The organism is uncultured Paracoccus sp. (assembly GCF_947496875.1).
Taxonomy (GTDB): domain Bacteria; phylum Pseudomonadota; class Alphaproteobacteria; order Rhodobacterales; family Rhodobacteraceae; genus Paracoccus.
On record NZ_CANMEH010000007.1, the window covers coordinates 1 to 56,333 of the forward strand.

The following is a 56,333-nucleotide window of genomic DNA, read 5'->3' on the forward strand; positions in this document are numbered from 1 at the left end:
CCCGACTACAAGATCACCAAGGTCGATGACCTGATGCCGTGGCGCTGGAACGGATAGCGGTCACGCCGGACGGTTACATAAATTATGCGCGTGCATCCTGCTGACGGGGAGCAGGCGAACGAACGGAGACAGACATGCAAGCGACCAAACTGCCTGCCAACGCCGATACATTCGATTACGTGATCATCGGCGCCGGGGCCGCAGGTTGCGTCCTCGCTGCACGTCTATCCGAGGACCCGTCCGTCAGCGTCTGCGTCCTTGAGGCCGGCCCATCAGACCGACACCCCATGATCCATGTCCCGGCCGGGTTCATCAAGATGATCTTCAACGAGAACTACACGTGGCAGTTCCGGACCGAGCCCACTGAAAACACCGGCGGCCGGGCGATCGCCACTCTGCAGGGCCGTGTGGTGGGCGGCTCCTCCTCGCTCAATGGTCTTGTCTACAACCGGGGCCAGGCCGCTGATTACGATGCTTGGGCGCAGGCCGGAAACAGCGGCTGGAGCTACGCGGACGTTCTCCCATACTTCATGCGCTCCGAGCGGCGCATCGGTGGCGAGGATGAGTTCCGCGGCCGTGATGGTGGGGCTCCGATCTCCAATATCGACTGGAAGCATCCCATTTGCGAAGCCTTCATCCGCGGGGCGGTGGGCACGGGCATTCCGCGCAACGAAGACTACAATGGCCGAACGCAAGAGGGTGTAGGCTACTTCCAGCGCATCATCCACCGGGGTCGCCGGGTCAGTTCGGCCCGGGCCTTCCTGATCCCGGCACTCAAGCGCAAGAATCTGACGCTGCGGACGAATATTCGCGCCAGCCGCATTCTGTTCGAAGGGCGCCGCGCGGTCGGCGTAGCGGCACTCCGCCAGCAGGGCGGCCCTGAAAACATGTTCCATGCGCGACGGGAGGTGATCGTCTGTGCCGGACCCATCAACACGCCGCGACTGCTGCAGATTTCAGGCGTGGGTCCACAGGAAGTTCTAGCCGACCTCGGCATCGCCCCGGTTCACATCCTGCCAGGCGTCGGTCGCAACCTGCGCGACCACTTCTCCGTCCGAGTCGTCGCGCGCGCGAAGAACACGCTAACCATCAACGAACGTGCAAAAGGACTGCGACTCGCGGGCGAGATCGCCCGCTGGCTAGTCGGCAAGCCCAGCATTCTTGCATTGAGCCCATCCTTGGTACACGTTTTCTGGAAGTCGGACGCGGCACTCGAGCAGCCTGATCTGCAAGGCGTGTTTACGCCGGCCAGCTACAAGCAGGGATTCGTCAGTCTGCTGGACGACTTCCCTGGCATGACCTGCGGCTTCTGGCAGCACCGCCCAGCAAGCACCGGCTTTGTCAGAGCCCGTTCGACTGACCCTTTTGTCGACCCGATCATCCAACCCAACTATCTCTCGGCGGACGATGACAAGCGCGTGCTGATTGCCGGCATTCGCCTCGCGCGCAAGCTGCTCACAACACCCGAACTCGCCCCCTATTTCGATCATGAGGTCTCGCCCGGGCCCGACGTTACCACCGACGAAGCGCTGCTCGAGTACGCGCGGCAGATCGGCACATCCTCCTGGCACCTCATCGGCACGGCGAAAATGGGACCGGCGGGCGACTCGGGGGCAGTTGTCAACTCGGACCTCTTCGTCCACGGGCTTCAATCGCTGCGGGTGATCGACTCCTCGATCATGCCGACAAGCCCGTCGGCCAACACGTACGCCGCATCACTTATGATCGGTGAAAAGGGCGCAGACCTCGTGCGCGGCCGGACAGGCGTGCTCGGCAGCGCGACATCCCCGGCGGCTTGAACTGCCGCCATCGAGGGTGGGGTGGCTGCGAGAAGGTCCTTACACCTGATGCTCACGGGAAAGACATCATCGGTCCAACGGACGGTGTCGCGCGCGTGTGGCCTTCCCGTCCGAGCCGTAGACGAAGTCGCTTACGCCGCGAAGATAGCTCCCGCATGGCATTGTCGCGTGCCGCAAGGTCTAAAGGGTGGTGGAGGAGGTTTGGCGGGGCCGGCCCTCCAGAGAGGTGCCATCTCGCAGTCGCCCAACCGGGTTGCCCAGCACGCTGCAGTCAATCACGCGAGTGGGAGCCTTGAAGTGCCGGAGGCCGAGGAGCACTCTCGTGGAGCTGGTCCCGGCGCACGGGCGCCGCCGGTCGGCTCAGAGGGAGGAAGGCTAGATGCCGGTATCCCTGACCCGCTTTAGCTACACGCCTGCCACGTGGGCGAAGATGATCAAGAACCCTGAAGATCGACGGGGCGCTGCCACGCACTACATCGAAGCCGTAGGAGGCAGGCTGCACGGCTTCTGGTACGCCTTTGGTGATCACGACGCCTACGGCCTTTGGGAGGCGCCGGACAACGTTGCCATGGCCGCCACAGTCCTCGCCATCACCTCGGGCGGCGCACTGAGTGAACATCATACGACTGTCTTGCTGAGCGTCGAGGAAACCCTTGCCGCATTGGAGAAGGCTGCAGCTATTTCGTATCGTGCGCCCGGTGCCCCGAGCTAGGATCAGGGCGTCTCTTTCATGATCCTGATCCAGGCGCATGGGCCATCAATGCAGCATTGGTGAGATCACTGGTATCGGAGACTATTCCGTGGAGGGGTGCGGGCGCTGCGACAACTTCAACAGCGCCTTCACGGTCGCGGTCTTCATGGCGATCATCGTGACCTTCGGCTTTTCCGAGGCGCCCAATGCGGTCGGCGAGCAGATCGGCCATATCGGCGAGGGTCGCACCCTCGGCTATGCGCGCATGGGCCCGCCGGAATGCTGACGCTGTTTGTCCGCGCGGTCATGTGCAACTGGATGGTATCGACCGGCGTGGTCGCGGCGATGATGTCGACCAGCGTGTATTGTTTGTTGCACTCGGCACTACCCTTCGGGGCATTAATGCGGCCCAGATACTTGACTTTCACCCTGACGTAGATGAAGCCCAGCTTAGGCGAGAAGAGATACTTCTTCACCACTCCATCTCTCCTTCAAATGCAGCAGTACCACAAGCTATCCGATGAATACGCTCCACATCCCAGCGCACGAAGCCGCCAAGTCCGACGGGTTCGGCAAGTGGCGTGCATCGATAAGCAGAAGAAACTCAGGCTCGCGTATGTCCAGCAACGCAGCAGCGGTACACGATGTGGCAAGGAGCGGCGTGGACTTAATTATGGTGGTACTCAGCCACCTCTTTCTGGTGAGCGAGCCTCCGCTGAAGCTTCGAAAGTTCAGAAGCTGACTGTCGAGCACGCAGGGGTTGAGCAAGAGAGGCCGGTGCTCAATTTCCCATTTTGGCGCGCCTAAGCAACCGACACGCCCCCCTCGGTTACCAGTCTCACAGCCTCGATCTCGATCTCGCGGCTCAACTTCAGCCTCGCTATATCCACTCTCACGGCGGAGCCGACCCGCAGGGTCGAGGGGGTCACAATTCCGGAATTTCGTCAGCCCATCGGCGCCGCCCTCGACGGCAGAACGGGCGTCATCTAAGCGGGCAAGAGCGCAGTGCTGATGGATCGTTCCTGCGCGACGACCTGAATGGAGAGCCGATGACCCGCCTCTACGACTCGCGCCAGCGCATTCTTGTCACCGGCGGCGCGGGGTTCATCGGGTCGCATCTTGTCGACCGCCTTCTCGACCAGGGGCACGAGGTGCTGTGCGTGGACAACCTGTTCACCGGCACCAAGCGGAACATCGATCACCTCGCCGGGCATCCGCGGTTCGAGTTCATGCGCCACGACGTGACCTTTCCGCTCTATGTCGAGGTCGATCAGATCTACAATCTCGCCTGCCCGGCGTCGCCGATCCACTACCAGCACGACCCGGTGCAGACGACCAAGACCTCGGTCCACGGCGCCATCAACATGCTTGGCCTCGCCAAGCGGCTCAGGGCCAAGATCCTCCAGGCCTCCACCTCGGAGGTGTATGGCGATCCCTACCACCACCCGCAGACCGAGGGCTACTGGGGCAACGTAAACCCGGTCGGGCCGCGTTCCTGCTATGACGAGGGCAAGCGCTGCGCCGAGACGCTATTCTTCGACTACCAGCGGCAGCATGGGCTGGAGATCAAGGTCATCCGGATCTTCAACACCTACGGGCCGCGGATGCACCACGCGGACGGCCGCGTGGTGTCGAACTTCATCGTGCAGGCGCTCACCGGCGAGCCGATCACCATCTACGGCCAGGGGCAGCAGACCCGGTCCTTCTGCTACATCGCGGATCTGGTCGACGGGATGGTCCGGCTCATGGAAACCGGGCCGGAAGTCACCGGGCCGGTCAACGTCGGAAATCCCGCTGAGTTCACGATCCGCGCGCTGGCGGAGGCAGTGCTCGCGAAAACCGGGTCGTGCTCCGAAATCGTGCTGCGGCCACTGCCGGCGGATGACCCGAAGCAGCGCCGTCCCGACATCAGCCTTGCAAGGGAACTGCTGGGCTGGGAGCCTGCCGTTCCGCTCGACCCGGGCCTTGACCGGACGATCGCCTATTTCCGCGATCGGCTGCAGGAACTGAACGAGGCAGGCCTCCACTGACCTGCCGGAATGATCGCACGGGCACAGGCCCATTGTCGGAGTTCGTGGCTCTGCAACCAAGCTCGATTATCACGTTGTGCGATGTCGTTCGTGGCACAGGTATCCGGGGCCGGCACCCGTTGGCCGACAGTCCTCGCCTGCCGCATCGCGCCGATATCCGCGTTGGCGATGGTAAACGAGGCGCCGGCCGGCACCCGGCCCATGCGCTGCCTGAGCAGAAATAGCGTCGTGCCGCATGACCAATGAACCGCCGTCCAAAGTGCAGCGCACCATTCTGCGGCCCGACGTGTTCGGCACCGCGGCCCGCGTCCTGAGCCTGGCGCGTGGCGAGCGGGCGGTGATCCTGATCATCGGCCTTCTCGGGCTCGTCTCCGCCGCCTTCGAGGCGGTTGGCCTGTCGTTCATGATCCCGCTGGCACGGATCGTGATGGGCGAGGGCATCGACTTCCAGATTCCCCTGATCGGCCCGCTGCTCAGGGCGCTCGACGCGCGGGTCAGCCTGACCGGAACGGTCGTCGTGCTGCTGGTGGTCGGCTTCTTTCTTCTCGGAATCCTTGTCAGCTACGCGAACCAGGTGGTCTCGAACGCCCTGGCGATGCGCTTTGCCGACAAGCTGCGGCGACGGGTCTTCGAGACCGCTCTCGATCGCCCGCTCTCGCAGATCGAGGCGCTGCCGTCCGGCAGCTTCGTCAACAATCTGGCCTCCGAAACGTGGAAGGTGTGTGACGCGCTGTTCATCGTGATCGGGGGAACCGTCCAGGTCATCGCCTTGTCCGTGTTCCTGGTCCTGCTGCTTCTGCTGGCGCCCTTCTACACCGCCGTTCTCATCGCCATGACCGCCGCCATGGCGCTCGTGCTCTACGCCACGGCTCACGCCGTGCGCCGCCTCGGCATCGAGGCGGTGGGGGCGAACGAACGCTTCATGTCCTATGTCTGGGACGCAATTGGTGGAATGCGGGTCATCCGCGGCTTCGGCCAGGAGGAGTACGAGCGGGAGCAGTTCGCCCATCGATCGGACGACGTGCGACAGGTGTTCACCCGCCTGCGAAACCTGTCCGCCGTCGTCGGGCCGATCACCCAGGTCATCACCCTGGCGATGATCGCCACGATCCTCGGGCTGGCGATGCTGAGAGGCGATGCGCTGGCGACGATGGTCGGGTTTCTGGCGATCGCCTTCCGCATGCAGCCTCGTGTCACCGCCCTTCTCAATGCGTGGACGAACCTCAAGGGGCTCGAGGGCTCGGTGTCCTCCGTGGAGCGGGCCTTTGCGGCCCACCCGTCGAGGGCGGCGCGGCGGCCGCAGGCGTTCCCAGGCATGCGCAGTGACGTGACGCTGGAGGATGTCTCGGCCCATTACCCGAACGCCGAGCATCCGGCCCTGCACGGGATCTCGTGCCGCTTCCGGGTAGGTCAGGTGACGGCGGTCGCCGGCTATTCCGGGGCCGGCAAGTCGACGTTGGCGGCGCTGCTGCTGCGCTTCATCGAGCCGTCGGCGGGACGCATCCTCGTCGACGGCCAACCGCTCGCGGACATCGACCGGGCAAGCTGGAGCCAGCGCATCGCCTTCGTCGAGCAGAACGCGTTCCTGTTCAACGCGACGGTTCGGGACAACATCGGCTACGGCGACCTCGATGCCGGTCTCGACGACATAGAACGGGCGGCGCAGACGGCCCAAGCGGATGCCTTCATCAAGGACCTGCCGAACGGCTACGACACGATGATCGGCGACGGCGGGGTCCGGCTCTCGCAGGGGCAGAGGCAGAGGATCGCCCTGGCCCGCGCGCTCGTGCGCAGACCGGATGTCCTCATCCTCGACGAGGCCACGAACGCGCTCGACCGCCCGACCGAGCGCGCCCTGCGCGACGCCATGACTAGCGGCCCGCAGGCGCGCGTGGTGGTTGTTATCGCGCACCGACGCGAATCGATCGAGGCCGCCGATTACGTGGTGGTCCTCGATCACGGCCGCGTGGTGGAGGAGGGCAGCCCGGCTGCGCTGGCGGCGCGCGGCGGCGTCTACGCGCATCTCTACCTCGACGACGTCGAGGTGCCGCCGCGCGAGGACTAAGTCAGGGGCGCTGCCAGGCGGCGGCGATCTCGGTCCCCGGCGTGCTCATCCGGTGCGAAACCCAGCCCAGCACCGACGCGGGCGCAAGAAGGGCGTGCAGCATCCGCCGGCCGCGCCGGGACAGACGGCTGAAGCTCACGTCGTGGCTGAGGGCGAGGAGCGGGTTGATGAAGGCGCAGACCTTGTCCGCGGGCTTGCCAAACAGGGCGGCGAGCTCGGCGCGGGTGTAGCCGCGGCGGACATGCCCCCACTCGGCGAAAAGGTCCTCCTCAGGCGGGCAGATCGGGCGGAAGATACCGTAGTAGGGATAGCGCCAACGCTCCCGATCCGGGGTGCTCACCAGGATCCAGCCGCCGGGCCGGACGACGCGCAGCGCCTCGCGCGCCACGGCGGCGTCGTCGGGCACGTGCTCGAGGAGGTCGAACATGGTGACCATGTCGAACGAGGCGTCCGGAAACGGGAGGGCGGTCGCGTCCCCATGCACGAAGGTGACCCGCGGATCCTTGTTGCAAGGAGCCTCCCCAAGAGAGGCGTCCATGTCGAGGTTCACCACCTCGGCCTGGGGGTAGAGCATGGCCGAGAGGCCGCTCTGGCCGCCGCCGATCTCGAGGATGTTGCCGACGGGCACGTCGGGGGCGATACGGTGCAGGGCCCGCATCTTGTCGCGGTAGAACAGGCCGTCCGTCATCGGCTCGGGAAACGGGTTCCGGGCGAGGAAGCGGTCAAGCGGGAGCTTGTGCGCGACGGTCGTGGTCATGCGGATACTCCGGAATCATCGGTCTGCACGAGACGCGGGCGATTGTAGGGACGCAGGAGGCGAAGGGCGTGGATCGGCCCTGCGATGCAGCCTTTCAGCTGATGCCCAACGAGGGCGAGCCGCTCGCGGTCGCCGTGCCGCCAGGCACGCAGCCCCTGCCTGACGTAGTACAACGGCATCACGGCGAAGGCCCGGGCGAGGTGGCGGACATGCCGGTCCTGCCCGAACTGCACGAACAGCGCGACGACATGCCCGCGCGTGTAGTCCCTGACCTGGCGATGGAGCGCGCCGAGCTCGGCCCTGTGGTGGTGGAAGACCACGACGCCGGGATCGTAGTGACACACGAAGCCGGCGCGCAGGAGCCGGAACCAGAGTTCGCTGTCCTCGCTGCAGCCGGAGGCGCCGGCGCCGAGGCGGGTGTCGAAGAGGCCGACGGTCGCGAGCGCGGACCGCCGGATCGCCATGTTCGCGCCGGCGCCGATCTGCCAGACGTCTGGCGACTGCCACCATTTCCGCCGCAGGAACCCCGCGTCGAATCGGCGGACCGCGAGCTCGCGCCCGAAGCCGCCCACGTCGAATTCGAAGATGCAGGCGGCCGGCGAGGCGAGACTTGCCGGCATCACGATGCCGGTTACGCAGGCGACGGAGAGGTCGGCGAAGGGGGCGACGAGCGCGCCGATCCAGTCGGGCCGCACCTCCACGTCGTCGTCGGTGTAGGCGATGATCTCGCCCGATGCCGCGCGGGCGCCCGCGTTACGGGCATGGCTCAGCCCGGGCCGCGGCTCGCTGATGTAACGGACGTCCGGAAACTCGCGAACGACGGCAGAGGTCGCGTCGGTCGAAGGTGCATTGTCGACGACGATGATCTCCGCAGGCGCGGGTTCGCAGGCGTTGAGCGAGGCGAGGCAGCGACGGAGGTCGCTTGGCCGGTCTCGGGTACAGACCACCACCGAAACGGAGGGACGATCGCCCGTCGTCCGGACGACCGGTGAATGCACGCTGGCCTCGTGGGCCGCGCTGGCCAGATGCGCCCGCGCCGCATCCGCGATCAGTACGGACGATGCAGCGGCCGGCACCGGGAGTTCGGATGGCACGAGGACGTGGTATCCGACCGGTCGCCCGTCGTCCCAGACGATCAGGTAAAGGCCGTTTTCATGAGGCGCCCGCTCCAGCGGCGACTGCACCTCGTCCAGGGACACGTGCCGGATACCGCAGGGGGCCAGTTGAGCCGCGCTGCCGGTCATGAGGCTGGGCGAGACGAGGAAGCGCTCTTGGGGCGCAGGTCCGGGCGGGTTTCGGCTGCGGCGGCCTTGATCGCGGCGATGCGCCGCTGCGAGCGGCCGTATTCCCCGCCAAGGCCGATGATACCACCCCAGAGCTCGGCGAGGATCATTCGCATCGGCATGGGGTTCCTGCGTCGCAGCCGCCCGCGCATCCGCCTGAGATGATAGTTGACCCACCACAGAAGAAGCCGCCGGAACCGAACCCGCGTCGTCGGATCTGCCTCGACCGATTTCTGGATGAAGGCGGCGAAGCCGAGGCCCCATGTGTAGTACTGTCGCCGGAGCACCGCCCTCTCGCGACGATGCTCGTGGTACACTGCCACCTGCGGATCGTAGACGAGCATCGCCCCCGCCCGGAGCACGCGGTAGAAGATGTCGAGGTCGCCGCCGCCCGGCAATGGCCGTCCGGTGTCGAGCGCCTCGTCGAAGCCGCCCAGGTCCAGCACCAGCCGGCGCCGGACACTCATGTTGGCACCGGCGCCAAAGCGCCCGGCCCCGAACGGGTAATGCGCGTCACCGAAGCGGTCAGGCCCGTAGCGGATCGGCCGGAAGCCCCGCCGGAACCCGCCCCCCCGTTCGAAAAGGATCTGCGCCTCCGTGTCGAGGAACATGGGCAGGACAAGACCCGTGACGCACCCCGCATCGGGGTTCTCGGCCCAGGCGCGGCGCAGCGCCCAGAGCCAGTTGCGGTCAACGACCACGTCATCGTCCAGAAAGGCGACGACCTCTCCCCTCGCCTCGCGCAGCGCGCGGTTGCGGGCGAAGTCGAGGCCGACCAGCGGCTCCTGGACGTAGCGAACCCAGTCGCGCGCCACGCAAATCTCGTGCAGCCGCGGGTCCGTCGAGGCGTTGTCGATGACGAGCACCTCGGGTGCGTCCGGCGCCACGGCGCAATAGGGCTCCAGCGAGCGCAGAAGGCGGTCCACCCAGTCGTAGCGGTCCTTGGAGCAGATCGCGATACTGATCGAGGGCGCCGGACCGGGCGCCGGCGGCATCCGGGCACGCCACCGTTCGACGGCTGCAGCTTCGCGCACCTCGCTGCCCGCGAAGACCGAAGGGTCGATCCAGTCGATGCCGGGAGGCCGGTCGATCAGTTCGAAGCCGACGAGCCGGCCCTGATCACGCAGGATCAGGCCGATGCCGTTTTCGCGCTCGGCAAAGGGCAGGCGCGCGGGAAGATCGTCGATCTCCAGATCGCGCAGACCGAACCCCATTCCATTTCCCCCACACGGCTGACACGATGGTGCTGGACGCCGTAGCAAGGGCAGGGAACGGAGCGCAGTGTCAAGGCTTTCTCCCGCAGCGATGTGGACGTCTCCGCACATTCCCGCGGGCGTCGCCTGCCGGGAGGTTCGGTGACACAAAGCACGCGCCTCGGCCGCATCGCGCTCTTCCCCTGGGGCGGCGTCGTGGAGGACTTCATCGCCCCGATCGGCCTCGATCGCGTCAGCTTTGCCGAAGAGATGTCCGGGGGCTGGCTGTTCGGCTATGTCGAGGCGCTGCGGCGACAGGGCATCGAAAGTGTCATCATCGCGCTGTCGCGGGACATCGGCCGGGTCGAACGGCGCGTGAACCCGCACACTGGCACCGAGACGGTCTTTCTCCCCATGCCTTCGATCTACGCGGCACTACGGCGCTGGCCCGGCGACACGGACGACCCGAACCGGCCGCGGTTCAGGGGCCGCAGAGTCCTGCAGGACGTGGTGCGCTATGCGGCGACGCCGGTTGCGAGCCTCGCGAAGCTTCTTCGGGCGACCGAGTGCCGGGCGATCCTGGTCCAGGAGTACGAAAACCCCCGCTTCGACAGGCTCGTCCAGCTTGGGCGCCGCCTTGGGATCCCCGTATATGCAAGCTTCCAGGGTGCGCCCCCGCCGAACTCTGCGATCGAGAGGATCGTGCGGCGGCGGACCCTGCATGCGGCTGCCGGGCTGATCGTCGCCTCGGCGCCCGAGGCCACCCGGCTCAGGCGCGACTACTCGATCCCGCCGGATCGGATCCACGCCATTCCCAACCCGCTCGACCTCGACCTCTGGTTCCCCGAGGCACGCGAGGCCCACCGCCGCGCCCTTGGCGTGCCTTCCGACGCCACCGTCGTCGTCTGCCACGGCCGGATCGAACTTCATCGCAAGGGCCTGGACCTGCTCGTCCGCGCGTGGCGCGACCTTGTTGCGCAGGCCGGGCCGCGCGACCTGCGCCTCCACCTCATCGGCTCGGGGCAGGATGACGAGCGGCTCGCATCGCTGCTTGCGGCCGAGCCGGTTCCGGGACTGCGGTGGGTGCGGCGATATGTGACCGATCGCAGCGAGATGCGAGGCGAACTCTCGGCGGCCGACATCTACGTCCTGCCGTCGCGTCACGAGGGCTCGCCGGTCGCTCCGCTGGAGGCCATGGCCTGCGCGCTCCCCGTCGTGGCGGCGGACGCGCCGGGCGTCGCCGAAATTCTTGGGCATGATGAGGCTTGGGGGGGGCTGGTCGTGGCGAGGGAAAATCCCGACGCTCTTCGGCATGGGCTGACCCGCCTGATCGACGACCCGGATCTGCGGGCCCGCCTGGCCGCGCAGGCGCGGCCGCGTGTGGAGAGCTTCGCCTCCCTCGATGCTGTCGGGCAGCGGCTGGCGGCTCTGCTGAACGCCGGCCGGTCAACCGTCCGGTCGATCGGCTGACGGGCTGCAGGCCTGATGAGGCGCCGCAGCGCGGGCTGCCGGGAACGGAGTTCGCCCTCGGGAGGCTGTTTCCATGCGTGCGCGCCTGCTCCTTCCCAGTGACGCGACGGGATCGAGAAGCCACCGAACCGTGGCCTTTGCCGTTGCGCTGCTGTCAGCCCTCGCGGCCGCCCACAGCGCCCGGCGCCCGTTCGCAACATTGCCGGCGGCGAATTCGCGCCTTGCGTAGTAGAGCGCGAGATAGGCCCGCCCCCGATCGACGTGATCGGGATAGCGGGTCCGGTAAGGCTGGGTCACGACGCAATGCGAGCGGAGCATTCGTGCCACGTTGCTCGACATGGACGTGCTGCTGGCGCGATAGCCGGTCAGCGGCAGAGGCACGGCAGCGAACGCATTCTGCTCGGCAATTGCAAGGTAGAGCTTGAGGTCTTCGCACCCCTCGGCGCCCTGCGCCCGCAGGCCCGGATCGTAGCCCCCCGCCAACACCGCGGCGGCCTTGCGCAGGAGCGGCGAGCTTCCGTTGGCGATGAAATTGTGCAGCAGAAGGTCCGGCAGGACAGATCCCTGATAGGCGCGGCGCTCGGCCGCGCGCCAGTCGGTCACCTCGCCGCTCTCGTCGACAGGGACCGAAAACGTGTAGACGAGCCCGCAGGTGTCCCCTGCCTCTCTCAGCGCCTGCATCTGCCGCTGGATCTTCTCCGGATGCCAAAGGTCGTCGGCGTCGAGCGGCGCGATGAAGGCGGCGGTCGTCGCTGCGATGCCGCGATTGCGGGCCGCGGCGACGCCGCCTTGCTTCTGCGAGATCAGGCGAACCCTTGGATCCTCGTTCGCATGCGCGGCGGCGATGTGCGCCGTCTGGTCGGTCGATCCGTCATCGACAACGATGATCTCGAGCCGGTCGTAACTCTGGCCACGGGCGCTGTGCAGGGCCGCGTCGAGCGTCGAGGCCGCGTTGTGAGCGGGGATGATCACTGCCACCAGCCGGCTCGGATCGGGCGCATGATGCCTCTCCACCGCAAGCCCCACCCGTTATGGCACAAGCCACGCATAGCTGCGCCCTGGTTCGGTCACAACTTGTGCTTTTCGGCGGTTGAGCCGGAGACCGGTGATGATACCCTTCGGGTGCTCGCCTGTCAGCGATCGGCCGCTCGCCCCAGCTTCCAGGAGGCCCAAGGCGCGGCCGAACGCACGGGGAGCGATGGCCGTTTCCACGCAATTGTGCCAGCGTCCGCATCGCAGCCCCTACGCTTTCACACCTTGCCCGATCCCCAACCATGCTGAGCAAAAACCGCATGCCGAGCCTGGACATCGTCATCTGTACCTACAATCGCGCCGCCGACCTCGACCGGTGCCTCGACGCGCTCGCGCGGCAGGAGACGGCCGCCGGCAACTGGCGGGTCACCGTCATCGACAACAACTGCACCGACCGGACGGCTGAGGTGGTGGCAGCCCATGCGCGACGGGGACGCATCCCGCACCTGACGCGGAGAGTGGAACGGCGGCAAGGCCTGACCCCCGCTCGCCAGGCGGGCGTGCGCGACAGCCGGGCCGACTGGATCGCCTTCGTGGACGACGACTGTCTGGTCGGCTCGACATGGATCGCCGCGGCTCTCGAGTTTGCGGCGTCGAGGCCGGATGCCGGCGGCTTCGGAGGACGGGTGCGCCCGGACTGGGGCCGCAGCCCGCCGGACTATCTCGCCCGGCACGCATGGCTGTTCGCGGCGCAGGATCATGGCGATCAGGTGCGTCGCGTCGAGAGCCTGGTCGGCGCAGGCATCGTGCTGAACCGGCGGGCGCTCGGCGACACGGGCTGGACCGCGGAGCCCTATCTGGCGGACCGGACCGGGTTGGGCCATGTCTCTGGCGGTGACGTCGAGATTTGCTTGCGCGTCACAGCCGCCGGACGCCCGCTGTGGTACGTCCCGACCATGCACATCGACCACATGATCGCCCGCGAGCGGCAGCGCATGGGGGACCTTGTGCGACTGGCGCGCGGGCTGGGCGCGGGGGCAGAACTGGTGAGCCTCATGGGGTCGCCCGATCCCGCAAGCTGGCCTCAGCAGACCGGCGCGATCCTGCGCCGGGAGGTCCGGGTGCATCTCGCCTCGACCTCCTACGTCCTCCGCGGCCGCTACCCTTGGCAGGACTGGTTGATCCGGATGGCCTTCCTGTCCGGTCAGCGCGCGCAGCACCGCTCCCTCACGCACGACGCAAGGACCCGCGACCGGCTCGGCGGCGTCGGCGCCCGATGATGCAGCGCTAGGCGGGCGGCTCCGGGTGACGGACGAGGTCTCTGGCGCTGGGCATACCAAGCGCCAGCCGAGGCAAGGATTCCATCGAATCCCGCATGCACGGACGCCCGGCCGAGTTCACGCTATACTCGTCGCGGCGTCGGCGACCAGAATGGGCGGGTCGCCCGGTCAGGGTGCGGCGACGACGAACGGGACAGGACGCGCAGCGAGCGCGCAGCAGCCGCGCAGCAGAAGCCCCAGCGACGCCCCCTCGCCCGTGCCCCTAGGATTGCACCGGACCAGTTCGGCTTCGTCGGTCCCTTCGACCTGCGAACCTTCGCCCCCGGTGACAACGTTCAGCCCGGGGCTCTCGACCCGTCAAGCACCTCGACCTCAACTTCGGCCGTCGGCACCAAATCGAATGAATCCGCAGCACCAACGATCATGTCGCGACCTGCATCGTAGTCGGCCGCCGGCCTGAAGCTGAGGGTTTTCGGTGGCCGATCAATGTCGAAAAGGTTAGCGCTCCGCCCTCAATGGAGTAGGTGACGTCATCGCTTGTCGGAGTCGCTAGTTCCTACGCTGCCCACCACGCCAGTGTTGTTTTTCCTGGAAGTATGGGCCGCGTCGTCTGCGAGTACCGGTTCCAAAGGGCCAGCAGTGTCGCCGACGAGGTCCACGAAGTTCGCCTGGATCTGCGCTGAAGCCGGGTCATCCAGGCACTGGGGCGCGCAGATATAGGCATTTCTCACCAGTCGATCTCGCGAGTGGCGAAGAATTGACCGCTCGCCGTTCATCAGGCGGCCGACATCGGCGTAGTTGGTGCTGTCGCCGCATAGTAGGCGGTGCTCGCCGAGGAGTCACAGGTCGCCCGCCCGGCAGGCCGAATTGCGCGGCGGCTCAGGGATAGTCACCGGCGGCACGCTGGCACAACCGCCGTCCTCGCCATCGCCTTCCGGCACATAGGCCAGCAGCTTCTCCAACTCGCCGTCGGAGAAGCCGAGGAGCGACAGGTCGAAATCCGCGGCGAATAGGCCGTTCAGTTCCGCATACAGCAGGGCTTCGTCCCACGCACCGAGTTCCGAGAGCGTGTTTGCCGCAGGAACAGGGCGGTCTTGTGACCCGCGTGCCGGGCCCTCAGCCGCACCACGTTCGGCGCCTCGTACCGGGCGACGTGCCGCAGGTCCGCTTCGAACAGGGGTCATGGATCAGCCACACCCGGGCCGCGGCGCGGGATTCTATGGCCCCGTCGGCGAAGTCGCCGGTCCAGTCGGCGCGCCGCCCGGCGGGAAAGCGTCTTTCCCACGGGACCAGCGTTTCGCTGAGGGTCGACTGCGGCGAAAATGCCACGACATGGCACCCCGGCGCCAGGCTCGCGAAGGCCGTCGCGGCATAGGCGCCCATCGAGGTGCCGATCATCGTCACCGCGTCGAATTTCCGGAACAGGCCTTCGTGGGACAGGTGTCGAAGATAGCCGATCAGGTCGTCGTCGCGGAACCAGTTTGGCCTGAACGCCATCACCCCCAGGTACGACCAGCCATTCTCGCGAATGAACCCGTAGCCCCAGCTGTCACGGTCAACCGCATCGTCGCGCACCGAGGACCGGTTGTCGAAGCTGACCACCAGATGCCGGTCGGACCGCTGGACGAAGTGCACGGCATGGTCGCCGAAGGACTGGTAGAAGCCGCGGCGGAAATCGCCGCCCCGCAGATCGGTCAGCCAGGCTGGCGCTGCCACGACCCCGGACGGCGGCGGCGCGACGGGATCACCCTGCAGCTCGTCGTCCGTGCTGCCTGAGTCGGGCGACACCGGCAGGAGCGCGGAAGCGCCCGGCGATGGTTCGGCCAGCCCGCACCCGGCAAGCGGCTCGGCCAGAAACTCTGCGCGATGCTCGTCAGTCGTTCCCGGCACGTGTCCAACCGCCTCCGCGTCGGGACGGACCACCCTTGCGCGGTCCGTTCCGAACCTCCTGCACGCGCCACCGCATGGACGGACACCGGTTCATGAACTGGACCTTCCGTCAGCGCCGGCACAACATCCGACAGGGCTGCGCCCCGTCGATGTCCTACGCGACAGGTCGTTGACGGCGGGTTAACGCCCGCTAGGTGCGATCGTCCTCGTCGTCACCCTTGGGCAGCTTGAAGAAGCTGTCGGCGTCAACCGCAGGTTCACGGTCGGGCTTCCGTTCGTCACGCAGGGTGAAGTTCTCCAGCCCCGCGATCGACGACGGCAGGCGCGGCTCGTCGGTCATCCCCAGGCTGCTTTCGGTCGAGACCAGCTTGCGGCGTTCGTCGTCGGACATCACCTCGGCCGATTTCGTCTTGGCCGCCTTCTGCACGGCCGCATCCAGTTCGGTCTGCCGACACAGACCGAGGGCGACGGGGTCGATCGGCTGGATGTTCTGGATGTTCCAGTGGCTGCGGTCACGGATCGAGGCAATGGTCGGCTTGGTCGTGCCGATCAGCTTGCTGATCTGCGAATCGGCCAGTTCGGGGTGGAACCTGACCAGCCACAGGATCGCGGCAGGACGGTCCTGACGCTTGGACAGCGGCGTATATCGTGGACCGCGGCGCTTTTCCTCGCCCTCGGCCGCCGGGTTGTGCTTGAGCTTCAGCCGGTAGGCAGGATCGGCCTGCCCCTTTTCGATCTCGGCGGGGTCCAGCTGGTTCGACGCCACCGGGTCGAATCCCTTCACCCCTGCGGCCACGTCGCCGTCGGCGATCCCCTGCACTTCCAGCTCGTGCAGGCCGCAGAAATCGCCGATCTGCTTGAAGCTCAGCGTGGTGTTGTCAACCAGCCAGACAGCGGTCGCCTTGGCCATCAATGGCTTGTTCATCGGTGCTCCTTCGCAAACGTATTCGGTCCGGGGAAACCGGGGCGGCCCGACGTTCCAGCCCTGGCCATTCCTCAATTTCGGGGATTGGCGGGTGTTATATCCGTGCCGGGCAGACGATTGAAGCCCTTTTTCGGCCCCGATGCGGCGGCTAGGGTCGGCGAATGAAGCTGATCCCGATTGCCGCCGTCCTGGCGCTGACCGCAACCGCACCGGCGGCCGCCGACACCGACGTCCCCGGACGGTTCGATTATTACGTCCTGGCGATCAGCTGGTCCCCCACCTGGTGCGCCATGGAAGGCAACGCCCGGCAGGCCCCGCAATGCGACCCGGACCGGCGCACCGGCTTTGTGGTCCACGGGCTGTGGCCCCAATACGAACGGGGCTGGCCCGACCATTGCGACAGTGCCGTGCGCGACCCGTCACGTCGGGAAAGCCGCGCCATGGCGGACATCATGGGATCGGCAGGGCTGGCGTGGTACCAGTGGCAGAAGCACGGGCGCTGTTCGGGCCTGTCAGCTGCCGGATACTACCAGGCGATTCGCGACGCCGCCGCCACCGTCACGATCCCGCCGCTGTTCGGGATGCTGCCGCGTGACGTGACCCTGCCCGCCGCGGTCATCGAGGAGGCGTTCATCGAGACGAACCCCGACCTCGCGGCGGACGGAATCACCGTCACCTGCGACGGGCGCCGTCTGGACGAGGTGCGAATCTGCCTGACGCGCAACCTGCAGCCCCGCGACTGCGCACCGGATATCCGTCGCGACTGTCGCGGCGCGATGCTGATGGAGGCGCCCGGCTGACCGGTGCGGCGGGCCGCCCGCAGCGCCTCCGCCCCGGGGCCGGTTCCGCCGGATCAGCCGTCCGCGTTGCCGCCGACGCGCAGGACGATCTTGCCGATATGCGCGCCCGCTTCCATCCGACTGTGCGCCGCCGCGGCTTCGCCCAGCGGAAATTCCTCGTCCATCACCGGTCGCATCTTGCCCGCCTTGATCATGGGCCAGACATGACGGTGCAGTTCGTCGGCGATCCTCGACTTGGCCAGATCGGACTGCGGCCGCAGCGTCGATCCCGTGACGGTCAGGCGGCGGCGCATGATCGGGGAAAAGTTGATCTCGGCCTTGGCGCCGCCCAGAAAGGCGATGAACACCAGCCGTCCATCATCGGCCAGCGCGCTGATGTTGCGGGCGATGTAGTCACCCGCCACCATGTCCAGGATCAGGTCGGCCCCGCCCTCGCCCTGCAGGATCTCGACGAAATCCTGTTCACGGTAGTTGATCGCGGTCGCCCCCAGCCTTTCGCAGGCCTCACATTTCGCGGACGAGCCCGCGGTCGCAAAGACCCGGGCACCCAGCGCGTTCGCGATCTGGATTGCGGTCGTTCCGATCCCGGACGATCCGCCATGGACCAGGAACCGCTCACCCGCGTGCAGGCCGCCGCGCATGACGACGTTGGACCACACGGTGAATGTGGTTTCGGGCAGGCATGCCGCCTCGCGCAGCGACACGCCCTGCGGGATGGGCAGCGCGTGGTCGGCCGGTGTCGCGACATACTCGGCATAGCCGCCGCCGGGCAGCAACGCACAGACCGCGTCCCCGACTTGCCAGCGGGTGACGTCCGCCCCAACGGCGGCGACATGGCCGGAACATTCCAGACCGGGCAGGTCGGACGCGCCGGGCGGCGGCGCATAGGCCCCCATTCGCTGCAGCACGTCGGGCCGGTTCACCCCGGCATAGGCCACCCGGATCACGATCTGGCCGGCCCCGGGCATCGGCACCGCACGGCGAGCCGGCTGCAGCACCTCGGGCGCGCCCGCGCCGGTGATCTCGATCACGTCCATTTCGCTCGGCAGGGTCATCCATTCTCCTTCATTCGGCCCGGCGCGGGAAAAGGCGGCGTTTCCGCGGGCTTTCTTATCCATCCGGTCGCCAGCCGCGTCGCCAGCCCGACACCCGGCACCTTGCGGGCGGCGGACTTGATCCGTTCGACCTGCATCACATCATCGATCCGCCGGTCGATGAAGGCGCGGGTATCGGCGTGCCCGGCAGACTGGTCGCCCAGCCAGTACAGCACCACCGCCCCCCAGACCGAGGCGAGGGTTGCCCGCTTGGTGTACCAGTTCACATCCGCGGAGGTATCGCCCAGTGCGGACCAGATCGTGTCCGCCGTTTCCCACATCAGGCGCGCGCCCAGCGCGCCGTTCTGCGGCAGCGCCATGACCGCCGCGCCGGCGCGGACCAGTTCCGGATCGGACAGCTGCAGGCGCTGCCAGATCGCATCGGCGACGCGATCGCGGAACCGCCCCGCCGCCGCCGAGCTGGCCAGCCTGTCGCGCAGGCGGGCGTCGCCGCGGCGGTGATAGGCCGCCGCCATGCCGGCACCCCCCCGCGGAAACAGGGCGCGGGCAACCTGCGGGTTCATGCCGATGTCGCGGGCGCCGGCCAGCAGGGCGCGATCGTTCATGCCGTCAAAGGGCACATGCGCGAGGGCCGCGTCCAGAAGGCGGTCGGTCTGATCGGTCATCATCTCCTCCACTGGACAGACGGGGGTCAGGCGCGCTATAGGGCCGCTTCCTGCAGATCAGATCAACTCTAACCTAGGAAGGTGGTGACAACCACATGCAGGTAAGCGTTCGCGACAACAATGTCGAACAGGCGCTTCGTGCCCTGAAGAAGAAACTTCAGCGCGAAGGGGTCTTTCGCGAAATGAAGCTCAAGCAGCATTTCGAGAAGCCGTCGGTCAAGAAGGCCCGGGAACGGGCCGAGGCCGTTCGCCGCGCCCGCAAGCTGGCCCGTAAAAAGGCACAACGCGAAGGCGCGATGTAAGCGCCCGCACCGGGCAGTCTGCCCGACATTCGCGAAGACGATGGATCAACCCCCGTGGCAGCCGCCGCGGGGGTTTTCCTGTCCGGAAAGACAGTTTGTGACCGTCAAGAAACTGTCACAAGACGACAAGGCGCCAGTTGCGGTGCGTTGTTCTGGTATTTTGGTTGCAAAACATGGTGCCCGACACTCTGATCGCGCTTGACCACCAGGTCTTCGCGGCGATTCACCAATTCTATGGCCTGTCTTGGGCGGTAGATAGCCTGATCTGGCTGATTTCGACCAATCCCCTCTTCAAAGGGGTGGTCAGCGCGATGATGTTCTGGTGGCTGTGGTTCAGGCCCCACCCGCAGCTCTCCCTGGTGCGCTCAAAGCTTTCGGCGCTGCTGCTGCTGTCGGTGGTCGCGATTTTCCTTGGACGTCTGCTGGCCTTGCAGCTTCCGTTCCGTGATCGCCCCTTCATGCACCCTGAACTGATCCGATGGTCGGACGACAAGCTGAGCAGCATCCATCTCGACGGGTGGAGCTCGATGCCCAGTGACCACGCGGTCATGTATTTCGCGCTGGCAACCGGCTACATGATCATCGACCGCAAAGTCGGAACTTTGGCGCTGCTGCACGCAGCGCTCGTGATCTCGCTCACGCGCGTCTACAACGGCGTCCATTTTCCTGGTGACATTCTGGTCGGCGCGCTTCTGGGTGTAGCTGCCGCGCTTCTGCTGATGCAACCGCTTCAGAAAGCGCTGCTGGTTGCGGGCCACGCAATCGGCGCCGTTGATCTGTCCAGTCGCCGACCCGAGTTGTTCTATCCCCTGATGTTCTTGGTAACATTGCAGTTCGCAACCATGTTCGAGACGGCCCGCGGCTTCGTGGGTTCAATAGGCGAGATCCTGTTCGCCGTGCTGTCGTGAACAGCGCTATCCGGACGTCCAATACTCCTCGCCTGATCCGCCGAGAACGTCATTCGGGGATTCTGTTCCATACGTCCGAACGGGCGGAGATAGCAGACTCCCGTGACGTTTTCGCTCATGTGGATGTAACGTAAACGCGCATAGCGTCTTGAGCGAAGGCGTCGGGCATTATGCGCTGCTGACGAGTGCAGGGAGAACAGCACGTGAAGATTGGCTGCCCAAGGGAGATCAAGCCGCAGGAATTCCGGGTCGGGCTGACGCCCGATGCCGCCCGCGAGGCGGTGGCGCAGGGCCATGACGTCCTGATCGAATCCGGTGCGGGGGACGGTGCGGGATTCACCGACGCTGCCTATCAGGCAGCCGGCGCGACCGTCCTGCCCGACGCGGCGGCGGTGTTCGACGCCGCTGACCTGATCGTCAAGGTCAAGGAACCGCAGGCGGGCGAGCGCGCCATGCTGCGCGCCGGGCAGGTGCTGTTCACCTATTTGCACCTGGCCCCCGATCCCGATCAGACCCGCGATCTGCTGGCCTCTGGTGTCACGGCCATCGCCTACGAGACGGTGACCGATGCCCGCGGCGGGTTGCCGCTGCTGGCACCGATGTCCGAGGTCGCGGGCCGGCTTGCCCCGCAGATGGGCGCGTGGACCCTGCAAAAGGCGAATGGCGGGCGGGGCGTGCTGCTGGGCGGGGTGCCCGGGGTGCGCCCGGCGCGGGTCGTCATCATCGGCGGCGGCGTGGTCGGCACCGCGGCGGCCCGGGTCGCCGTGGGCATGGGCGCGAACGTGACCGTGCTCGACCGGTCGGTGCCGCGGCTGTCCTATCTGGACGACGTCTTCATGGGCGGGCTGACCACCCAGTATTCCAGCGCGGGCGCGATCGCCGAACTGCTGACCACCGCCGATCTGGTGATCGGGGCGGTGCTGGTCCCCGGCGCGGCGGCGCCCAGGCTGGTCAGCCGCGCGCAGCTTGCCACCATGCTGCCCGGCGCGGTGCTGGTCGACGTGGCCATCGACCAGGGCGGTTGTTTCGAGACATCGCGCCCGACCACCCATCAGGACCCGATCTACGAGGTGGACGGGGTGATGCATTACTGCGTCGCGAACATGCCCGGCGCGGTCGCGCGCACATCGACCCAGGCGCTGGGTAACGCGACGCTGCCCTTTGTCCTCGCGCTCGCGGGCGGGTGGCGCGCGGCGCTTACCGCCGACCCGCACCTGCGCGCGGGTCTTGCGGTCCACGCCGGAAAGCTGACCTCGCCCCCCGTGGGCGATGCGCTCGGCTTGCAGGCGGTCAGACCGGAGGACGTGCTGGCGTAGCCCCCGGCGCCGGCGCCAGGTCGTCGCCGGGGCGCACGACGGTCCGGGGCGTCTGGCCTGCGGCCAGCAGGTCGCGGATCTCTGCGAGCAGCGCCTCGGTCGAGGCACCGGCGGCCGAGGTCTCGGCCTCCTGCTTGCGCATCGCCGCCTCCTTGATGCGGTTCACGCCCTTGACCAGCAGAAACACCACGAAGGCGATGATCAGGAAGTTGATGACCGCGGTGATGAAGGACCCGTAGGCCCAGACCGTCGCACCCGCCTCCTTCGCCGCAACCAGCGAGGCGCCGTCCGGGGCGGTTCCCTTCAGCACGATGTAGTTCCCCGAGAAATCGGTGTTCCCGGTAATCAGGCTGAGCACCGGATTGACGAGATCGTCCACCATCGAGGTCACGATCGCGGTGAACGCGGCGCCGATGATGATGCCGACCGCCATGTCCATGACGTTGCCTTTGGCGATGAAATCGCGGAATTCCTTGATCATGCGTGCCCCCACGTCCTGCCGCGCGGTGCCCTCGACGTGAGGGAGCCGGACGGCTTACCCCGTCTAAACATAAAGCAACTCACCTCTGCAATGGAGCAAACTCATGGCGTCCGACCTGTCCGACTTCCCGATCACCCGGCGCTGGCCGCCGCGCCGGCCCGGCGTGATCCAGCTTTACTCGCTGGCGACGCCGAACGGCGTCAAGGCGTCGATCATGCTGGAGGAATGCGGCCTCGATTACGACGTCCACCGGATCAGCATCACCGACCCGGAAGACCAGATGACGCCCGAGTTCCTGTCGCTGAACCCCAACAACAAGATCCCCGCGATCATCGACCCGAACGGGCCGGCGGGGCGGCCGATGGGGCTGTGGGAATCGGGCGCGATCCTGATCTACCTGGCTGACAAGACCGGCCGGTTCCTGCCCCAGGACGGGCAGGCCAGGTACGAGACCCTGCAGTGGCTGATGTTCCAGGTCGGCGGCGTGGGCCCGATGTTCGGGCAGATCGGCTATTTCTTCCGCTACAAGGGCCGCGAGATCGAGGACAAGCGCCCTTTGGAACGCTATGTCAACGAAGCGAAGCGCCTGCTGGGTGTCATCGACCGGCAGCTCGACGGGCGCGACTGGATCACCGGCAGCTATTCCATCGCCGACATCGCGCTGGCGCCGTGGGTGCGCAACATGCGCACCGGCTACGAGGCAGACGCGCTGGTGGGTCTGGACGGGTTCCGCAACATCGCCCGCTGGCTCGACGCGTTCGCGGCACGACCGGCGGTGCAGACCGGTCTGAACATCCCCGCGGCCGACTAGGCGCCTGCGGCACGGCCCCTCCGCCACACCCGCTGCGGCTGTGGCGGAGGCAACGGTCATCCGGTCAGCTGCGCAGCGTTCCGCCGGTGGCCTTGCCGACCTTGTCGACGATGCGGGCCGCGACGGCCTCGATCTCGGCGTCGGTCAGCGTCCTGTCGCGGGGTTGCAGGCGGGCGGTGATCGCGATGGATTTCTTGCCCGGCCCCATCTGCGCCTGCGCCTTGTCGCCGGTGAACTCGTCGAACACCCGCACGCTTTCGATCAGGGCCTTGTCGGCGCCCTGCGCGGCGTTCACCAGGGCCAGCGCCTCGACCCGCTCGTCCACCACGAACGCAAAGTCGCGATCGACCGGCTGCAGGTCGCTGATCGACAGGGCCGGGCGGGTGGGCGTCCGGGATTTCGGAAGCGGCACGTTCGCGATGCTGATGGTGAAGGCGACCGCCGGTCCCTTGACGTCGAGGGTCCGCAGCACCCGCGGGTGCACCTCGCCAAAGCTGGCCAGCCGGTTCGGCCCCAGCGCGATGTTGCCGGCCCGGCCCGGGTGCCACCAGCCGTCCAGCTTGCGGTCGATCTGGGCCCGTGCGGGGGCGCCGATCGCGGCCAGCACCGCCTCGGCATCGGCGCGGGCGTCATACAGGTCCACCGGGCGCCGCGACCTGTGCGGGTCGCGCGGGGCACTGAACCCGACCAGCAACCCGCTCAGCTGCAGCGCCTGGTTGCCCGGCTCGCCCCCGGAAAACACCGGCCCCACCTCGAACAGCGCCAGGTCGGCAAAGCCGCGGGCCTGGTTGCGGGCCGCCGCGATCAGCAGGCCGGGCAGCAGGTCGGGGCGCAGATGCGTCATCTCGCTGGAAATCGGGTTCTCGATCCGCACCGCGTCGGCACCGCCGCCGAACAGCGCCGCCGCCGCCGCGTCGATGAAGCTGTAGGTGACGCATTCGTTGTAGCCCAGCGCCGCCGCGGTCCGGCGGGCGGCGCTTTCACGGCGCTGCAGCGCGGTCAGCACCGGTTGCGGGACGCCCGCGCGGGGGCGCGGCAGGGGCTGGCCCTGCAGCCGCGACAGGCTGGCGATGCGCGCGACCTCCTCGACCAGGTCGGCCTCGCCATGCACGTCGGGGCGCCAGCTGGGCACGTGCGCCAGGTCGCCATCCATCCGGAACCCCAGCGCCGCCAGCGTCTGGCGCTGGGTGTCGGCCGGAATGTCCATCCCGACCAGCCGCCGGGTCCGGTCGGGGTCCAGCCGAAAGGCGCGGGCATGGTCCGCGGCGGCGCCGGCCTCGACCACGTGGCCGGGCGTGCCGCCGCACAGATCCAGGATCATCTGCGTCGCCAGTTCCAGCCCGGGCCGGGTAAAGGCGGGGTCCACGCCGCGTTCGAACCGGTAGCGGGCGTCGCTGTTGATCCTCAGCGCGCGGCCGGTGGCGGCGATGCCGATCGGCTGCCAGAACGCGCTTTCCAGGAACACGTCGGTCGTGGCCTCGGTCACGCCCGACGCCTCGCCGCCCATGATCCCGGCCAGGCTTTCCGGGCCGTGGTCGTCTGCGATGACCAGGTCGCCCGGGCGCAGGTCATAGGTCCGGCCGTCCAGCGCATCCAGGGATTCGCCGGCGGCGGCGCCGCGCACGACAAGATTGCCGGCGACCTTGCCGGCGTCGAAGACATGCATCGGCCGGTTCAGGTCGAAGGTGAACAGGTTGGTGATGTCCACCAGCGCCGAGATCGGGCGCAGTCCGATGGCGCGTAGCCGCTGCTGCAGCCAGGCGGGGCTGGGGCCGTTGGTCACGCCGCGGATCAGCCGTCCGGTGAAATGCGGGGCGCGGTCGATCACGTCGGGGGCGATGCTGACCCGGATTGGGCTGTCGAACATGCCCGCCACCGGGTGCATCAGCAGCGGCTTCAGCGTGCCCAGCCCGCGCGCGGCCAGGTCGCGGGCGATGCCACGCACGCCCAGCGCGTCGGGGCGGTTCGGGGTGACCTTGATGTGGATCATCGGGTCGATCCGGTCGGGCTGGTTGGCGGCCAGCCAGTCGACGTATTTGCGCCCGACCTCGGCGCCGGCTGAGTCCGCGGGCAGCTCGATGATGCCGGTATGTTCGTCGGACAGTTCCAGTTCCCGTTCCGACGCCATCATGCCGTGGCTTTCGACCCCGCGGATCTTGCCGACGCCCAGGGTCAGGTCGATGCCGGGCACGTAGTCGCCGGGCTTGGCCAGCACGACGGTGATCCCGGCGCGGGCGTTCGGAGCGCCGCAGACGATCTGCCGCTCGCCCTCGTCGGTCAGGACGCGACAGACCCGCAGCCGGTCGGCGTCGGGGTGCTGTTCGGCCTGCAGGACCCGCGCCAGGGTAAAGGCGCCGAGGCGGGCGGCAGGGTCGACGACCTCCTCGACCTCGAGCCCGAGATCGGTCAGGGCGTCGGTGATTTCGGTGAGGGTCGCCGTGGTATCGAGATGGTCACGGAGCCAGGAGAGGGTGAATTTCATTTAAGTCCGAAGCTCCTCTTTCATTGCTTCGACTAGACGCTTGCATTCTAAAGAAACGTTTTCCCAGAGCGTTCGCTCTTTTCCGTCCAGCGAAGATAATATACAGTCTTTCTCTCTCATCCAATAGTCGTTGATTGCAACGACCACTCCAGCAGACGCTTCAGTAACGCTTTTCTCTGCCACTAGTTCTACTTCTGACTGAAGCGACCAAAGCTTCCTTATTTCAGGATCGAGATGCCAGTTTACTCTGCTTCGACCATCCCTACCGGTGCATTTCTCCACTTGCCTTACGAACTGACGGTAAAGTTCGCGCTTTTCCGCCTTGAGCTTTACATGCTCTCCCAAAAACGTCTGACGCTCCCAAATTAGCAGCGAAATCGCACCTCCGATTATCAAAGCCCAAACCGGGTTCGAAGCAAAGCTTTTCAAAACTTCGACGAAGTCATTCATCGGAGAAAATATTGCAAAGGTCACTACTAACGCGAAGGAACCCAGCAACAAACCTTTCATTATCGCGACAACCCGCCGCTCACGCTCGGCACATCCCCCGCCGCAAACCCGTAATGCCGCAGCCAGCGCAGGTCGCTCTCGAAGAACGCGCGCAGATCCGGAATGCCGTATTTCAGCATCGCGATCCGGTCGATGCCCATGCCGAAGGCAAAGCCCTGCCATTCGTCGGGGTCGATCCCCCCGGCCTGCAGCACCTTGGGATGGACCATGCCGGAGCCCAGGATCTCCAGCCAGCTTTCGCCCTGCCCGATCTTCAGCTGCCCGCCGGACCAGTCGCAGCGGATGTCGACCTCGGCCGAGGGCTCGGTGAACGGGAAATGGCTGGCGCGAAACCGCAGCTCGACCTTGTCGACCTCGAAGAAGGCGCGGCAGAATTCCTCCAGCGTCCATTTCAGGTTCGCCATGGAAATGTCGCGGCCGATCGCCAGCCCCTCGACCTGGTGGAACATCGGCGTGTGGGTCTGGTCCATGTCCATGCGATAGACGCGGCCGGGCGCGATCACCCGGATCGGCGCGCCCTGCGCCTGCATCGCCCGGATCTGGACGGGCGAGGTATGGGTGCGCAGCACGTGCGGCGGCCGGTCGTCGCCGGGCGCCCGGGCCATGAAGAACGTGTCGTGTTCCTGCCGCGCCGGATGTTCGGGCGGGATGTTCAGCGCGTCGAAATTGTACCAGTCGCTTTCGACCTGCGGGCCTTCGGCGACGGAAAAGCCCATGTCGGCAAAGATCGCCGTCACCTCGTCCATGACCTGGCTGACCGGGTGGACCGTGCCCTGCGGGCGGGGCCGGCCCGGCAGGGTCACGTCCAGCCATTCGCCGGCCAGCCGCGCGTCCAGTGCCGCATCCTCCAGCGCCGCCCTTCGGGCCCGCAGGGCGGCGTCGATCTCGTCCTTCAGCCGGTTCAGGGCGGCGCCGCGGGTCTGACGCTCGTCCGGGGTCATGCGGCCCAGCTCGCGCATCAGCAGCGCGATCTCGCCCTTCTTGCCCAGCGCCGCTAGCCGCACCTCTTCCAGCGCGGGGGCGTCCGGGGCGTCGGCCACGCGGGCAAGCCAGGTCTGGCGCAAGGTGTCGGTGTCAGTGGTCATGGCGCGGCCCTTTCGATGCGCGCGGGGTCTAGCACGCGGGGCCGGGCCGGAAAAGCCGGTCGGGTACACCGATCCGTGGCGCCCACACGCGAATGGTCCGCCGCGCCGGGCCTCCGCCGCCTAGCGCCCGGGCTCGTTCGTCTGCCGGGTCAGCAGGACAACCGCCGCATCCCCGGCGGTGTCATAGTAGGTGAACCCGGTCCGGTTGGGCCGCCGCCCCCGCATCAGCACCGGCAGCCCCGCCGCTGCCTCGGCCGCATCCGCGTCCGGCACCTCGAACCCCAGGTGAAAGACGCCCTCGCCCTTGCTGTCCAGGTGGATGCGCTGCGGGCTGGGGTCGTGGCTGGGCTGGCACAGCTGCAGCTGGATGCCCGGCAGGTTGCAGATGCGGTACTGCATGGCCAGAAAGCCGGCGCGGCTGGGCACCTCAAGCTCCTCGTATTCCGTCAGCGGCGGATAGGCGAGCCACGGGCCGATGCCGATCGATTCGTAGAACGCCTGGGTCTTGTCGATGTCGTGCACCACGATGCAGATGTGGTGCAGCTTGCGGAACGCGTCGGACATCGCTCAGTCCTTTACCGGCACGACATAGTTCAGCACCCGGCGCCCGCCATCGGGATAGATCGTCTCGCCGGTGATGTAGGACGCGTCGTCGCTGGCCAGGAACGCGACCACCGCGGCGATCTCCTCGGGGCGGCCCAGCCGGCCCAGCGGGGTGCGCGACAGGATCGCGCGGCTGCCGGCCTTGTCCATGAAGGCGCCGGCGATCATCTCGGTCATGATCGTGCCGGGTCCTACCCCCACCACCCGGATCCCGTGCGGCGCAAAGGCCACCGCCGCGGTCGAGGTCACCTGGTTCATCCCGCCCTTCGAGATCGCGTAGGTGGCGACGCTGGGATTGGCGAGCCCCGAGTTGATCGACGACATGTTGATGATCACGCCCCCCTGCCCCTGGGCGATCATCTGCCGCGCCGCCGCCTGGGTGCCGAACAACGCGCCCTTCAGATTGACGTCCAGCGTGTGGTCGTAGATCTCCTCGGTGATGTCCAGGAACTCGACGACGGGCGCGATGCCCGCGTTGTTGACCATCACGTCGATACGGCCGAACCGCTCGACGGCCCGGTCGATCAGCGATTCCACCTGATCCTTGCGGCTGACGTCCATCGTGACGGGCAGCACCGTGTCCGGGGTGCCGATCCTGGCGGCCGTGTCGGCCAGGCGCGCGTCATCCACATCGGCGACGACGACGCGCGCGCCTTCGGACAGGAAGCGTTCGGCGGTGGCCAGCCCGATCCCGCGCGCCGCGCCGGTGATGACGACGACCGTGTCCTTGAACCTCATGGCATACCCCTTCCCCGGTTCCTGTGGCCGGCGCGCGGCGTGCGGCGCGCGCCACTCGCCCAGAAACCTGCGGTGACCGCCCGGTTGTCAACCATGTCGTGGGACCGACGCGGCAAGCCGGCGGTGGCGTCCGCAGCGCCGATCTGTTGATCTGCGTCTGCAGGGACGGCGAGGGAACGCGAAGGACATGACGACAGAAGAGCCCGCGACCACCACGCCCGACCCTTACCGGCGGGCCGCGGACGACGTCCTGCGGGATCTTGGTGTCATCCCGGAAACAGGGCTGACTGCCGCCGAGGCAGACGCGAGGCTGGCGACCTCCGGGCGAAATACGCTCGCCACGCGCCCGCCCGTGCCGGGCTGGCGCCGGTTCCTGGGGCAGTTCACCGACCGGCTGGTGCTACTGCTGATCGCGGCAGCGACCGTGTCGCTGGTGCTGTGGCTGATCGAACGGACCTCGGCCCTGCCCTACGAGGCGCTGGCGATCCTGGCGATCGTCCTCTTCAACGCGGTGATGAGCCATGTGCAGCAGGCCCGCGCCGAACAGTCGCTGGAGGCGCTGAGCCGGATGGCGGCCCCGCGCGCGTCCGTTCTGCGCGACGGCACCCGGCAGGCCGTTCCGGCAGACCATGTGGTCCCCGGCGACATCATCCTGATCGAGGAAGGCGACACGATCCCTGCCGACGCGCGGCTGATCGATGCCGCCGGACTGCACCTTGCCGAGGCAGCCCTGACCGGCGAGAGCGTGCCGGTCGCCAAGGATCCCGCCCCGATCACCGCCGAAGCCGCGGTCGGCGATCGCCGCAACATGGTCTTCAGCGGCACGTCGGTCACCCGGGGCCACGGAACGGCGGTCGTCACGGCGACCGGGATGCAGACCCAGATGGGGCAGATCGCGGGCCTGCTGGACAAGGCGTCCGACGAGGCGACGCCGCTGCAGCGTGAACTGGACCGCGTCGGCCGGCGGCTTGGTCTGATCGTGATCGGCATCGCCGTCGTGATCGTGGCAGCGATCGCCCTGACCACCGAGGTCCGCGGTCTCTCCGGCCTGTTCGACATCCTGATCCTCGGCGTGGCGCTCGCGGTCGCGGCCGTCCCCGAGGGCCTGCCCGCGATCGTCACCGCCGTGCTGGCGCTGGGGGTCCAGCGCATGGCCCGGCGCAATGCCATCGTGCGGCAGCTCGCGGCCGTCGAGACGCTGGGATCGGCCGATGTGATCTGTTCCGACAAGACCGGCACGCTGACCCGCAACGAGATGACGGTGCGGCGGGTCGTGACCGCCAGCGGCACGATGCTGCTGGCCGGCAACGGCTACGATCCCGACGGCAGGGTCACGCTGCAGGGCGGCGATGACGACCTGCTGCGGGCCGACGCGGAACGGGTGCTGATCGCCGCAAGTCTCGCGAGCAACGCCACCCTGGTCGACCGCGATGGCGTCTGGACGATCCAGGGCGACCCGACCGAGGGCGCGCTGATCGCGGCGGCGGGCAAGGCCGGGCTCGACCCCGACCGGTTGGCGGCACGGTATCCGCGTGTCGACGAGATCCCGTTTTCGTCCGAGCGCAAGCTGATGAGCACGGTGCATGACGACGCCGAGGGCGATGGGGCGCGGCGGCTGTTCACCAAGGGCGCGCCCGACATGCTGCTGGACCGCTGCGGACACGAACTGGTCGCCGGGCGGCCGACCCCGCTGACCGAGGACCGCCGTGCCGAGATCCGGCAGGCCAGCGAAACCCTCGCCGCAGGCGCGCTGCGCACGCTGGCGGTGGCCGAACGGCGACTGCCGCCAGATGGGCCGGCGGATGAGACGCGGGAACATGACATGGTCCTGCTGGGCCTGATCGGGATGATCGACCCGCCGCGGTCCGAGGCGGCCGACGCCGTCGCGCGGGCCCGGGCCGCGGGGATCCGCCCGATCATGATCACCGGCGACCATCCGGCGACCGCGCTGGTCATCGCCCGGGAACTGGGCATCGACCAGGACGACGAGGCGATCACCGGCACCCGGATCGAGTCGATGTCGGACGAGGCGCTCGATGCGGCCGTGCGCGACGTCTCGGTCTATGCCCGCGTCGACCCAGCCCACAAGCTGCGCCTGGTCGCCGCGCTTCAGCGGCAGGGCGCGACCGTGGCCATGACCGGCGACGGCGTGAACGACGCGCCGGCGCTGAAGGCCGCCGACATCGGCATCGCCATGGGGATCACCGGCACCGACGTGTCGCGCCAGGCGGCCGACATCGTGCTGGCCGACGACAACTTCGCCTCGATCGTCGCGGCTGTCGAGGAGGGCCGCGTGATATTCGCCAATATCCGCAAGTTCCTGCGCTATCTGCTGTCGTCCAACGTGGGCGAGGTGATGACGATGTTCCTGGGCGTGCTGCTGGCCGGCACGCTGGGGCTGTCCGACCCCGACGGCGCCCTGATCCTGCCGCTGCTGGCGACCCAGATCCTGTGGATCAACCTGGTCACCGACGGCGCACCGGCGCTGGCGCTGGGCATCGACCCGGCCGCGCGCGACGTGATGCGGCAGGCGCCCCGGGCGCGAACCGACGGCATCGTCACGCGGCGCATGTGGGCCGGGATCATCTTTGTCGGGCTGGTGATGGCCATCGGGACGCTCGGGGTGCTGGACGCAGCGCTGCCCGGCGGGATGATCGGCGGCCAGGGCTCGACCCGCTACGGGCAGACCATGGCGTTCACCACGCTGACCCTGTTCCAGCTGTTCAACGTCTTCAACGCACGTTCGGACGACCGCAGCGCGTTGGGGGAGGTCTTTGCAAGCCGCTGGCTGTGGGCGGCCGTCGCGGTTTCGCTGGGCCTGCACGTGGCGGTGGTCCATGTTCCGCCGCTGCAGCAGGCCTTTTCGACCGTCGCCCTGGGGTGGGCCGACTGGCTGATCTGCGGCGCGGTCGCGAGTTCCGTTCTGTGGCTGCGCGAGATCGAGAAGCTGGTCGCCCGGCGGCTGGCAAGCAGGCCCGCACAGCCTGCACCCGCCTGATCGCTTCGCGTGACCGGGAAAGGACGCATCGTTGCCGGCGAGGGCTCAGGACTGCGCTGGCGCTTCGGCACGTCCAGGTGACGAGGCGCTTTCGGTCTCCGGAACGCTGCGGCCCGGGTATCAGCGCGGCGCACCATACACAGCGGCCCAGAACCGCGTCTTGCCATCCGCCGCCAGGGCGTGCCCGATCCCAAAGTCGCGGACCTGCGGGATGGTGATGTTCGCGACATGTCCCGAGGACCTGCTCCATTCGCCCAGCACCCGGTCGAGGGTGAAGGGCCCGGCGGCGATGTTCTCGGCGGTCAGCAGGGGCATGTAACCGGCAGCCGTGGCGCGTGGCCCGGGGCCTGTGGTAGAGCTGCCGATATGGGTCATCCGCCCGCGCTTGGCCATGTCACAGGCGTGCCGCGCCGCCACCTGCGCCAGACGCATGTCGGAGCGTACCGGCGGCAGTCCCTGCGCCCGTCGGGCGCCGTTCGTCGCCGCGACGCCCACGGCGTTTTCCGCCTCCGTCGTCGCCGGGCAGGTCGCCGCGCCGGGCGGGAGCGCCTGCACTGCATAAGGATCTTTTGCATAGTCCGAGGTCCCGGCGACACAGCCGGCCAGCACCGACAATATTGCCCCGACGGCGCATGCCGCGCGAAAATCTGACATCCTCCGCGCCTTTCCTGCTGAACCACACTAAAAGATGTAGCAGGCTTGATTCGATCAACTGGAAGTTGCAGACGATTTTAAACGTGCGGTGACGCGGCGTTGCCGGCGCTTGACCCTGCGGATGCTTGAGATTGCGGGCCGTTCCGGCCCATCCTGTTCCCCCAGGTGGCGTTATGCCGCCGCGAGGGGGTTTCAGGGGGAGATCATCGCCTATGTTCAGTGGCATCGCCGACAGGGACCGGATCGAGGCGCAGGCGCCCTATGATCAGCGCGACATTCCCCCGACGATCTACCAGCTTCTGACCCGCACCCGCGACCGCTTCGGCCCGCGTCCGGCGCTGAGCTACCAGCTGCTGTCCGACCCCCACTCGCGCAGCTGCACCCTGACCTGGGACGAGCTGCACCAGCGCGTCACCGAAACCGCCAACCTGCTGCACCTGCTGGGGATCGGCCCGGGCGACACGGTCGCCTATCTGCTGCCGAACTGCCCCGAGGCGGCGGTGGTCCTGCTGGCCGGGGCGACAGCGGGGATCGTCAACCCGATCAACCCGCTGCTCGACCCCGAACAGATCGCTTCCATCCTGCGCGAGACCCGGGCGAAGGTGCTGGTCACGCTGGCGGCCTTCCCGAAATCCGACGTCGCCCAGAAGGCCGCGGCCGCGGCGCTGCTGGCCCCGCATGTCGAAACCCTGGTGCGGGTCGATCTGAAGCCGTATCTGGGACGCCCCAAGCGGTGGCTCGTGCCGCTGCTGCGGCCGCGGGTCGATGCGCGTCACAAGGCCCGCGTCATCGATTTCGAGGAATCGGCGTCGGCGCAGCCGCACGACCGGCTGCTCTTCGACGAAGCGGCCGGGGATCGCGTCGCTGCCTATTTCCACACCGGCGGCACCACCGGCATGCCCAAGGTCGCGCAGCACAAGATGTCGGGGATGATCTACAACGGCTTCCTGGGCGGCGAGCTGCTGTTCGACGAAACCGACGTGCTGATGTGTCCGCTGCCGCTGTTCCACGTCTTTGCGGCCTACCCGATCCTGATGAGCTGCGTGGAATCCGGCGCGCACATGGTCATGCCGACACCGGCCGGCTACCGGGGCGAAGGGGTGTTCGACCATTTCTGGAAGCTCGTCGAACGCTGGCGCGCGACCTTCCTGATCACCGTGCCGACAGCCATCGCCGCGCTGATGCAGCGGCCGGTGAACGCCGACGTGTCGTCGCTGCGGGTGGCGATCTCGGGATCGGCGCCGCTGCCGGTCGAGCTGTACAACCGGTTCAAGGCCGCAACCGGGGTCGAGATCGCCGAGGGCTACGGCCTGACCGAGGCGACCTGCCTGGTCAGCTGCAATCCCGTGGACGGGCTGAAGAAGGTGGGCTCGGTGGGCATTCCCCTGCCCTACACCGAGGTGCGCATCCTGCAGCACGGCGCCGACGGCCCTCGCGCCTGCGCGGTCGACGAGATCGGCGAGATCTGCGTCGCCAACCCGGGCGTCTACGAGGGGTCGACCTATACCGAGCCGGACAAGAACCGCGACCTGTTCACCCAGGGGCGGTTCCTGCGCACCGGCGATTTGGGCCGGATGGACGCGGACGGCTATCTGTGGATCACCGGCCGCGCCAAGGACCTCATCATCCGCGGCGGCCACAACATCGACCCCGCCGAGATCGAGGACGCGCTGCTCAGCCATCCTGCCGTGGCGGTGGCCGGGGCGATCGGCCAGCCCGACGCCTTTGCCGGCGAACTGCCCTGCGTCTATGTGGAACTCGTCGCCGGCGCCAGCGTGACCGAGGACGAGCTGCTGGAACATGCACGCACCCACATCAGGGAACGCGCCGCCATTCCCAAGCATGTCGAGATCCTGGACGAGCTGCCGAAGACCGCCATCGGCAAGATCTTCAAGCCCGACCTGCGCAAGCGCGCCATCCGGCGGGTCTTCGACATCGCGCTGGAGGGCACCGGCGCAAGCGTCGTCGAGGTGGTCGAGGACAAGAAGCGCGGCCTGGTCGCCCGCGTTGCCGCGGAGGGCGGCGACCTTGCGGTGATCCGCACCCGGCTGGGCGAGTTCGCGGTGCCGCATGATCTGGTCGAGCGGCAGGACAGCACCCGTGCGGGCTGACGGCGCCGCCACGGGGCGATGAGCCGCCGCGCCCCGTCCGAACCAGCCGCGTCGAACGACGCCGACCCCGATCCGGTCTGCCCGCTCTGCGGTCGGCCGATCCCGCCGGACGTTCCGCAGAGCCGGCATCATCTTGTTCCGAAGCTGCGCGGCGGCAAGGGCGGGCCGACGGTGCTGATGCACCAGATCTGCCATTCGACCATCCACCGCACGCTGCGCGAAACCGAACTGGCGCGCCACTACAGCACCGTCGAGGCGCTGCGCGGACACCCCGACCTGGCCCGGTTCATCGCCTGGGTGGCGCGGCGGCCGCCCGGTTTCCAGTCGCGCCTGCCGGGCGGATCGCGGCGACGCTGAGCGGTCGGTCCCCGCGACGTTGCCAGACGGGGCGATTTGCCGCATCATGAGGGCACGGCTCGTTCGACACTTGACCATCAAGAGGTGCTGTCATGACGTTCTCGATCCCGACCCTGGTGCTGTCTGTCGCCGCCGCCCTCGGAACCGCCGCGACGCCGGTTCTGGCGCAGCAGGCCCAGACCCCCGCGCCGACCCCGCAGATCACCACCCCCGTGGCCCCGACCCCGGACAGCGCGGCCGCCACCACGCCCGCCGTCCCGCAGGGCACCACCCCCGCCCTGCAGCAGCGCGGCAAGGGCGGCGACTGCCCGTGGAAGTCCAAGAACCTGATGTCGTGACACGGTCGGGCGGTCGTCAGGCCGCCCGGTCCGTCGCGCGCATGAGCCCGCATACTGCTCCGCAACTGTCGTCGACTGAGCGGGACGGAATTGGTGCGTAGCAACGCCACGGTCGAGTTGCGGCGGTTCTTCGACCGGATGGCGAAGCGGCCACCGTTGGCGGCGAAGTTGCGGTGAGGCCACCGTTTCGCGGCCTTGCTTTAGCCGCAGCTTTGCCGCCTACTTTCGCGCGGCTGACATTATGCCAGTTGCTAAATATACCTTCGGATAGATATTCTCCACGGCCCTTATAATCCCGATCTCTTCGAATCGTGCGAGCAGCTTGCGCGCGCCCATGTCCGTCACTCCGATGCGTTCTGCGACGCGTGCAGGTGTAACGGCAGGCGTTTCGAACAGCATGGAGACGAGAGTAGCGGCGTTTCCGCTCTTTATGGTGGATATACGCTCACGGTAGTCCGTCTCCAGCGCCAAGAGCCGGTCCACAGTACCGATAGTGTTGGTCGCACTCTCGGCGATTTTGCCCAGAAAGAACGCGATCCACGGCTCCCACGCGCTTTCTGCAGAGACCGCATACATCAGATCGATGTAACGGTCCTTGGCACCCTCTATCGCAGGCGACATGTAGAGTGCTGGTGTGTCGAGCAGTCCTCCACTAAGCGCCATTAGTGAGATGAGCATGCGGCCGACCCGGCCGTTACCATCAGCGAACGGATGGATCGTCTCAAACTGGTAATGCACAAGCGCAAGGTCGAGCAGTGCTTGCCCTTGAGTAGGAGGCGGCTCGCGGTTTATGTAGCGCTCTAGTTCGGACATGCAATCGAGGGTTTCGGCTGGGGGAGGCGGAATGAACCGGGCGGTTTGCAAGTCGCGGCCGCCAATCATGTTCTGATCCCGCTTGAACTCGCCCGGATGGCGGTGCGCCCCCCGATGTCGGCTGAGGCGGCTCATCAGGATACTATGGGTGTCTCGAATGAGGCGGGTAGTAATCGGTTCATCCCTTATGCGCTGCGCTGCGCCCGACAAGGCGCGGACAAAATTTGCGACCTCCTGCGTGTCGTCGCTGGGTGCAGGTTCTAGACCCGCCTCAGTCAGAACGAGCTCATCCTCGGTGGAGTAGGTGCCTTCCATCGCCGAGGACGTGAGTGCTTCGCGCCGCTGAAGCGGACGGATGAGGATCATTGGATTCTGGAGCCGGCGGCACGCGCCCTTTAGCTCACCAATAGCGGCACGCGCGTCACCCAAGGGTTCGGCAAGCTCTGCGAGGTCTATGGAAGGAGGAAGCCGGGCAGGCCTAAAGGCCATGGCTCCGTCCAGCGTCGGCACAAATCTACCGGCAGGCCTGACGAAGTCCTCTGTGCGCATGGGCAGCCTTACTCCAGTTTGAAGCGTGACGCGACTGTAAACTTATCGCCGGATAAGTTTGAAGTCTTGGCCGACCTCAAACCGCGGTTTGATCACCGGGTGAACTTCTTGTACTTCACCCGCTTCGGCTCGATGCTGTCCGGTCCCAGCCGCCGCACCTTGTCCTCCTCATAGGCCTCGAAGTTCCCCTCGAACCACTCGACATGCGCGTCGCCCTCGAAGGCCAGGATATGCGTGCACAGCCGGTCCAGGAAGAACCGGTCGTGGCTGATGATGACCGCGCAGCCGGCGAAGTCCTCCAGCGCGGCCTCCAGCGCCTGCAGCGTCTCGACGTCCAGGTCGTTGGTCGGTTCGTCCAGCAGCAGGACGTTGCCGCCGGACTTCAGCAGCTTGGCCATGTGGACGCGGTTGCGCTCGCCCCCCGACAGCAGGCCGACCTTCTTCTGCTGGTCGCCGCCCTTGAAGTTGAAGGCGCCGCAATAGGCGCGGCTGTTCATCTGCGCGTCGCCCAGCTGGATCACCTCGGCCCCGCCAGAGATCTCCTCCCACACCGTGGCCTCGGGGTTCAGGGCGTCGCGTGACTGGTCCACGTAGGACAGTTCCACCGTGTCGCCGAAGGTGATCTGCCCGGCATCGGGTTCCAGCTGGCGGGTCAGCATCCGGAACAGCGTGGACTTGCCGGCGCCGTTCGGGCCGATCACGCCCACGATGCCGCCCGGGGGCAGCGCAAAGTCGAGGTCCTCGATCAGCAGCTTGTCGCCCATCGCCTTTTTCAGCCCCTCGACCTCGATCACCTTGCCGCCGAGGCGCGGGCCGTTCGGAACGATGATCTGGGCGTTGTTGATCTTTTCGCGCTCGGACTTCTCGGCCAGCTCGTTATAGGCGTTGATCCGGGCCTTCTGCTTGGCCTGCCGCGCCTTGGCGCCGGCGCGGATCCAGTCCAGTTCGCGTTCCAGCTGTTTCTGCCGGGCCTTGTCCTCGCGCGCTTCCTGGGCAAGGCGCTTGCCCTTCTGTTCCAGCCACGCGGAATAGTTGCCCTCGTAGGGGATGCCCCGGCCGCGATCCAGTTCCAGGATCCAGCCGGTGATGTCGTCCAGGAAATAGCGGTCGTGGGTCACGATCAGGATCGTGCCCGGGTATTCGATCAGGTGCTTCTGCAGCCAGGCAATGGTTTCCGCGTCCAGGTGGTTGGTCGGTTCGTCCAGCAGCAGCATGTCGGGCGCCTCGAGCAGCAGCTTGCACAGCGCCACGCGGCGGCGTTCGCCGCCCGACAGGCTTTCCACATCGGCGTCGTCGGGGGGGCAGCGCAGTGCCTCCATCGCGACGTCGACCTGGCTGTCCAGGTCCCACAGGTTCTCGGCGTCGATCTCGTCCTGCAGCTTGGCCATCTCTTCGGCGGTCTCGTCCGAATAGTTCATCGCCAGCTCGTTATAGCGGTCCAGCTTCGCCTGCTTGGCCTTGACCCCCTCCATCACGTTGCCACGCACGTTCAGCGCGGGGTCCAGCTGCGGTTCCTGCGGCAGATAGCCCACGGTCGCGCCCTTGGCGGCCCAGGCCTCGCCCTGGAAATCCTTGTCGATGCCGGCCATGATCCGCAGCAGCGTCGATTTCCCCGCGCCGTTCACGCCCACGACCCCGATCTTGACGCCGGGCAGAAAGTTCAGGCGGATGTTCTCGAACGTCTTCTTGCCGCCCGGATAGGTCTTGGACACGCCGTCCATGTGATAGACATACTGATAGCTGGCCATGATCCGCTCCTGTCCGATGGTTGCGGCACATGTAGGCGATCACCGGACCAAGGTGAAGGAGATGCCGCCCCCGTTGGGGGAGAGACCCGGGCCGTCCCTGCGGGTCAGCGGATCTGAGCGGCGAACTCGGCGCCGAACTGCGCCTCGATGAACCTGAACTGATCGTCCAACCGCGCGCGCAGCACGCCGCGAACCGCGTCGGGCACCGACAACGCGCGGGACGAGGCAAAGACGCGGGTGTTCAGGTCGCGGTATGCGTGCGGCGCGAGGTCAAAGAACTTTTCCAGCTGCCGCATGACGCCCAGCGGGTCCGCGGCGATGCGTCCGAATGGCAGGAACAGCAGCCGGTCCGCCCCGAACCGCGCCGTCCAGCGCGGAACATAGGCCGCATAATCGCCGCGATGCATCAGCACCGGGTCGTCGATCTCCGCCATCCAGTCGTCCACGGATGCGGGAGTCCGCCCGGCCCGGGTCAGGTTCATCTTCAGCTGGCTGACGGCCCGATCGACCGGGTGGCGGATCAGATAGACGAAGCGGGCCGTGGGCAGGAAACGGGCGACGAACGCCACCCCCTCGTCCGGCAGCGTCGAATATTCCGGCGTCACGTCCATCGCCCGGGTGCCCTGCGGGACCGGGGCAAAGACCTGCTTGTACCAGTGATTGGTGAACATCGACCCGCGGGTGATCCGGTCCAGATAGACCGCCAGATCCGCCGGCACCGCCTCGCCCCGCGCCGCATGGCGCCGCTCGATGTTCAGCCGGGCGCGCCGGAAATGCCACGGCAGCCATTGCCGATGATCCGGTATGAAGCGGTGGTTGAAGAACTGCACCTCCTTGAACGGCGGCGCCCAGACCTGCGGATGCTGGCCCAGCATCTGCGCCAGCCATGTGGTCCCGGCCTTCTGCGCCCCGATCCCGATCAGCTCGGGCTTGCGGGGCGCACCGTCCGGGTCCCACCCGGAGCTCACATCCTGCCCCACAGATCGTATTCGGACGCCTCGTCCACCGTGACTTCGACCAGATCGCCGGCGGCGAGCGCCTCGAACCCGTCGTCGATGAACAGGTTGCCGTCGATCTCGGGCGCGTCCGCCATGGTCCGGCAGGTCGCGCCCTCGGCATCCACGCTGTCCACGATGACCCGCTGCCGGGTGCCGACCCTGGCCGCGAGCCGGGCCGCAGAGATCGCCTGCGCCTTCTCCATGAACCGGTCCCAGCGGTCCTGCTTGACCGGGTCCGCCACGTGGTCCGGCAGGTCGTTCGCCCGGGCGCCGCGCACGTTCTCGTACTGGAAGCAGCCGACCCGGTCCAGCTGCGCCGCGTCCAGCCAGTCCAGCAGGTACTGGAACTCGGCCTCGGTCTCGCCGGGATAGCCGACGATGAAGGTGGACCGCAGGGTGATCCCGGGACAGGCGGCGCGCCAGGCGGCGATCTCGTCCAGGGTGCGGGCGCTGGCCGCCGGGCGCGCCATGCGCTTGAGCACGTCGGGGTGGGCGTGCTGGAACGGGATGTCGAGATAGGGCAGCACCCCGGTCCCACGGGCGACAGTGTCGGCCATCAGCGGGACCAGGTCGCGCACATGCGGATAGGGGTAGACATAGTGCAGCCGGACCCACGCGCCCAGGCTGCCCAGGTCGCGCGCCAGATCGGTGATGTGCGCGCGGTGGCCGCGCTCGGTGGCGTGGCGGCGGTCGACGCCATAGGCGCTGGTATCCTGGCTGATCACCAGCAGTTCGCGCACGCCGCTTTCGACCAGCCGCTCGGCCTCGCGCAGCACCGCATGGGCGGGACGGCTGACCAGCCGGCCGCGCATGTCGGGGATGATGCAGAACCGGCAGCGGTGGTTGCAGCCTTCGGAAATCTTCAGATAGGCGAAATGCCGCGGCGTCAGCCGCACGCCGGACGCGGGTAGCAGGTCGATGAACGGATCCGGGGCGGGCGGCACGGCGGCGTGCACCGCGTCCAGGACCTGTTCGTACTGGTGCGGGCCGGTGACGGCCAGCACCCTGGGATGGGCGCCGGTGATGTAGGCGGGTTCCGCCCCTAGGCAGCCGGTCACGATGACACGACCATTCTCGGCCAGCGCCTCGCCGATCGCGTCCAGGCTTTCGGCCTTGGCGCTGTCCAGGAACCCGCAGGTGTTGACGATCACCGCGTCGGCCCCCTGGTAGTCGGGGCTGATCGCGTAGCCCTCGGCGCGCAGCCGGGTCAGGATGCGTTCGCTGTCGACCAGCGCCTTGGGACAGCCGAGGCTGACCATCCCGATGGTCGGCTGGCCGGGACGGCGCGGATCGACGGGGATGGCGGCGCGGGCCAGGTCGGGGCGCAGCAGGGGTGGGTTGTGAGTCATGGCGGGCATATAGCGCCTCGGCCCGCCGGCGCAAACGCCTGCTCGCCGAAACGTGGCTTGCGCGTGGGCGAGACGCCGCAGCAGACTGCCGCGATGATCTGGACCCTTTCCCCTGCCCCGACCCGCCCGATGCCCCGGTCGATCCGTCCGGGCGCCGGCCTTGTGCTGGCGCTCGGCATGGCCGTGGCGGGCTGCGTCGCAACCGTGCCGCCACCGACCGGCGCGACAGCGCATCCGCTGCCATCGCCAAGCGCCGCGGCCACCAACACGGCCACGGCGCGCGCGCCGACCGGCAAGCCGATCGTGATCCTGAACGACAAGGGCGGCAACGTGCTGCAGGCCATGGCCCGGCGCGAGGAGCTGCAGCGGTCCGGGCGGCCGGTCGAGGTACGCGGCTACTGCCGGTCGGCCTGCACGATCTACATCACGCTGCCGAATGCCTGCCTGGGCCCCGGCGCCACGGTCGGGTTCCATGCCCCGCGCCTGCCCGGCACCAGCATCGTGCCGCCGATCGTCGACCAGCTGATGGCCCAGTACTATCGCAGCGGCATCCTGCGCCGGTGGCAGGACGAATGGCGCCATTCGCTGAAGATGACAAAGATCAGCGCGGCCGAATACAAGCGCTTGGACCCGCAGACCCGCATCTGCGGATCCTAGACCGGGGCCGCGGCCGGGCGGGCCCGGATCACTCGCGCAGCCGCCAGCCGGTCAGGAAGATCCAGCGGATCACCGCCAGCAGCACCACGATCATCAGCGCTACTGCGATCAGCGACACGCCCACCGGCACGTCGGCAATGTCGAAGAACGACCAGCGGAATCCGGAAATCAGGTACAGCACCGGGTTCAGCTTGGCGACCTGTTCCCAGAACGGCGGCAGCATGCTGGCCGAGTAGAAGGCCCCGCCCAGGAACACCAGCGGCGTGATCACCATCATCGGGACCACCTGCAGCTGTTCGAAGTTCTTGGCCCACAGCCCGATGATGAAGCCCAGCAGCGAGAACCCGACCGCCGTCAGGATCAGGAACGACAACATCCACAGCGGGTGCACGATGTGCATCCCGACGAAGAAGAAGCTGGTCAGCAGAATTATCAGCGCGATGATCACCGCCTTGAACGCCGCCGCCCCGACAAAGCCCAGCGTCACCTCGGCCCAGCCCGCGGGGGCGACCAGCAATTCATAGACGGTGCCCGAGAACTTGGGAAAATAGATCCCGAAGCTCGCGTTCGACACGGATTGCTGCAGTACCGTCAGCATCATCAGCCCGGGCACGATGAACGCGCCATAGGCCACGCCCTCGACCGCCTGGATGCGCCCGCCGATCGCGGCGCCGAACACGACGAAATACAGCACCGTCGAGATCACCGGCGAGGCCAGCGACTGGGTGATGGTCCGAAAGAACCGCGCCATCTCGTGGTTGAAGATGGCGCGCACCGCCCCCCAGTTCATGCCCGGCCCTCCGCCGCGATGATCGCTTCCTGCGGGTCTGCGCCCGATGGCTCGACATCCGCAGTGACCTCCGCGCGATCGGACACCAGCGAGATGAACACCTCTTCGAGCGAGGTCTGCTTGGTGGCGACATCGCGCACCCCGAGGCCGCGGGCGTTCAGATCGGCCAGCAGCCGGCCGATGCCGGTCCGCTCGGCCCGCGTGTCATAGTCATAGGTCAGCACCCGGCCGCCATCCGACAGGCTCAACCCCGTTGCAGCCCAGTCCTCCGGCAGATGCTGCAGCGGTGCGTCCAGTTCGATGGTCAGCTGCTTGCGCCCGAATTCGCCCATCAGATCGGCGGTCGGCCGGACCAGCAGCAGCCGGCCCTTGTTGATCACGCCGATCCGGTCGGCCATGTCCTCGGCCTCTTCCAGGTAGTGCGTGGTCAGGATGATGGTCACGCCCGAGGCGCGCAGGTCGCGCACGACCTGCCACATCTCGCGGCGCAGATGCACGTCCACGCCGGCCGTCGGCTCGTCGAGGAACAGCACGCGGGGCCGGTGCGACAACGCCTTGGCGATCAGCACCCGCCGCTTCATCCCGCCCGACAATTCGCGGCACCGCGCGTCGCGCTTGTCCCACAACGCCAGACTGCGCAGCACCTGTTCCAGATAGGCCTCGTCCGGGGCGGCCCCGTAGAGGCCGCGGGTGAAACGGACCGCGTTGATGACCTTCTCGAACGGCTCCAGCGCGATTTCCTGGGGGACCAGCCCGATCAGCTTGCGGGCGGCACGCCAGTCGGTGCGGATGTCGTGCCCGCCCACCCGCACGGTGCCGCCGGTCGGCACCACCAGCCCGCAGATGATCGAGATCAGCGTCGTCTTTCCGGCACCGTTCGGACCCAGCAGGGCGATGATCTCGCCCTCGTCGATGGTCAGGCTGACGTCATCGAGGGCGCGGGTGCCGCTGCCATACTGCTTGGAGAGGTGATCGATTTCGATGATCGGCGGCATGCGGGGGCTTTCCGGTCAGGGCGCGGCCGGCGGCAGCGGCGCCGGTATTCGACCCCGGACAGCTAGGCAGGGCAGGTCCGAATGTCCACCCCCGGCGCATCCACCGGCCGGGCGCCTACCGGTCTGGCGGGGTGAGGCCGGCCGCTTCCATCAGCCGGTCCGACGCGGCCTCGACCTGCGCCTCGACATGGGGCAGCAACTCGGTCGGGGCCATCCCCGGCGCGATCGGGTCCAGAAACTCGATCACCGCCACGCCCGGGCGGATGCGCAACCCGTCGCGCGGCCAGAACATGCCCGCGTTGGTCGCCACGGGGTAACACGGCAGGTCCGCCGCGGCGTAGAGCGCGGCGACCCCCGGCTTCCACGGGCGGCGTTCGCCCGGCCGGGTGCGGGTGCCTTCGGGATAGATGATCAGCTGGCCCAGCCCGCGCCGCTGCGCGTTGCGGACCGCGGCGACCATCGCGGTGCGCGCGGCGCTGCCGCGCGAGCGGTCGATGGGCACCGAGCCCACCTCGCGCGCGAACCAGCCCATGATCGGCACCCGTAGGATTTCCTTCTTCATGATGAAGGCGCGCTGCGGGCAGGCCTTGGCGATGGCCAGGATGTCCAGGAAGCTCTGGTGCTTGGCGGCCACGATGCAGTCGGTCGTGGGCGGCGTGCCCCGCACCTCGACCTGCACCCCGTAATGCCAGCGCGCCGCCCGCAGCATGTAGCCGATCCAGACCTCGGACACCCGCAAGGCGCCGGTCCGTCCGTGCCGCATCGCCTTGGGCAGCCCCCAGATCCCCAGCACCAGCGTGGCGAGCCCGACATGGATGTAGTAGCTTGTCGATCGCAGCCACCACAGCGCCGGCAGCGGGCCGGGCCGATAGCCCGCGCGCGCCATCAGCCGCCCACCCGCGCAGAACCGGCAGCGGCGCGCCGCCCCGGCCGATCCGCTCGACGCGCCTGCGCGGCCCTCATCAGCGCACCTCGCGCAGCATCCGCAGCGCGGCACGGCGGGTGGCAAAGAACCCGACCGCCCCCGCCACCAGCGGAATCAGCAGGGGCCACAGCCAGCCCCAGCCATGGAACCCCAGCCCGGTCAGGAACCCGCCCGCGGCCTGCATGTCCGGCAGCGCCGCCACCGCGCCCATGCCCAGTGCGGTCCCGGCGGCCGCGCCCAGCGCCGCGCGGCGGGTAAAGCGGCGCACAAAGGCGGTGGCGATGGTGATGTCGCGCGCGCCCACCAGGCGCAGCACCCGGATCACCTGTCCGTTCGCGGCCAGCGCCGCGGTCGCCGCCAGGGTGATCATCGCCACCGCAACGGCCGCGATCAGGCCCAGCGAGAGCCAGCCCAGCACCCGCAGCGCGCGGGCTGCCGCGATCAGCGGCCGCCGCCACGCGGTATGGTCGTCCAGCACCGCGCCCGGGGCCTCGGCCTCCAGCCGCAGCTGCAGCGCCTCGTGGTCGAATTCGCCGCGCTCCATCTGCAGCTCGACCAGTTGCGGGATCGGCAGGGCATCCACAGGCATGTCGGGCCCGAACCAGGGCTCCAGCAGGGCGGCGACCTGTTCGGGGGGCACGGCCTGCGCCTGCGCGACGCCGGGGGTGGTCCTCAGCACCTCCAGCACCGCGGCGGCCTGGGCCTCCATCTCGCCCGCCGGGGCGGTGATCCGGACGGTCGCGGTCTGCGCCAGGCCCTCGGCCCAGCGATCCGCCAGACGGCCGGTGGCCAGCGCCAGGGCCAGCGCGAACACCGCCAGGAACGCCATCACCCCGGCGCTGAAGGTGGTCAGCGTCGCGGTATGGCCGGTGGGCGGGACGATGCGGTCGGCGACCCCGCCCTCGCGGCCGGTCAGCCCCCGCCACAGGGCGCCGGGGTCCACCCCGGCAACGCGGCTGCTGGCCAAGGGGCGGCGGCGCGCGCCGCCAAGTCGCTGCATTAGTTTCACAGATCCGCCCCCGCCTGCTGCAGCCGCTTGCCGACGATGCGCAGGACCCGCGCCTGGACGAGGCTGCGGGCGGCGCGGACCAGGTCCATGTCGTGGGTCGCGACCACCACCGTCTTGCCGGACCGGTTCAGTTCGGCCAGCAACTGCAGCAGCCGCATGGACATGTCCCAGTCCAGGTTGCCGGTCGGCTCGTCGGCCAGGATCAGGTCCGGCGACAGGATCACCGCGCGGGCCAGCGCCGCGCGCTGGCGTTCGCCGCCCGACAGCGCCGGCGGCAGGGCGCGGGCCAGCCCGGTCATCTGCACCCAGCCCAGCAGGTCGCGGATCGCCTGCATGTCGATGCCCTGATGCGCCACGGTCAGCGGCAGCGCCACGTTCTCGGCGACCGGCAGGTGGTCCAGGAACTGCGTGTCCTGGTGCACCACCCCGATCCGCCGGCGCAGCAGCGCGATCCCGTCGCGGTCCAGCGCGGACAGGTTCTGGCCGAATGCGGTGATCTTGCCGGCGCTGGGCAGCAGATCGGCATAGCAGAGCCGCAGCACCGTGGTCTTGCCGGACCCGGACGGGCCGGTCAGGAAGTGGAACGACCCCGGCGGCAGGTTCAGCGACAGGTTCCGGAACAGTTCCGTTCCCGGGCCATAGCCGAAGGTGACGTCCTGCATGTCGATCAACGCATCCTCCTTGCCTGCCCCGGTGCGGGCGATCCCGGCCGCCTTCGCCCTGCTTGGCGATCGGACCGGCCGTTGATAGAACGTCCGGAAGGCGATGACCAGAAAGCCGCTGCAGCCGCAGGCGGCGACCGGGGACGACGACGGCGGACGGGAAACGGAAACGAGATGCGGCTGACCTGCCCGCGCTGCGGCGCCCAGTACGAGATCGACGCGACGCTGATCCCGGCCGAAGGCCGCAGCGTCCAGTGCTCATCCTGCGACCATGTCTGGGAGCAGCCGCCCGCGCCGCGGTCCTCTGAGTCCGGCGTGCAGCCCCGGCTGCATCGCCCGCTGCCCGAATCGGTGCTGGCGGTCCTGCGCGAGGAAGCGGCGCGGGACAGCGTTGCCCGTAGCGGCGCCGGGGACGAGACCGCCTCGCCCCGAGACAGCGACGCCGGCGCTCCCGCCGCAGAGGCGGAGGAGGAGGATGACCTGCGTCCTTCGCCCCAATCCCTACCGTCAGGGACTGATGCCGGCACCGCCCCCGACCTGCTCTGGCCCGCGACGACGCTGACCCACCCGACGCCGCCCGGTTCGGCGAACAATACGGCCGCCCTCCTCGGACTGGACCTGGACGCGGCCGATGCGGCGCCCGACCGCAAGGATGGGGACAGCGACCGCACGACTGCCCCGGACATGGACGCCATCCCGGCCCGGCGCGGCCCGGTGGATCGGACCGACGCAGCGGCCCTCATTGCAGGTGACGACAAGCCGCCGCCGCGCCGCGTGGCCCGTCGCGTCCCTGACGAGGAAGGCTGGGACCAGACGCCTCGGGCGGACGATAAAACCGGCGCTGCCGCACACGCGTCCGATTCCGACGACGGGCTGCGTACCCAAGATGTGCCGTCCGCGCCCGCGCCCGACCTTCGTACGGACGCCGAGCCCGCTGCCCCCGCGCCCGCCGACGGTGCCAGCAAGGACGGCATCCCCGCCGCGCCATCCGATGGCGGCCGTCCGGTTCCGACCACGGCGTCCGCGCTGCACCCCCAGCCTGCACCCCGCGCGAACCGCCGCGGCGGTTACAATGCCGGCTTTACCGTGGCGCTGGTGGCGGCCCTTGCGCTGCTCGCCGCCTATGCGCTGGCGCCACGGCTGGATGACGGGGGCCGCGTCGGCGCATGGGTGACCGATTATCGCCAGCAGGTGGACGAGGGTCGGGCCTGGCTGCAGACCCGTGCCGACGGCCTCATCGGCACCCTGCGCCGCTGAACGCCGATGACCGCTTCCGAAATGCCGGCCAGCCCGCCGAGGCGGTCTGCTCAGAACCGGTCCAGCAGCCGTCCCAGATAGTCGCGCTCGCTGCGCGGGCGCTCGCGTTCCGCGCTGCGCCGGCGGATCTCGTCCTGCAACTCGCGGGCGCGCTGATCGGGATCGACCCCGTCGGCCAGCGGGTCGCCGGTGGTGATCATCCCACCCTGCCCCGACAGGTCGCGGCCCAGCGGATCGGTCGATGGCGGGGCGAACTGGCCGAACCCGTCGCCGCCGCGCGGCTGCGACTGGCCCGACTGGCCGGGGCTCTGGCCCTGGCCTTCCTGCGGGGCGCCCTCGCTGCCCTGTTCCTGGCCGCGCTGCAGATCGGCCAGCGCCCGCATCCCCTCGCGCATCGCCTCGATTGCGTCGGCCTGCCGGTCGATGGCCCCGGCGGGATCGCCGTCGCGCAGCGCCTGCTCGGCCTCTTCCATGGCCCGGCCGGCCTCGTCCAGCCGCTGGCCCGCCGCCTCGCCCGGATCGGTGCCGCGCCCCGGCAGCAACCCGCGCTGCCGCCCCAGCTCCTCGCGCAGGGCGCGCTGCCGGTCGGCGAGCGAGCCGCCGTCCTGCTGCCCGCCCTCGGGCGACTGTCCCGCGCCGGGCTGGCCCTGGCCGGATTGACCCTGCCCCTGCTGCTGCCCCGGCTGCTGGCCCTCGCCCGGCTGCTGGCCGTCCTGGGGCTGGCCCTCCGTGCCGAACGGGTCGTCCTGCGCCTGCCGCATCGCCTCGTCGGCCAGGCGCTGCTGTTCGCGCAGCGTGTCGTTCAGCCGCTGCATCGGGCGCGACTGGCCACCCTGCCCGCCTTCACCGCCCTGCGACTGGGTGACCTTCAGGTTCTCCATCATCCGGTTGAACTGCTCCAGCAGCGCCTGGGCCTCGGCCATCCGGCCCTCGTCCATCAGCCGCTGGATCTCGTCCAGCATCTCCTGGATCTGGTCGCCGGTGATCTGCTGGCCCTGCTCGGGCGACCGGTCGAACCGGTTCGCAGGATCCTCGCCCCGCTCGGCCAGCATCTGGGTATAGGCATCAGTGGCGGCGCGCAGCTCGTCCATCAGCTTCTGGATCTCGTCGGGACTCGCGCCGTTGCGGATCGCCTCGGACAGCCGTTCCTGCGCGCGCTGCATCCGTTCCAGCGCGTCGGCCAGGCCGCCATCCTCCAGCTGCACGGCGGCCACCCACAGCATCTCGGCCACCTCGTCGCGCACCGGTTCGGACAGGGCGTCCGTTTCCAGGCTGTCGATCGCCTGGGCGAGCGTCACCTGCAGCTCGGGCGACAGGTCGGGCGGCAGCGTGTCGGGCTGCCAGCGGACGGCGCGCAGCAGCCGCGCGGTGCGCGCGCGGTTGTCGCGCGACCACAGCAGGTCGCGCCGCAGCTCGATCAGCGCCGCCGCGGTCGGGTCGAAGAACCGCCGGCCGGGCAACTCCATGCGGACCGGGGCGCTGCCCCCCGCCTGCCCGATCCCGTCGGTCACCCGGACCACCACCTGCACCGGCAGGTTCGCCCAAGGGTGGCGCGACAGGTCCGCCGACAGCCGCCCGCGGACGTCGCGGCGCTGCCCCGCGGCGGGCAGCGGCAGGTCCAGCGCCAGCGCCTCGCGCGGCTCGGGCGCCGCACTCAGGCCATAGCGGCGATCCACGGCGTTCAGATCCAGCGTGACCAGCGCCTGCCCCTGCTCCACCCCGTTGTCGTCGGCGGCGGAGAAATCCTGCACCATCTGACCGTCAGCGCGCCGCTCGGGGATCGGCCCGATGCCGGCCGTCGGGGCCGCGTCGGGCAGCACCCGAAACGGCAGCCGCAGCCCGGCGACGGTTACCACGCCGTCGCGTTCGGCGGTGAACGCGGGCGCCTCGGGCGGGGTGTCGGGAACCGCCGGCCCGACATCCTGGGTCAGGTCGGTCCCGCCGCCATACAGGCGAAAGCTCAGCATTGTGCCCTCGGGCACCGCCAGTTCCTCGCCATCCCGCAGCGCGTTCAGGTAGATCGTCGGGCGGCGGGTATACGCCGGGGGCGTGGCCCAGCCTTCCCATCCCGGGCCGGTGGCCGTTGCCTCGCCCTGGCCGTCGCGCGCGGGCTTCCATGTCGAGGCGAGCACTGCGAGCCCCTGACCCATCTGCGCCGCGCCGCCGAACAGCAGCGCCATCGCCAGCGCGATCAGCGCGACCAGCCGCAGAGCCAGCGGATCGCGCCGGCGCAGCCCCGCATCCGGTCGCACCGGCCGCGCCGCCGCGGCGCTGGCCCGCATCCGCGCCAGATGGGCGCGCCACAGCGCCCGGGCGCCGGGATCGTTGGCGCCCAGCGCCATCCGGTCACGCAGCGCCGCGAGCGGCGCGCCAGGCAGCCCGGCATCGACCCGGGCCCGGGCCTGGGCCATGCGGGGCCGCGCGAAGCGCGACAGGCCGGCGGCAACCGCCGCCACCAGGGCCGCGGTCCACAGACCCGACACCGCCAGCGCCCCGCGCGGCGGCAGCGCCGCGACCGCACCCAGCAGCATCGCCGCCAACCCGATGATCAGCAGCGTCAGCGCCGGCCAGAAGGCGCGCAGCGCCGCCTCCCACCACAACCCGACGAGCGTCAGCCGGACAGCGCGGCGCACCAACGGCGGATCAGGAAGGGGCGGATCGGCAGCGCGCGGATCGGGTGGCAGGAAACCAGGTCGGGTCGGGTCGGAGGACGGCGGATCACCCGGTCTTGGTTCGGGCGCCGACCATCGCCTGCCCCGCGCCCGCCAGGGCGCCCGGCCGGGGATCAGAGCCATGGCGGCACCACGTCGCGGGCCAGCATCTCCTCGATGCTGGGGCGCGGACGGATCACAGCGTAGCGGTCGCCGGCCACCAGGACCTCGGGCACCAGCGGGCGCGAATTGTATTCCGACGCCATCACCGCGCCATACGCACCTGCCGACCGGAACGCGACCAGATCGCCGGAGTCCAGCGCCGGCAGCTCGACCCCGCGGGCAAAGGTGTCGCCAGTCTCGCACACCGGGCCGACCACGTCGACGGGCGCGACCTCGGCGCCGACCGGCGGCTCCGCCACCGGCACGATCTCGTGATGGGAATCGTACATCGCGGGCCGGATCAGATCGTTCATCGCCGCATCCAGAATCAGGAAGTCGCGCCCCTCGCCCCGCTTAAGATAGACCACCGAGGTCAACAGCACACCCGCATTCCCGACGATGTTGCGCCCCGGCTCGATCTCGATCTCGCAGCCGAGGTCGCCGACCGTGTCGCGGATCACCTGCCCGTATTCGATCGGCAGCGGCGGCGCGGCATTGTCGCGCCGATAGGGGATGCCCAACCCCCCACCCATGTCCAGCCGGATGATCGCGTGGCCCTGGTCCCGCAGCAGCCGGCACAGATCGGCCATCTTGGCGTAGGCCTGGCGATAGGGATCGAGATCGGTCAGCTGGCTGCCGATATGCATGTCGATCCCGACCACCCGCAGCCCCGGCAAGGCGGCGGCGCGGGCATAGACCCCGGGCGCCCCGGCGATCGGGATGCCGAACTTGTTTTCCGACTTGCCGGTGGCGATCTTGGCGTGGGTGCGCGCGTCCACGTCGGGATTGACCCGGATCGCGATCGGCACGGTGGCGCCCATCGCGACCGCGACCTGCGACAGCAGCGCCAGTTCCGGCTCGCTTTCCACGTTGAACTGCCGGATGCCCCCGGCAATCGCGCGCCGCATCTCGTCGGCGGTCTTGCCCACGCCCGAAAACACGATCCGGTCCCCCGGGACGCCCGCCGCCCGGGCGCGGGCGTATTCGCCGCCCGACACCACGTCCATGCCGGCACCCAGGTCGCCCAGCAGCTTCAGCACCGCGAGGTTGGAATTGGCCTTGACGGCAAAGCAGATCAGGTGGTCGGTCCAGTCCAGCGCCTTGCGGAACTGCAGGTAGTGCCGGGTCAGAGTCGCCGCCGAATACACGTAGACGGGGGTGCCGACCTCGGCCGCGATGCGGTCCAGCGGCACGTCCTCGGCGTGCAGACGCCCGCCGGCATAGGTGAAATGGTCCATTCAGTCGATCCTGGCCGAGCGCAGGAACAGATATAGCGGCAGCGCGCAGCCGACGCCAAGCGCCAGCGCCGGGATCGTCAGCAGCGCGGCCCAGTTGCGCCGGACATGCGTCTCGACGGCGCACCACAGAGCCAGCGTCAGCGCCGCCACTGCACCCGAACCGGCCGGCAGCCCCGCGCCCTCGCGCAGCAGCCCAGCCGCGCCGGCCAACCCGCCGGCCAGCGCCAGGATCAGCCACGCGGTCCGCAGCGGCGTCAGGTCAGCGAACAATCGGCTCCAGCCCGACCAGGTCGGCGCCCGACAGCGACACCGGCCGGTGCTTCGCGTTCGGGTTGTAGACATAGACGTCCTGCGACACGACCGGGATTTCCTGCAGTTGGCTGCCCCCCGACCCGCCCCCGCAGGCGGCGAGCCCGGTCAGGGCTGCCAGCGCCGCGGCGGGCGCCAGTCGCGTGCCCCGTGCCAGTCTCACGATGATGTTCATGCTGCTCTCCTCTCACGGGCGCATTCTGCGGCGCCTCTGCCCTGCAATCTGCCGCGGCGGGGGACGTTTGTGAACCGTGACGATCGCGCCCGGCGTGAACGTGATCGACGGCGGCCGGGGCGCCTAGAGCGGCAGCGTCCCCCGAACCGGTCAGTCGGCCCGGATCACCCCGGCGGCGGCCCGGCCGCCGATGCTGACCGACGGGACCGCCGACAGGTCCTGCCCCGACCCGCCCTGCGGCGCGACCGGCGGCCCGTCCACCCCGCAGCCGCCCAGCAGCAGCGCCGCTGCCGCCGCCGCAGCCATGGCTGCGCCGCGCCGCGTCATGCCCAGCCCTCCATCGCGGTCTTCCAGCGCGACACCTGGGCGCGGACCTGGTCGGGCGCGGTCCCCCCGTAGGACCGGCGCGACGCGACCGAGTTGCCGACCCCCAGCACCTCGTAGACCGCGGCGGTGATGGCCGGGTTGACCGCCTGCATCTCGTCCAGCGACAGGTCGGGCAGATCGACGCCCCGCGCCTCGGCCGCCGCGACCAGCGCGCCGGTCGCGTGATGGGCGTCGCGGAACGGCAGCCCCGCCTCGCGCACCAGCCAGTCGGCGAGATCGGTGGCGGTGGAAAACCCGGACGCCGCCGCGGCCTCCAGCCGGTCGCGGTTCACCGTCAGGTCCGACATCATCCCGGTCATCGCCGCCAGCGCCAGCATCAGCGTGTCGGCGGCGTCGAAGACCTGTTCCTTGTCCTCCTGCATGTCCTTGGAATAGGCCAGCGGCAGGCCCTTCATCACCGTGAACAGCGCCACCGCCGCCCCCAGGATGCGGCCGATCTTGGCGCGGATCAGTTCGGCCGCGTCGGGATTGCGTTTCTGCGGCATGATGCTGGACCCGGTGGACCAGCGGTCGGACATGGCGACGAACCGGAACTGGGCGCTGGACCAGATCACCAGCTCTTCCGCCAGCCGGCTCAGATGGGTGGCGCAGATCGCCGCGGCGGCCAGGAACTCCAGCGCGAAATCGCGATCCGACACCGCGTCCAGGCTGTTGGCGGTGGGCCGGTCGAAGCCCAGCGCCCGCGCCGTCGCATCCCGGTCGATCGGGAACCCGGTCCCGGCCAGCGCCGCCGACCCCAGCGGAGATTCGTTCATCCGCGCCCGCGCATCCGCGAACCGCCCCATGTCGCGGCCCAGCATTTCGACGTAGGCCATCATGTGATGGCCCCAGGTCACAGGTTGCGCGGTCTGCAGATGGGTGAACCCCGGCATCACCCAGTCGGCGCCAGCCTCGGCCTGCGCGACCAGCGACCCGATCAGCGCCCGGCAGCCCCCCACCGCCGCATCGCACTGGTCGCGCACCCACAGCCGGAAATCCGTCGCCACCTGGTCGTTGCGCGACCGCGCCGTGTGCAGCCGGCCGGCCGGTTCGCCGATCAGCTCCTTCAGCCGCGCCTCGACATTCATGTGGATGTCTTCCAGCGCGGCGCTGAACGCGAATTCGCCCGCCTCGATTTCTGACAACACGGTGAGCAGCCCTTTCCCGATCGCCGCCGCATCGCTATCGGTGATGATGCCCTGGGCGGCCAGCATCGCCGCATGGGCCCGGCTGCCCCGGATGTCCTGGGCGCTCATCCGCCGGTCATAGGCAATCGAGGCGTTGATCGCCTCCATGATCGCGTCCGGACCGGCGGCAAAGCGCCCGCCCCACATGCTGTTCGCGGTCCGGCCCGCATCGGCCGCCGCACCGGCAGGTCCGGGGGCGGCAGGGGTCGGGCGCGCATCGGGGGGCGCGGTCTCGGGGGTCGGGCGCGCGTCTGTCATCACTTGATCCTCATGGGGGTTCACATGCGTCTGCGGTCCATCGCCCTTTATACGTCGCTGCTTTTTGCTGCAAACCTCGGCCTCGCGGGGTCGCTGCCGGGGACGCCGGCAGGGTGGCTGGCCGGGGTCCTCGGCGGACCCGCCGCCGCCGGCCCGGTGGACTGGCAGGGCGCCCGCGATGCCGGTCTGACCAAGCTGACCGACGGCGTCGCCGACGTGCCCGACGCGACCTTCACCGATGCCGACGGCAACCCCGTCACCCTGGCCGATTACCAGGGCAAGGCGCTGCTGGTGAATTTCTGGGCAACCTGGTGCGCGCCCTGCCGCGAAGAGATGCCGTCACTGGACAAGCTGGCGGCCGAACGCAACGGCGACGATTTTCAGGTGCTGACCATCGCCGCCGGCCGCAACCCGCTGCCCGCGATCCGCAAGTTCTTCGAGGAAACCGGCGTCACCGACCTGCCGATCCTGCTGGACGCCCGGATGCAGCTGGCCCGCGGCTTCGGGGTGATGGCAATGCCGGTCTCGATCCTGATCGACGCCGAGGGGCGCGAGGTCGGCCGGATGATCGGCGATGCCGACTGGGCCTCGCCCGCCGCGCTGGCGCTGGTCGACCAGCTGCGCGCCCCCGACTGAGTCGGCGGCGGCGCCCGACGCAGGTCCGGGCCAACCGCCAACATCCCGGGCCAGACACCGGCCCCCCGCTTGCCGCTCACACCTCCGCAGGGCCGGGCAACCGCGTGACGGTCTCTTCATTCCCATCCTTGAATTTGTCGGTCCGCCCTGTACCATGAAACGGGTGCACCGGGGGACCAGAATGATGCCTTTGAATCCTGAATCGACGGTTCGAAACCATGCCGCGCGGCGGGCGGCCGGTCACGGGCGCGACGCTTCGCAACCTTGGTCGCGGCCGGGGCGCTGCTGGCGTATGCGCCGCTTCCGGCGGTCGTGCCGCTTGGCGATCTGCTGAACGGCGCCGCGCTGGCGCAGTCCAACCGGGGCGACGGCGGCAACGGCGGTGACCGGGGCGGCAGCGAGGCGGGCGGCGCAGCCCGGGACGCGACGGGGGCGACGGCCTGACCGGACCCCGGGAAGATGCCGACGAGTCGCAACCCGACTGGTCGTCCGCAGGCGAAGGTGCCGGGCAGGGCGGCGGGGCGGCGGGCGGGCGCGGCGCCGGGCAGCAACGGCAGGGCAGCACGTCCCAGACCCCGGTCCGGGACGCAACCAGCAGCGACCTGTCGGACCAGGAAATCGCCGACGTCTACTACATGCTCGAGGAAGAGAAGCTCGCCCGGGACGTCTATATCGCGCTGTTCGACGCGTGGGGGCTGCAGGTGTTCGACAACATCATCGACTCCGAACAGCAGCACTATGACGCGATGCTCGACCAGGCCGACCGGCTCGGGCTGGACGTCAGCTACCTCCCGACCGCAACCGGCGCGTTCTACGACCCGGAACTCCAGGCGCTCTACGACCGGCTCACCGCCGAAGGCCTGGCGTCGGAACAGGCCGCGATCGACGTCGGGATCTACATCGAAGAGAAGGACCTCGTCGACATCGCCGAGGCGGCGGACAACACCGATGACGAGGCGCTCGACCGGACCTACGCCAACCTGCTTGCGGGGTCCGAGAACCATCTCGCGGCGTTCCTGAGACAGGCGGACTGATCGCGCGACGAGCCTCCGTCGTGCGCCGGGGCATGGTCTTGCGAGACTATGCCGCCTTGCAGCAGAACGATGCATGAAAACTGCATGAACCATGCATGAACATCCCCTGTCCGGATGCCGGTGGGATCCGGCTGTCGGCGGCGCGGTGGTCAGACCTGTCCGTGGCGGAAACAGCAGGTGAGGTGATCGTTCACCATCCCTGTCGCCTGCATGAACGCATAGGTGATCACCGGCCCGCAGAACCGGAACCCGGCCTGCCGCAGCGCCCGTGACATCTGCTGCGATTGCACCGTCTGGGCCGGCACCTCGGCAGCCGTCGCGAACCGGTTCACGATCGGCTCGCCGCCGACGAACTGCCACAGGAACTCGGTAAAATCGTAACGATCCTGGACGGCCAGCCACGCCTGCGCGTTGCCCACCGCCGCCTCGATCTTGCCGCGATGCCGCACGATGCCGGGATCGGCCATCGCCCGGGCCACCTCGGCGTCGGACCAGCGCGCCAGCCGCTCGGGGTCGAACCCGTCGAACACCCGGCGAAAATTCTGCCGCTTCTTCAGTATCGTGATCCAGCTCAGACCGGCCTGGAATCCGTCCAGCACCAGCTTCTCGAACAGGGCGCGGCCATCCCGCTCGGGCACCCCCCATTCACAGTCGTGATAGACGACATAGACTGGATCGGTGCCGCACCAGGGGCAACGCGCGCGTGTGTCGCTCGTCATCGACCGTTAACCTCGTTGCCGCTTTTCGCCGCGCCTTTACGGCCTATTGACGTATTCCCGGCGAGAGTGCTCCCAAAGAAGACAGGAGGCCAGCGTGACCCTTTCCGACGGGCCGGAACACAGCGAGATCGAGCGCGGGTCGCCCGTCGACTATGCCATCGACCAGCAGGCGCGCCTGACGCTGGCCACGGTGCAGGATTCGGTGTCACGCGGCGACGGTGTGCTTGCCTTCCAGCCGGTGGTGCAGGCCGACCGCCCGGATCGCCCGGCGTTCTACGAAGGGCTGATCCGGATCATTGACGTCACGGGGCGCCTGATTCCCCTGCGCGATTTCATGCCCCGCGTGGAAACCATGGAACTGGGGCGGCAGATCGACTGCCTGTCGCTGTCGCTTGGCTTGCAGACCCTGGCGCAGGAACCGGCGCTGCGATTGTCGGTGAACATGTCCGCCCGCACCATCGGCCATCCCGACTGGACCCGTATCCTGCTGCAGGGCATCGCCGGCCGGGAAAGCCTGGCCGAACGGCTGATCCTGGAAATCACCGAAAGCTCGGCGATGGACCTGCCCGATCCGGTCCGGCGATTCATGCACGACCTGCAGGGGCGCGGCATCAGCTTTGCGCTGGACGATTTCGGGGCCGGCTACACCTCGTTCCGGTACCTGCAGGATTTCTGCTTCGACATGATCAAGATCGACGGGCGGTTCATCCGCGACATCGCGCGGCACCGCGACAACCAGGTCCTCGCCCGGGCGCTGCAGACGATCGCCCATCATTTCGACATGTTCACCGTGGCCGAATCGGTCGAGACGGCCGAGGACGCCGCGTTCCTGATCGAGATGGGCGTGGACTGCCTGCAGGGCTACTATTTCGGCGCGCCGACAATCGTGCCGCCCTGGCGTTCGCCCAGCCCGGAATCGCGGCGGATGTGACAGCCCGCGCTGGCGCGACGATAAAATAACCACTTGATATGTAAGAACATACACATCTCATTCCCGCTCCGCAGCGCCGCCGCGCCTTCGCCTTGCGCAACAATTTGTCCCCGTCTAGCCTTCCGGTGTAACAGGATTTCACGCCACAAGGGGGGAACACCATGGCCAAGGTTGCAATCGTCACCGGGGGATCGCGCGGCATCGGCGCGGCGATCAGCAAGGCGCTGAAGGATCAGGGCTACACCGTCGCGGCAAACTATGCCGGCAACGACGAGGCGGCCCGGGCCTTCACGGACGAGACGGGGATCAAGACCTACAAGTGGTCGGTCGCCGACTACGACGCCTG

General features: G+C 68.5%; 53 protein-coding genes and 2 pseudogenes (1 of these 55 running past the window's edge). 23 read left to right on the forward strand and 32 right to left on the reverse strand.

Annotated elements, in window-relative coordinates:
- The first annotated feature begins 134 nt into the window (after positions 1-134).
- The 5 genes and pseudogenes from Q0938_RS10075 (at position 135) to Q0938_RS10095 (ending at position 6,585) form a co-directional block, all read left to right on the forward strand.
- The gene (locus Q0938_RS10075) at positions 135-1,799 is read left to right on the forward strand and encodes a GMC family oxidoreductase N-terminal domain-containing protein (RefSeq protein WP_299361678.1); all 1,665 of its coding nucleotides are present in this window, start codon (positions 135-137) and stop codon (positions 1,797-1,799) included.
- 379 nt (positions 1,800-2,178) lie between these two features.
- Positions 2,179-2,511, forward strand: coding sequence for a GYD domain-containing protein (locus Q0938_RS10080; protein ID WP_299361681.1), 333 nt, complete (start codon positions 2,179-2,181; stop codon positions 2,509-2,511).
- Positions 2,512-2,644: 133 nt separating this feature from the next.
- Positions 2,645-2,853 (forward strand): annotated as a pseudogene (locus Q0938_RS19405) (formate/nitrite transporter family protein); the annotation flags it as partial.
- A 686-nt stretch (positions 2,854-3,539) separates the two neighbouring features.
- Complete coding sequence (locus Q0938_RS10090; RefSeq protein ID WP_299361685.1) at positions 3,540-4,520, forward strand: UDP-glucuronic acid decarboxylase family protein; 981 nt, start codon at positions 3,540-3,542, stop codon at positions 4,518-4,520.
- 235 nt (positions 4,521-4,755) lie between these two features.
- Positions 4,756-6,585 (forward strand): ABC transporter ATP-binding protein, encoded by a 1,830-nt coding sequence (locus tag Q0938_RS10095; RefSeq protein WP_299361688.1) that lies wholly within the window; start codon positions 4,756-4,758, stop codon positions 6,583-6,585.
- Position 6,586: 1 nt separating this feature from the next.
- Here the strand turns inward: Q0938_RS10095 and Q0938_RS10100 are convergent, their stop codons facing one another.
- From Q0938_RS10100 to Q0938_RS10110, 3 genes are read right to left on the reverse strand one after another with little or no spacing between them, the layout of a single operon-like run.
- The gene (locus tag Q0938_RS10100; protein WP_299361690.1) at positions 6,587-7,342 is read right to left on the reverse strand and encodes a class I SAM-dependent methyltransferase; all 756 of its coding nucleotides are present in this window, start codon (positions 7,340-7,342) and stop codon (positions 6,587-6,589) included.
- Positions 7,339-8,541, reverse strand: a complete 1,203-nt coding sequence (locus Q0938_RS10105; protein WP_299361693.1) for a glycosyltransferase — start codon at positions 8,539-8,541, stop codon at positions 7,339-7,341. The genes Q0938_RS10100 and Q0938_RS10105 overlap by 4 nt, the downstream gene beginning before the upstream one ends.
- Before the next feature lie 41 nt (positions 8,542-8,582).
- A complete protein-coding gene (locus Q0938_RS10110) occupies positions 8,583-9,839 on the reverse strand; it encodes a glycosyltransferase (RefSeq protein WP_299361695.1) in 1,257 nt (418 codons plus the stop codon).
- Positions 9,840-9,980: 141 nt separating this feature from the next.
- Here Q0938_RS10110 and Q0938_RS10115 point away from each other — a divergent pair, with 141 nt between their 5' ends.
- Positions 9,981-11,288, forward strand: a complete 1,308-nt coding sequence (locus tag Q0938_RS10115) for a glycosyltransferase family 4 protein (protein ID WP_299361697.1) — start codon at positions 9,981-9,983, stop codon at positions 11,286-11,288.
- Here the strand turns inward: Q0938_RS10115 and Q0938_RS10120 are convergent.
- The gene (locus Q0938_RS10120) at positions 11,265-12,302 is read right to left on the reverse strand and encodes a glycosyltransferase family 2 protein (RefSeq protein ID WP_299361700.1); all 1,038 of its coding nucleotides are present in this window, start codon (positions 12,300-12,302) and stop codon (positions 11,265-11,267) included. The two genes, Q0938_RS10115 and Q0938_RS10120, sit on opposite strands and share 24 nt — an antisense overlap.
- Positions 12,303-12,580: 278 nt before the next feature.
- On the opposite strand from Q0938_RS10120, the gene Q0938_RS10125 reads away from it, so the two are divergent.
- On the forward strand, positions 12,581-13,540 hold the full coding sequence (locus Q0938_RS10125) for a glycosyltransferase (protein ID WP_299361702.1): 960 nt from the start codon (positions 12,581-12,583) through the stop codon (positions 13,538-13,540).
- Between the two features lie 839 nt (positions 13,541-14,379).
- Here Q0938_RS10125 and Q0938_RS10130 read toward each other — a convergent pair.
- The 3 genes from Q0938_RS10130 to Q0938_RS10140 form a co-directional block, all read right to left on the reverse strand.
- Entirely contained in the window at positions 14,380-14,724 is a 345-nt protein-coding gene (locus tag Q0938_RS10130) for a hypothetical protein (RefSeq protein WP_299361705.1), read from the reverse strand.
- Positions 14,657-15,430 (reverse strand): hypothetical protein, encoded by a 774-nt coding sequence (locus Q0938_RS10135; protein WP_299361707.1) that lies wholly within the window; start codon positions 15,428-15,430, stop codon positions 14,657-14,659. The genes Q0938_RS10130 and Q0938_RS10135 overlap by 68 nt, the downstream gene beginning before the upstream one ends.
- A gap of 190 nt (positions 15,431-15,620) precedes the next feature.
- Entirely contained in the window at positions 15,621-16,355 is a 735-nt protein-coding gene (locus Q0938_RS10140) for a cell cycle transcriptional regulator TrcR (protein WP_299361709.1), read from the reverse strand.
- Between the two features lie 161 nt (positions 16,356-16,516).
- Here Q0938_RS10140 and Q0938_RS10145 point away from each other — a divergent pair, with 161 nt between their 5' ends.
- Positions 16,517-17,155: a ribonuclease T2 gene (locus Q0938_RS10145; protein ID WP_299361712.1), complete on the forward strand. Its 639-nt coding sequence runs from the start codon at positions 16,517-16,519 to the stop codon at positions 17,153-17,155.
- A 53-nt stretch (positions 17,156-17,208) separates the two neighbouring features.
- On the opposite strand, the gene Q0938_RS10150 is transcribed toward Q0938_RS10145, so the two are convergent.
- Complete coding sequence (locus tag Q0938_RS10150) at positions 17,209-18,210, reverse strand: NAD(P)H-quinone oxidoreductase (protein WP_299361714.1); 1,002 nt, start codon at positions 18,208-18,210, stop codon at positions 17,209-17,211.
- Positions 18,207-18,875: a COQ9 family protein gene (locus tag Q0938_RS10155; protein ID WP_299361716.1), complete on the reverse strand. Its 669-nt coding sequence runs from the start codon at positions 18,873-18,875 to the stop codon at positions 18,207-18,209. Before Q0938_RS10155 ends, Q0938_RS10150 begins: the two co-directional genes overlap by 4 nt.
- A 95-nt stretch (positions 18,876-18,970) precedes the next feature.
- On the opposite strand from Q0938_RS10155, the gene rpsU reads away from it, so the two are divergent.
- The 3 genes from rpsU (at position 18,971) to ald (ending at position 21,401) form a co-directional block, all read left to right on the forward strand.
- Entirely contained in the window at positions 18,971-19,177 is a 207-nt protein-coding gene (gene rpsU, locus Q0938_RS10160) for a 30S ribosomal protein S21 (RefSeq protein WP_299361718.1), read from the forward strand.
- A 173-nt stretch (positions 19,178-19,350) separates the two neighbouring features.
- Positions 19,351-20,085: a phosphatase PAP2 family protein gene (locus Q0938_RS10165; RefSeq protein WP_299361720.1), complete on the forward strand. Its 735-nt coding sequence runs from the start codon at positions 19,351-19,353 to the stop codon at positions 20,083-20,085.
- Positions 20,086-20,288: 203 nt separating this feature from the next.
- On the forward strand, positions 20,289-21,401 hold the full coding sequence (gene ald / locus Q0938_RS10170) for an alanine dehydrogenase (protein ID WP_299361722.1): 1,113 nt from the start codon (positions 20,289-20,291) through the stop codon (positions 21,399-21,401).
- A 58-nt stretch (positions 21,402-21,459) separates the two neighbouring features.
- Here the strand turns inward: ald and mscL are convergent.
- Positions 21,460-21,882: pseudogene (gene mscL, locus Q0938_RS10175) on the reverse strand (large conductance mechanosensitive channel protein MscL); the annotation flags it as partial.
- Between the two features lie 103 nt (positions 21,883-21,985).
- Here mscL and Q0938_RS10180 point away from each other — a divergent pair.
- Entirely contained in the window at positions 21,986-22,693 is a 708-nt protein-coding gene (locus tag Q0938_RS10180) for a glutathione S-transferase C-terminal domain-containing protein (protein ID WP_299361724.1), read from the forward strand.
- 64 nt (positions 22,694-22,757) lie between these two features.
- On the opposite strand, the gene pheT is transcribed toward Q0938_RS10180, so the two are convergent.
- From pheT to Q0938_RS10205, 5 genes are all read right to left on the reverse strand, one after another.
- The gene (pheT, locus tag Q0938_RS10185) at positions 22,758-25,175 is read right to left on the reverse strand and encodes a phenylalanine--tRNA ligase subunit beta (RefSeq protein ID WP_299361726.1); all 2,418 of its coding nucleotides are present in this window, start codon (positions 25,173-25,175) and stop codon (positions 22,758-22,760) included.
- Positions 25,176-25,685: a hypothetical protein gene (locus Q0938_RS10190; protein ID WP_299361728.1), complete on the reverse strand. Its 510-nt coding sequence runs from the start codon at positions 25,683-25,685 to the stop codon at positions 25,176-25,178. It abuts the gene before it with no gap.
- Positions 25,685-26,770 (reverse strand): phenylalanine--tRNA ligase subunit alpha, encoded by a 1,086-nt coding sequence (gene pheS, locus Q0938_RS10195; protein ID WP_299361730.1) that lies wholly within the window; start codon positions 26,768-26,770, stop codon positions 25,685-25,687. The genes Q0938_RS10190 and pheS overlap by 1 nt, the downstream gene beginning before the upstream one ends.
- 120 nt (positions 26,771-26,890) lie before the next feature.
- Complete coding sequence (locus Q0938_RS10200; RefSeq protein ID WP_299361732.1) at positions 26,891-27,334, reverse strand: VOC family protein; 444 nt, start codon at positions 27,332-27,334, stop codon at positions 26,891-26,893.
- Positions 27,335-27,337: 3 nt separating this feature from the next.
- Positions 27,338-28,111, reverse strand: coding sequence for an SDR family NAD(P)-dependent oxidoreductase (locus Q0938_RS10205; RefSeq protein WP_299361734.1), 774 nt, complete (start codon positions 28,109-28,111; stop codon positions 27,338-27,340).
- A gap of 187 nt (positions 28,112-28,298) precedes the next feature.
- On the opposite strand from Q0938_RS10205, the gene Q0938_RS10210 reads away from it, so the two are divergent.
- Positions 28,299-31,109, forward strand: a complete 2,811-nt coding sequence (locus Q0938_RS10210) for a cation-translocating P-type ATPase (protein ID WP_299361736.1) — start codon at positions 28,299-28,301, stop codon at positions 31,107-31,109.
- A 120-nt stretch (positions 31,110-31,229) separates the two neighbouring features.
- On the opposite strand, the gene Q0938_RS10215 is transcribed toward Q0938_RS10210, so the two are convergent.
- Entirely contained in the window at positions 31,230-31,763 is a 534-nt protein-coding gene (locus tag Q0938_RS10215) for a CAP domain-containing protein (protein ID WP_299361738.1), read from the reverse strand.
- A gap of 212 nt (positions 31,764-31,975) precedes the next feature.
- On the opposite strand from Q0938_RS10215, the gene Q0938_RS10220 reads away from it, so the two are divergent.
- From Q0938_RS10220 to Q0938_RS10230, 3 genes are all read left to right on the forward strand, one after another.
- Positions 31,976-33,874, forward strand: a complete 1,899-nt coding sequence (locus Q0938_RS10220) for an acyl-CoA synthetase (RefSeq protein WP_299361740.1) — start codon at positions 31,976-31,978, stop codon at positions 33,872-33,874.
- Between the two features lie 18 nt (positions 33,875-33,892).
- On the forward strand, positions 33,893-34,231 hold the full coding sequence (locus tag Q0938_RS10225) for an HNH endonuclease (RefSeq protein WP_299361743.1): 339 nt from the start codon (positions 33,893-33,895) through the stop codon (positions 34,229-34,231).
- 92 nt (positions 34,232-34,323) lie between these two features.
- The gene (locus Q0938_RS10230; protein ID WP_299361746.1) at positions 34,324-34,569 is read left to right on the forward strand and encodes a hypothetical protein; all 246 of its coding nucleotides are present in this window, start codon (positions 34,324-34,326) and stop codon (positions 34,567-34,569) included.
- 219 nt (positions 34,570-34,788) lie between these two features.
- Here Q0938_RS10230 and Q0938_RS10235 read toward each other — a convergent pair whose 3' ends face one another.
- The 4 genes from Q0938_RS10235 to rimO form a co-directional block, all read right to left on the reverse strand.
- Positions 34,789-35,871 carry a Fic family protein gene (locus Q0938_RS10235; protein ID WP_299361748.1) on the reverse strand — a complete coding sequence of 361 codons (1,083 nt, stop codon included), beginning with the start codon at positions 35,869-35,871 and terminating at the stop codon, positions 34,789-34,791.
- Positions 35,872-36,023: 152 nt separating this feature from the next.
- The gene (gene ettA / locus Q0938_RS10240; protein WP_299361751.1) at positions 36,024-37,679 is read right to left on the reverse strand and encodes an energy-dependent translational throttle protein EttA; all 1,656 of its coding nucleotides are present in this window, start codon (positions 37,677-37,679) and stop codon (positions 36,024-36,026) included.
- A gap of 104 nt (positions 37,680-37,783) precedes the next feature.
- Positions 37,784-38,647 (reverse strand): sulfotransferase, encoded by an 864-nt coding sequence (locus tag Q0938_RS10245; RefSeq protein WP_299361754.1) that lies wholly within the window; start codon positions 38,645-38,647, stop codon positions 37,784-37,786.
- Positions 38,644-40,026 (reverse strand): 30S ribosomal protein S12 methylthiotransferase RimO, encoded by a 1,383-nt coding sequence (gene rimO / locus Q0938_RS10250; RefSeq protein ID WP_299361757.1) that lies wholly within the window; start codon positions 40,024-40,026, stop codon positions 38,644-38,646. The genes Q0938_RS10245 and rimO overlap by 4 nt, the downstream gene beginning before the upstream one ends.
- A gap of 93 nt (positions 40,027-40,119) precedes the next feature.
- Between rimO and Q0938_RS10255 the strand changes: the two genes are divergently transcribed.
- A complete protein-coding gene (locus Q0938_RS10255) occupies positions 40,120-40,683 on the forward strand; it encodes a hypothetical protein (RefSeq protein ID WP_299361759.1) in 564 nt (187 codons plus the stop codon).
- A gap of 28 nt (positions 40,684-40,711) precedes the next feature.
- On the opposite strand, the gene Q0938_RS10260 is transcribed toward Q0938_RS10255, so the two are convergent.
- The 5 genes from Q0938_RS10260 to Q0938_RS10280 form a co-directional block, all read right to left on the reverse strand.
- Positions 40,712-41,473, reverse strand: a complete 762-nt coding sequence (locus tag Q0938_RS10260) for an ABC transporter permease (protein ID WP_299361762.1) — start codon at positions 41,471-41,473, stop codon at positions 40,712-40,714.
- Entirely contained in the window at positions 41,470-42,468 is a 999-nt protein-coding gene (locus Q0938_RS10265) for an ABC transporter ATP-binding protein (protein ID WP_299361765.1), read from the reverse strand. Before Q0938_RS10265 ends, Q0938_RS10260 begins: the two co-directional genes overlap by 4 nt.
- 115 nt (positions 42,469-42,583) lie before the next feature.
- Positions 42,584-43,354, reverse strand: a complete 771-nt coding sequence (locus tag Q0938_RS10270) for a 1-acyl-sn-glycerol-3-phosphate acyltransferase (RefSeq protein WP_299361767.1) — start codon at positions 43,352-43,354, stop codon at positions 42,584-42,586.
- Positions 43,355-43,430: 76 nt separating this feature from the next.
- Complete coding sequence (locus Q0938_RS10275; RefSeq protein WP_299361770.1) at positions 43,431-44,393, reverse strand: cell division protein FtsX; 963 nt, start codon at positions 44,391-44,393, stop codon at positions 43,431-43,433.
- 5 nt (positions 44,394-44,398) lie between these two features.
- A complete protein-coding gene (locus tag Q0938_RS10280) occupies positions 44,399-45,073 on the reverse strand; it encodes an ATP-binding cassette domain-containing protein (RefSeq protein WP_299361772.1) in 675 nt (224 codons plus the stop codon).
- A gap of 165 nt (positions 45,074-45,238) precedes the next feature.
- Here Q0938_RS10280 and Q0938_RS10285 point away from each other — a divergent pair, with 165 nt between their 5' ends.
- Positions 45,239-46,321, forward strand: coding sequence for a zinc-ribbon domain-containing protein (locus Q0938_RS10285; RefSeq protein WP_299361775.1), 1,083 nt, complete (start codon positions 45,239-45,241; stop codon positions 46,319-46,321).
- Positions 46,322-46,371: 50 nt separating this feature from the next.
- Here the strand turns inward: Q0938_RS10285 and Q0938_RS10290 are convergent, their stop codons facing one another.
- The 6 genes from Q0938_RS10290 to argH all read right to left on the reverse strand — a co-directional run bounded on the left by Q0938_RS10290 (position 46,372) and on the right by argH (position 52,556).
- Entirely contained in the window at positions 46,372-48,954 is a 2,583-nt protein-coding gene (locus Q0938_RS10290; RefSeq protein ID WP_299361780.1) for a DUF4175 family protein, read from the reverse strand.
- A gap of 152 nt (positions 48,955-49,106) precedes the next feature.
- On the reverse strand, positions 49,107-50,372 hold the full coding sequence (lysA, locus tag Q0938_RS10295) for a diaminopimelate decarboxylase (RefSeq protein WP_299361783.1): 1,266 nt from the start codon (positions 50,370-50,372) through the stop codon (positions 49,107-49,109).
- On the reverse strand, positions 50,373-50,642 hold the full coding sequence (locus tag Q0938_RS10300) for a DUF2834 domain-containing protein (RefSeq protein ID WP_299361786.1): 270 nt from the start codon (positions 50,640-50,642) through the stop codon (positions 50,373-50,375).
- Positions 50,632-50,856 carry a hypothetical protein gene (locus tag Q0938_RS10305; RefSeq protein ID WP_299361789.1) on the reverse strand — a complete coding sequence of 75 codons (225 nt, stop codon included), beginning with the start codon at positions 50,854-50,856 and terminating at the stop codon, positions 50,632-50,634. The genes Q0938_RS10300 and Q0938_RS10305 overlap by 11 nt, the downstream gene beginning before the upstream one ends.
- A 150-nt stretch (positions 50,857-51,006) precedes the next feature.
- Positions 51,007-51,183 carry an argininosuccinate lyase gene (locus tag Q0938_RS10310; protein ID WP_299361792.1) on the reverse strand — a complete coding sequence of 59 codons (177 nt, stop codon included), beginning with the start codon at positions 51,181-51,183 and terminating at the stop codon, positions 51,007-51,009.
- Entirely contained in the window at positions 51,180-52,556 is a 1,377-nt protein-coding gene (argH, locus tag Q0938_RS10315) for an argininosuccinate lyase (RefSeq protein ID WP_299362087.1), read from the reverse strand. The genes Q0938_RS10310 and argH overlap by 4 nt, the downstream gene beginning before the upstream one ends.
- A 135-nt stretch (positions 52,557-52,691) precedes the next feature.
- On the opposite strand from argH, the gene Q0938_RS10320 reads away from it, so the two are divergent.
- The 3 genes from Q0938_RS10320 to Q0938_RS10330 all read left to right on the forward strand — a co-directional run bounded on the left by Q0938_RS10320 (position 52,692) and on the right by Q0938_RS10330 (position 54,337).
- Positions 52,692-53,303 carry a TlpA disulfide reductase family protein gene (locus Q0938_RS10320; RefSeq protein WP_299361795.1) on the forward strand — a complete coding sequence of 204 codons (612 nt, stop codon included), beginning with the start codon at positions 52,692-52,694 and terminating at the stop codon, positions 53,301-53,303.
- A 264-nt stretch (positions 53,304-53,567) separates the two neighbouring features.
- Positions 53,568-53,747 (forward strand): hypothetical protein, encoded by a 180-nt coding sequence (locus Q0938_RS10325; protein WP_299361799.1) that lies wholly within the window; start codon positions 53,568-53,570, stop codon positions 53,745-53,747.
- 191 nt (positions 53,748-53,938) lie between these two features.
- Positions 53,939-54,337, forward strand: a complete 399-nt coding sequence (locus Q0938_RS10330) for a DUF2202 domain-containing protein (RefSeq protein WP_299361802.1) — start codon at positions 53,939-53,941, stop codon at positions 54,335-54,337.
- A gap of 149 nt (positions 54,338-54,486) precedes the next feature.
- Here Q0938_RS10330 and Q0938_RS10335 read toward each other — a convergent pair whose 3' ends face one another.
- Complete coding sequence (locus Q0938_RS10335; RefSeq protein ID WP_299361804.1) at positions 54,487-55,056, reverse strand: DNA-3-methyladenine glycosylase I; 570 nt, start codon at positions 55,054-55,056, stop codon at positions 54,487-54,489.
- A gap of 94 nt (positions 55,057-55,150) precedes the next feature.
- Here Q0938_RS10335 and Q0938_RS10340 point away from each other — a divergent pair, with 94 nt between their 5' ends.
- Both Q0938_RS10340 and phbB read left to right on the forward strand, forming a co-directional pair.
- Positions 55,151-55,987, forward strand: a complete 837-nt coding sequence (locus Q0938_RS10340; protein WP_299361806.1) for an EAL domain-containing protein — start codon at positions 55,151-55,153, stop codon at positions 55,985-55,987.
- Between the two features lie 161 nt (positions 55,988-56,148).
- On the forward strand, positions 56,149-56,333 hold the start of the coding sequence (gene phbB, locus Q0938_RS10345; protein WP_299361809.1) for an acetoacetyl-CoA reductase. 541 nt of this gene lie beyond the right edge of the window; only the first 185 of its 726 coding nucleotides appear in the window; it begins with the start codon at positions 56,149-56,151; its stop codon lies beyond the right edge, outside the window.

Bases quoted from the DNA above. Each gene is read 5' to 3' on its own strand.
- Q0938_RS10235 (WP_299361748.1), bottom strand. From the start codon at position 35,871: ATGGCCTTTAGGCCTGCCCGGCTTCCTCCTTCCATAGACCTCGCAGAG.
- Q0938_RS10125 (WP_299361702.1), top strand. From the start codon at position 12,581: ATGCCGAGCCTGGACATCGTCATCTGTACCTACAATCGCGCCGCCGAC.
- Q0938_RS10095 (WP_299361688.1), top strand. From the start codon at position 4,756: ATGACCAATGAACCGCCGTCCAAAGTGCAGCGCACCATTCTGCGGCCC.
- Q0938_RS10075 (WP_299361678.1), top strand. From the start codon at position 135: ATGCAAGCGACCAAACTGCCTGCCAACGCCGATACATTCGATTACGTG.
- Q0938_RS10090 (WP_299361685.1), top strand. From the start codon at position 3,540: ATGACCCGCCTCTACGACTCGCGCCAGCGCATTCTTGTCACCGGCGGC.
- argH (WP_299362087.1), bottom strand. From the start codon at position 52,556: ATGTGGGGCGGGCGCTTTGCCGCCGGTCCGGACGCGATCATGGAGGCG.
- Q0938_RS10330 (WP_299361802.1), top strand. From the start codon at position 53,939: ATGCTCGAGGAAGAGAAGCTCGCCCGGGACGTCTATATCGCGCTGTTC.
- Q0938_RS10080 (WP_299361681.1), top strand. From the start codon at position 2,179: ATGCCGGTATCCCTGACCCGCTTTAGCTACACGCCTGCCACGTGGGCG.
- Q0938_RS10150 (WP_299361714.1), bottom strand. From the start codon at position 18,210: ATGACCCTGCCGAGCGAAATGGACGTGATCGAGATCACCGGCGCGGGC.
- Q0938_RS10320 (WP_299361795.1), top strand. From the start codon at position 52,692: ATGCGTCTGCGGTCCATCGCCCTTTATACGTCGCTGCTTTTTGCTGCA.
- Q0938_RS10145 (WP_299361712.1), top strand. From the start codon at position 16,517: ATGAAGCTGATCCCGATTGCCGCCGTCCTGGCGCTGACCGCAACCGCA.
- pheS (WP_299361730.1), bottom strand. From the start codon at position 26,770: ATGACCACTGACACCGACACCTTGCGCCAGACCTGGCTTGCCCGCGTG.
- Q0938_RS10140 (WP_299361709.1), bottom strand. From the start codon at position 16,355: ATGAACAAGCCATTGATGGCCAAGGCGACCGCTGTCTGGCTGGTTGAC.
- Q0938_RS10275 (WP_299361770.1), bottom strand. From the start codon at position 44,393: ATGCAGCGACTTGGCGGCGCGCGCCGCCGCCCCTTGGCCAGCAGCCGC.
- Q0938_RS10215 (WP_299361738.1), bottom strand. From the start codon at position 31,763: ATGTCAGATTTTCGCGCGGCATGCGCCGTCGGGGCAATATTGTCGGTG.
- Q0938_RS10130 (WP_299361705.1), bottom strand. From the start codon at position 14,724: ATGACCCCTGTTCGAAGCGGACCTGCGGCACGTCGCCCGGTACGAGGC.
- Q0938_RS10260 (WP_299361762.1), bottom strand. From the start codon at position 41,473: ATGAACTGGGGGGCGGTGCGCGCCATCTTCAACCACGAGATGGCGCGG.
- Q0938_RS10225 (WP_299361743.1), top strand. From the start codon at position 33,893: ATGAGCCGCCGCGCCCCGTCCGAACCAGCCGCGTCGAACGACGCCGAC.
- Q0938_RS10335 (WP_299361804.1), bottom strand. From the start codon at position 55,056: ATGACGAGCGACACACGCGCGCGTTGCCCCTGGTGCGGCACCGATCCA.
- Q0938_RS10200 (WP_299361732.1), bottom strand. From the start codon at position 27,334: ATGTCCGACGCGTTCCGCAAGCTGCACCACATCTGCATCGTGGTGCAC.
- Q0938_RS10220 (WP_299361740.1), top strand. From the start codon at position 31,976: ATGTTCAGTGGCATCGCCGACAGGGACCGGATCGAGGCGCAGGCGCCC.
- Q0938_RS10205 (WP_299361734.1), bottom strand. From the start codon at position 28,111: ATGAGGTTCAAGGACACGGTCGTCGTCATCACCGGCGCGGCGCGCGGG.
- Q0938_RS10100 (WP_299361690.1), bottom strand. From the start codon at position 7,342: ATGACCACGACCGTCGCGCACAAGCTCCCGCTTGACCGCTTCCTCGCC.
- pheT (WP_299361726.1), bottom strand. From the start codon at position 25,175: ATGAAATTCACCCTCTCCTGGCTCCGTGACCATCTCGATACCACGGCG.
- Q0938_RS10270 (WP_299361767.1), bottom strand. From the start codon at position 43,354: ATGGCGCGCGCGGGCTATCGGCCCGGCCCGCTGCCGGCGCTGTGGTGG.
- Q0938_RS10310 (WP_299361792.1), bottom strand. From the start codon at position 51,183: ATGACGCGGCGCGGCGCAGCCATGGCTGCGGCGGCGGCAGCGGCGCTG.
- Q0938_RS10265 (WP_299361765.1), bottom strand. From the start codon at position 42,468: ATGCCGCCGATCATCGAAATCGATCACCTCTCCAAGCAGTATGGCAGC.
- rpsU (WP_299361718.1), top strand. From the start codon at position 18,971: ATGCAGGTAAGCGTTCGCGACAACAATGTCGAACAGGCGCTTCGTGCC.
- Q0938_RS10165 (WP_299361720.1), top strand. From the start codon at position 19,351: ATGGTGCCCGACACTCTGATCGCGCTTGACCACCAGGTCTTCGCGGCG.
- Q0938_RS10230 (WP_299361746.1), top strand. From the start codon at position 34,324: ATGACGTTCTCGATCCCGACCCTGGTGCTGTCTGTCGCCGCCGCCCTC.
- Q0938_RS10190 (WP_299361728.1), bottom strand. From the start codon at position 25,685: ATGAAAGGTTTGTTGCTGGGTTCCTTCGCGTTAGTAGTGACCTTTGCA.
- Q0938_RS10285 (WP_299361775.1), top strand. From the start codon at position 45,239: ATGCGGCTGACCTGCCCGCGCTGCGGCGCCCAGTACGAGATCGACGCG.
- Q0938_RS10180 (WP_299361724.1), top strand. From the start codon at position 21,986: ATGGCGTCCGACCTGTCCGACTTCCCGATCACCCGGCGCTGGCCGCCG.
- rimO (WP_299361757.1), bottom strand. From the start codon at position 40,026: ATGACTCACAACCCACCCCTGCTGCGCCCCGACCTGGCCCGCGCCGCC.
- Q0938_RS10110 (WP_299361695.1), bottom strand. From the start codon at position 9,839: ATGGGGTTCGGTCTGCGCGATCTGGAGATCGACGATCTTCCCGCGCGC.
- Q0938_RS10305 (WP_299361789.1), bottom strand. From the start codon at position 50,856: ATGAACATCATCGTGAGACTGGCACGGGGCACGCGACTGGCGCCCGCC.
- Q0938_RS10155 (WP_299361716.1), bottom strand. From the start codon at position 18,875: ATGACCGATCAGACCGACCGCCTTCTGGACGCGGCCCTCGCGCATGTG.
- Q0938_RS10210 (WP_299361736.1), top strand. From the start codon at position 28,299: ATGACGACAGAAGAGCCCGCGACCACCACGCCCGACCCTTACCGGCGG.
- Q0938_RS10255 (WP_299361759.1), top strand. From the start codon at position 40,120: ATGATCTGGACCCTTTCCCCTGCCCCGACCCGCCCGATGCCCCGGTCG.
- ettA (WP_299361751.1), bottom strand. From the start codon at position 37,679: ATGGCCAGCTATCAGTATGTCTATCACATGGACGGCGTGTCCAAGACC.
- lysA (WP_299361783.1), bottom strand. From the start codon at position 50,372: ATGGACCATTTCACCTATGCCGGCGGGCGTCTGCACGCCGAGGACGTG.